The following is a 57,549-nucleotide window of genomic DNA, read 5'->3' as shown; positions in this document are numbered from 1 at the left end:
AACGATGACAATGTCCATTTCCATGACATCGCGCTCTGCGTTTTCCACCTGGTCTCTCCTTATTCTCATAAGGCCCGTATCTTATGAAAACACGGCCTTGATTCTAAACGGTCATTTGCTTCTGGTTATACTCAATGATAGGCATAATACCCGTGTCAGGTCACCTCTACGATGGTCCGCCCCGTATTTATCGGTGTTGTGGGCGCTTTAGGCGCAAAGCCTGGCGCCTTGCTGAATAGAAGACGACAGCCCGTTTTTATTCAAAAATGCTGATCGACGGGTATTGTGACGCGTTGACTGGCTGTGGCACATTGATCTGAAGCCGATCTATCAAACGCTTGAATGAATTTCGCCGAACGCCCGCATCATGGCGCCTCGGCGCTGCTGTTAGCCTACGCGTGCCGATAGCGCGCAATGCCAACGCCGGGCCACGCTTGTCCAGGTCGAGGCTTTTACCCCAAGCCAAGCGAGGAAACTATGAAAGTATTGGTCGCGGTGAAACGCGTCATCGATTACAACGTGAAAATCCGCGTGAAGGCGGACCATTCTGACGTGGATCTCACTAACGTCAAAATGGCCATGAATCCCTTTTGCGAAATCGCCGTGGAAGAAGCGGTGCGCTTGAAAGAGAAAGGCGTGGCCACCGAAGTCGTGGCCGTTACTATCGGCCCCAAGGCCGCTCAGGAGCAGCTGCGCACGGCGCTGGCGCTGGGCGCTGATCGCGCGATCCAGATCGAAACCGACGAGCGCGCCGAGTCGCTGGCCGTCGCCAAACTGCTGGCCAAAGTGGTCGAGGAAGAACAGCCCGGTCTTGTGATTCTTGGCAAGCAGGCAATCGACACCGATAACAACCAGACTGGCCAGATGTTGGCCGCGCTCACCAACATGGCCCAGGGCACCTTCGCCTCCGAGGTGGTCGTGGATGGTGACAAGGTCAACGTGACCCGCGAAATCGACGGCGGCCTGCAGGTCGTTGCGCTCAAGCTTCCGGCAATCGTGACCACGGACCTGCGGCTGAACGAGCCGCGCTACGCCAAGCTCCCCGACATCATGAAAGCCAAGAAGAAGCCGCTGGATGTAAAAACGCCGGCGGACTACGGCGTCGAGATGGCATCGAAAGTGAGCCTCGTCAAGGTCGAAACACCGGCAGAGCGCAAGGGCGGGGTGAAAGTGGCCTCGGTGGACGAGCTGATCGATAAGCTCAAAAACGAAGCCAAGGTTCTTTAACCGCCGCGTTCACCCGTTTTTAAGGAGTCATCCATGAGTATTCTGGTACTTGCCGAGCTGCACGAAGGCCAGCTCGCCAGCGCAACTGCCCACGTCGTGGCCGCTGCCCGCGAGATCGGCGGTGATATCGACGTACTGGTCGCTGGTGAAAACGTACAGGCCGCAGCCGACGCCGCGGCCAAGCTCGACGGCGTCAGCCGCGTGCGCCTGGCCGACCACAGCGTTTATGCCCACCAGCTCGCCGAGCCGCTGGGCGCGCTTTTAGTCGCCCTCGCCGACGACTATACCCACATTCTAGCCAGCGCCTCGACCACGGGTAAAAACGTGCTGCCGCGCGTCGCCGCGCTCAAGGACGTCAGCCAGCTCTCCGAGATACTGGCGGTCGACAGCGCCGATACGTTCAAACGTCCGATCTACGCCGGCAACGCCATCGCCACGGTAAAAAGCGACGACGCGCTGAAAGTCATGACCGTGCGCACCACCGCGTTCGACGCGGTGAGCGAGGGCGGCAACGCCGCGATCGAGGCAGTGGAGACTGTCGTCGAGAATACCCAGTCGCAGTTCGTCAGCGAAGAACTGGCCCAGTCCGATCGCCCCGAGCTTGGTGGCGCCAAGGTGGTAATCTCCGGCGGGCGCGGTATGGGTAACGGCGAGAACTTCAAACTGCTCGACGGCATCGCCGACAAACTGGGTGCTGCGGTCGGTGCGTCCCGCGCCGCGGTGGATGCAGGTTATGTACCCAACGACATGCAGGTGGGCCAGACCGGCAAAATCGTCGCCCCCGATCTGTACATCGCGGTGGGTATCTCCGGGGCGATTCAGCACTTGGCCGGTATGAAAGATTCAAAAGTGATCGTTGCGATCAACAAGGACGAAGAAGCGCCGATCTTTCAGGTCGCCGATTACGGCCTGGTAGGCGATCTATTCGAACTCTTGCCGGCGCTCGAAAGCAAGCTTTAGGCCTGCCATCTTGCCGCCCATTTTAGCCGGCTGCTTTGCAGCCGGCTTTTTATTGCGTCACTATTAGATAAAGCCCTGTTTGTTAGCTAAAGTGCTAGGGGCACGCACCAGCGGACGGCGTTTGCATTTTGAGTAAAGAATCCGCTTGAATGGTTGAAAAGAGTAGGGCGTGACCGCACCTACTGATGTGAAGATCGAAAGTCACTCAAGGAGATGATGACATGGCACATACACTACCTGAACTACCGTATGCCTACGACGCGCTCGAGCCGCACATCGATGCGATGACAATGGAAATTCACCATTCGCGTCACCACAACACCTACGTGACCAATCTAAATAGCGCACTTGAAGGCACTGGCCTTGAAGACATCGCGATCGAAGAGCTGGTTGCCAACCTGGACCGTGTTCCGGAAGCCAAGCGCCAGGCCGTGATCAACAACGGTGGCGGTCACGTCAACCACTCCATGTTTTGGCAAATGATGTCGCCCAATGGCGGCGGTCAGCCCCAGGGCAGCGTTGCCCAGGCGATCGAAAGCGAGCTGGGTGGTTTCGACACCTTTAAAGAAGAGTTCAAGAAAGCCGCCGTTGGCCGTTTCGGTAGCGGCTGGGCATGGCTCAGTGTGACGCCGCAGAAAAAGCTGGTAGTCGAGAACACCCTCAACCAGAACAGCCCGCTGATGGACGGTAACACGCCGCTGCTGGGTATCGATGTTTGGGAGCACGCTTACTACCTGAAGTATCAGAACAAGCGCCCTGACTACATCGCTGCCTTCTTCGACGTCGTCAATTGGGAAGAAGTCGAGCGCCGCTACCAGGCCGCTATTGCCTAAAAAGCGTTCGTCTTAGTGCACGCATAACGCGTCACGTAAAAAAGCCCGGCTTATAGCCGGGCTTTTTTTGCTGTGGACAAGACATTTTTTGGTCGAACGGCCAGCGCTCGATCAGTCGGACCGCGTTTCGAGGCAAAGCGCGAAAGGGGGCATTTTTTAGCCGATAAAACGTATTTTATTCGGCCGATCCGGCGCTAACAATTCGCTTTTTTAACGCCACCCCGCGCGGGGGCCGCATCGCTATGCTGGGCATAGTTTGTCAATAACCTGTGGATTAAAAAATACTAGATATGCTTGAATTGATTTTGCTGTGATCTATATATAGTATTCGTAGTGTCTTTCGAAAGGGGCGGGTACTACATGTGCCTACCCCAAAAATGCCGCTATGAAAAGGGAAAATAGCCATGGCGATCCAGATTTATAGCAAGCCTGCCTGCGTTCAGTGCACCGCCACCTACCGCGCGATGGACAAGCAGGGAATCGAGTACACCGTGATCGATATCACCGCTGAAGACGGCGCGCAAAAAGAAGTCGAAGCGCTGGGCTATCGTCAGTTGCCCGTCGTTGTAGCGGGCGACGATCACTGGTCGGGTTTCCGCCCGGACCGTATTCAGGCACTCGCTTAATCTGCGGCCGTGTCAACAAAGCCTCACACCCCGTTGCCTGGTACGCTGGTGTACTTTTCCACCAAATCAGGCAACACCCATCGTTTCATTGAAAAGCTGGGGCTTTCGGCGCACCGGCTGCCGATCAACCGCAACGACCCGGCGCTACATATCGAAACCCCCTATGTGCTCATCACGCCCACCTATGGCGGTGGCGAGAGCGAAGGGGCGGTACCGGGGCCGGTGATCCGCTTTTTGAACGATGAGCATAACCGGCGCCTCATACGAGGCGTCATTGCTGCTGGCAATACCAATTTTGGCGAGGCGTACGGGCTGGCGGGGCGCATCATCGCGCACAAGTGCCAGGTGCCGCTGCTTTATCGATTTGAGCTTTTTGGCACTGACGATGACGTCGCCAGGGTTCGCAAAGGAGTAGAAGAGTTTTGGAAACGACAAACGTAGCCACTACCAACGTGTCTGAAACGAAGAAACCTGCCGCAGAGACGGCGCAGGCGCGCACGCTGGATTATCATGCGTTGAACGCCATGCTGAACCTTTACGGGGCCAACGGCGAGCTTCAGCTCGACAAGGACCGCGAAGCGGCGCGCCAGTACTTTCTGCAGCACGTCAACCAGAACACGGTGTTCTTCCATTCGTTGGAAGAGAAGCTCGACTATCTGGTCGAAGAACAGTACTACGAAGCCAGCGTACTCGATCAGTACGCGCCCGCTTTCGTCAAGGCGCTTTTCGAGCAGGCCTACGCTTACAAGTTTCGTTTTCCGAGCTTTTTGGGCGCATTCAAGTACTACACCAGCTACACGCTGAAAACCTTCGATGGCAAGCGCTACCTGGAACGCTACGAAGACCGCGTATGCATGGTGGCGCTCACGCTTGCGCGCGGCGAAGAGGCGCTTGCCAAGTCGCTGGTGGACGAGATCATCAGCGGCCGTTTTCAGCCGGCCACGCCGACCTTTTTGAACTGCGGTAAGCAGCAGCGCGGTGAGCTGGTGTCGTGCTTTTTGCTGCGTATCGAAGACAACATGGAGTCGATCGGCCGCTCGATCAACTCGGCGCTGCAGCTCTCCAAGCGCGGCGGCGGCGTAGCGTTTTTGCTGAGCAACATTCGCGAAGCCGGCGCGCCGATCAAGCGCATCGAGAACCAGTCTTCGGGCATCATCCCGATCATGAAGCTTTTGGAAGACGCTTTCTCCTACGCCAACCAGCTAGGGGCGCGCCAGGGGGCCGGTGCGGTGTATCTCAACGCCCACCACCCGGATATCCTGCGTTTTCTGGATACCAAGCGCGAAAACGCGGATGAAAAAATCCGCATCAAAACGCTCTCCCTTGGCGTGACGATCCCGGATATTACGTTCGAGCTCGCCAAGCGCAACGACGACATGTATCTGTTCTCGCCCTACGACGTGGAGCGGGTCTACGGTAAGCCGTTTGGCGATGTCAGCGTGACCGAGAACTACCATGACATGGTCGCCGACGTGCGTATTCGCAAGCAAAAGATCAACGCCCGGGCGTTTTTCCAGGTGCTGGCCGAGTTGCAGTTCGAGTCCGGCTACCCCTACATCATGTTCGAAGATACGGTGAATCGCGCCAACCCGATCGCCGGGCGTATCAACATGAGTAACCTCTGCTCGGAGATTCTTCAGGTCAACACACCGACCGAGTACGACGAGGATCTGAACTACAGCAAAATCGGCCAGGATATCTCCTGCAACCTGGGCTCGATGAACATCGCCAAGGTGATGGATTCCGGCGATATCGGTACCAGCGTGGATATCGCGATTCGCGGTTTGACCGCGGTTTCCGAGATGAGCAACCTCAAAAGCGTTCCTTCGATCGCCGAAGGCAACGCCCAGTCTCGCGCCATCGGCCTCGGTCAGATGAACCTGCACGGCTTTTTGGCCCGCGAGCACATCTACTACGGCTCTGAAGAGGGGTTGGACTTTACCAACCTGTACTTCTACTGCGTCGCGTTTTACGCCATTCGCGCCTCGAACCAGTTGGCGATCGAGCACGGCGATACCTTTGCCGGTTTCAAGGACTCGACCTACGCCTCGGGCACGTTCTTCGACAAGTACGTCGATGAAGCGTGGCTGCCGAAAACCGAGAAAGTGCGTGGACTTTTCGAGCGCAGCGGCATCGCGCTGCCCACCCAGAGCGACTGGGAGGAGCTCAAGGCCTCGGTCATGGCACACGGGCTTTATAACCGTAACCTGCAGGCCGTACCGCCTACCGGCTCGATCTCCTATATCAATCACTCCACCTCCAGTATTCATCCGGTGGCAGCGAAGATCGAGATCCGTAAAGAGGGCAAGCTTGGCCGCGTGTACTACCCGGCGCCGTTTTTGAACGAAGCGAATTTCGACTACTTCCAGGACGCCTACGAAATCGGCCCCGAGAAGATCATCGATACCTACGCCGAGGCGTCCAAGCACGTGGATCAGGGGCTTTCGCTGACGCTCTTCTTCCCGGATACCGCAACGACCCGGGATATCAATAAGGCGCAGATTCACGCCTGGCGTAAAGGCATCAAGACGCTTTACTACATCCGCCTGCGCCAAAGTGCGCTGGAAGGTACCGAAGTCGAAGGCTGCGTTTCCTGCACGCTGTAACCACGTAACGAAAGAGATCATTTGATGACCACCATGCAACGCTTATCACGGGTCGATGCCGTTAACTGGAACCGCCTGCAAGACGACAAGGACCTGGAGGTCTGGAACCGCCTAACCAGCAACTTCTGGCTGCCGGAGAAGGTGCCGCTGTCCAATGACATTCAGTCCTGGAATACGCTGACCCAGCAGGAAAAACAGCTGACCATCCGCGTATTCACCGGCCTTACGCTACTGGATACCATTCAGAGCAGTATCGGCGCGCCGGTATTGATGGAAGATGCGCGCACGCCCCACGAAGAGGCGGTCTATACCAATATCGCCTTCATGGAGTCGGTACACGCGCGCTCCTACAGCTCGATCTTCTCGACGCTTTGTACGACGCGTGATGTCGACGACGCCTTTCGTTGGAGTGAAGAGAACGCGACGCTGCAGGCAAAATCCGAGCTGATTCTCGAGCGCTACCGCTCGGACGACCCTTTGATGCGCAAGGTGGCCAGCGTCTTCCTCGAGTCGTTTTTGTTCTACTCGGGCTTTTATCTGCCCATGTACTGGTCCAGCCACGCCAAACTGACCAACACTGCGGATCTGATCCGTCTGATCATCCGTGACGAAGCGGTGCACGGCTACTACATCGGCTACAAGTTCCAGCAGGCGCTCGCCGAGGCGAGCCCGGAGCGCCAGCAGGCGGTGAAAGACTACGCCTATGAGCTTCTTTTGGAGCTTTACGATAATGAAGTGCGCTATACCGAATCGCTTTACGACGCGGTCGGTCTCTCGGAAGACGTGAAGAAATTCCTTCACTACAACGCCAACAAGGCGCTGATGAACCTGGGCTACGAGCCGCTCTTCCCGAGCAGCGTGACCGACGTCGACCCGACCATCATGGCGGCACTTTCGCCCAACGCCGATGAGAACCACGACTTCTTCTCCGGGTCGGGTTCTTCGTATGTGATCGGCAAGGCCGTTGCCACCGAAGACGACGACTGGGCGTTTTAAGGACCGTCATGAGGGAGTCGGCCGTTGAGGGCGAAGCAGAGCCGGTGGGCGAGGCGTGCCAGGTGCTGCGCATCGCCGCCGCCATGATGATCGATGAAGCGGGCAGGCTGTTGTTGGTGCGTAAGCAGGGCAGCCGCTATTTCATGCAGCCCGGTGGCAAGGTCGAGCCGAACGAGGCGTGCGATGTGGCGCTTTGCCGCGAGCTCCAGGAAGAGCTTGGGCTCTGCGTCGAGCCGTCACGGCTTACGCATTTCAAGCGCGTTCGGGCGGTCGCGGCCAATGAGGCACAGACGTTGATCGACGCCGAGCTTTACAGCCTGGCCGTCGAGGGCCACGTCGAGGCGGCGGCGGAAATCGCCGAAGCGCGCTGGGTAAGCCCCGCGCAGGCGAAAACACTTTTGCTGGCGCCGCTCACCCGCGACTGCGTCGTTCCGTGGGCGGACGCGCGTTTGAGTGGATGAAGGTGCCCGGCAGGGTGGCTTTCGACGTCGAAGTGCTTAATTCGGTATACAAAACGGGAGCCTGGCTCCCGTTTTGTATTGCGCTATCGAAAAATCTGCTAGGCTACGCGACTGCTCGGCCAGACGGCCGGGGCCTTGCCTGCGCGCAGGATTTCACCCCCAAAGCCATTGATAGCGAAACGTGATCCCTGGTATGGATCACCACTGCGCTCAAGGAACACTTGAATGCCCATTGTGACACTGCCTGACGGCAGCCAACGACCCTTTGATGAACCGCTTTCCATTATGCAGCTCGCCGCGTCGATAGGCCCTGGTTTGGCCAAGGCGTGCGTCGCGGGAAAGATCGACGGTGTACTGGTCGACGCGGCCGATATGATCGAACGCGATGCCGAGGTGGCGATCATCACCGCCAAGGATCAGGAGGGGCTCGAAATCATTCGCCACTCCGCCGCGCATTTGATTGGGCATGCGGTCAAGCAGCTCTACCCCGAGGCCAAGATGGCGATTGGCCCGGTAATCGAAAACGGCTTCTATTACGATATCGATTTTGGCCACTCCGTCTCCTCGGAAGATCTCGAAACGATCGAAAAGCGTATGCAGACGCTGATCGAGCAGGAGTACGACGTGGTGCGCGAGTACGTGGACCGCGACAAGGCGATGCTCACCTTCCTGCACCGCGATGAGCCCTACAAGCAGGAGATCATTCGCGATATTCCCGAAGGCGCCGAGATCAGGCTCTACCATCACGAAGAGTACACGGACATGTGCCGTGGGCCCCACGTGCCCAATACGCGCCATCTAAAGGCCTTCAAGCTGACCAAGCTGGCCGGCGCCTACTGGCGCGCGGACGCCTCCAACGCCATGCTGACGCGTATCTACGGCACGGCCTGGGGTGACAAGAAGCAGCTCAAGGCGTATCTCAAGCGGCTCGAAGAAGCGGAAAAGCGCGACCACCGTAAGCTGGCGCGCCGCCTCGACCTTTTCCATATGCAGGAAGAGGCGCCGGGCATGGTGTTCTGGCACCCCAACGGCTGGGCGCTTTGGCAGCAGGTCGAGCAGTACATGCGTCGGGTTTATCAAGAAGGCGGCTACCAGGAAATTCGCTGCCCCCAGATCATGGACGTCTCGCTCTGGAAAAAATCCGGGCATTGGGACAACTATGCCGACGGCATGTTCTTCACCGAGTCCGAGAAGCGCGAATACGCCTTGAAGCCGATGAACTGCCCGGGCCACGTGCAGGTATTCAACTCCGGGCTTAGAAGCTATCGCGAGCTTCCGGTACGCTTTGGTGAGTTCGGCGGCTGTCACCGGAACGAGCCCTCCGGTGCGCTGCATGGCATCATGCGTGTACGCGCCTTTACCCAGGACGACGGCCACGTCTTTTGTACCGAAGCCCAGGTCGAGCCCGAGGTGACCAGCTTCCACCGCCAGGCGCTGAAGGTGTACCAGGACTTCGGTTTCGAGGATATCGCGATCAAGATCGCGCTGCGCCCGGAAAAGCGCATCGGTAGCGACGAGGTCTGGGATCGCGCGGAAGACGCGCTGCGTGGCGCCTTGAAGGCCTGCGACGTCGAGTGGCAGGAGCTCCCCGGCGAAGGCGCCTTCTACGGCCCCAAGATCGAATACCACATGAAGGATTGCCTGGGCCGCGAGTGGCAGGTTGGTACCATGCAGGTCGACTTCATGATGCCCGAGCGCTTGGGCGCGCAGTACGTGACCGAAGAGGGCGAGCGCAAGCCGCCGGTCATGTTGCACCGGGCCATCGTGGGCTCCATGGAGCGCTTCATCGGCATCCTGATTGAACATTATGCCGGGGCTATGCCATTATGGCTGGCACCCGAGCAGGTAGTCGTGATGAATATCACCGATTCACAGCGTGATTATTCGCTCGAATTGGAAAAACGCCTGCAAAAAATCGGTCTTCGCGTCAAGGCGGACTTGAGGAACGAGAAGATCGGCTTTAAAATCCGTGAACACACGTTACAGAAAATTCCCTATCTTCTAGTGGTTGGAGATAAGGAAGTCGAAGCTGACTCAGTGGCCGTGCGTACTCGCAGCGGCGAAAACCTCGGAACGATGACGGTCGATGAGTTCATCGAGCGTGTGACAACCGAGCGAGCAGCCCTGGCGACATCGTCAATTGCCTAAGGAGACAGAGCAATCAAGCGAAGCAACCAGCGCGGGCGTCCAGCAGACAAACGCCCCCCAATGAACGAGCGAATTACCGAAGAAGAAGTCCGTTTGATCGATGCCGAAGGTGAGCAGTTGGGCGTTGTGCCCACCACCGAAGCATTGGAGCGGGCGGAATCTGCCGGTTTGGATCTCGTGCAAATTTCGAATGCCGACCCCATCGTCTGTAAGATTATGGATTACGGCAAATTTGTTTTCGAGACGAAAAAGCAAAAAGCTGTTCAGAAGAAAAAGCAAAAGCAAATCCAGGTCAAGGAAGTTAAATTCCGGCCCGGCACCGACGAAGGCGATTATCAGGTCAAGCTTAAAAACCTGACGCGCTTTCTGGAAAGTGGTGACAAAGGCAAGGTCACTTTGCGTTTTCGGGGTCGCGAAATGGCGCACCAGGACATCGGTCGCAAGCTGATGGAGCGGGTCGCAGCTGACCTCGAAGAGATCGGAACGGTGGAGTCTTTCCCGAAAATGGAAGGCCGCCAGATGATCATGATTCTTGCCCCCAAGAAGAAGTGATCCATAGGCGTTGTTAACGGGTCGGCGCCTGGCGCCGACCGGCCTTGGGTTTTCTAAAAAACATCGAGCGGAGTTTTTCTCATGCCGAAAATCAAAAGCAACAGCGGCGCTGCCAAGCGCTTTAAAAAGACCGCTAACGGCTTCAAGCACAAGCAGTCTTTTCGTAGCCACATTCTGACCAAAAAATCGACCAAGCGTAAGCGTCAGCTGCGCGGCATGAAGCAGATTCACTCTGCTGACAAGCCGTTGATCCAGCGTATGCTGCCGAATCTGTAAGTCGTTTTTTAGAATTTTTTAAAGTCAGGAGTGTGTTATGACCCGAGTTAAGCGTGGCGTAGTGGCCCGTCGTCGCCATAAGAAAGTACTGAAGCAAGCGAAAGGTTATTACGGAGCGCGTTCGCGTGTTTTCCGTGTTGCCAAGCAGGCCGTTATCAAGGCCGGTCAGTACGCGTACCGCGACCGCCGTAACCGTAAGCGTCAGTTCCGTGCCCTGTGGATCCAGCGTATCAACGCCGGTGCCCGCATCAACGGTATGTCTTACAGCCGCTTCGTAGGTGGCCTCAAGAAAGCCGGTATCGAAATCGACCGTAAAGTATTGGCCGATCTGGCGGTTCACGAAAAAGCGGCATTTGCTGCCATCGTGGAAAAAGCCAAGGCTGCCCAATAAGGTTTTAAGCCAGTATATGGTTTGAAATCACGAGGTCACAGCGTGACCCATACAGGGGAAGAGCAGCCGCTCTTCCCCTGTTTTTTTGCCATCGACATTTTGTCATCGACAATGTATGGCTTGTAAGGCCCCGTTCTGGCGACGCCTTATTGGATGAAAACCGCTTAATTCGGAGTACAACGGATGGATCACCTGCCTACGCTGGTATCAGAGGCTCGCGACGCCATTCAGGCCGCGCAGAGCGTGTCTGAGCTGGATGAGCTACGAGTTCGCTATCTGGGCAAGAAGGGCGAGGTCACCGCTCTGCTGAAAGGGCTGGGTAAGCTCGCCGCCGAAGAGCGTCCGGCCGCGGGCGAGCGTATCAACCAGGCCAAACAAACCCTGGCCGGTGAGATCGACACCCGCCGCGAGGCGCTCGAAAGCGAAGCGCTGAACGCGCGCCTGGCCGCGGAAAAAATCGACGTGACGCTGCCCGGGCGTGGTCAACAGAGCGGCGGTTTGCATCCGGTCACGCGCACGCTCGAGCGTATCGAGGCGCTGTTTACCCGCATTGGCTATGACGTTGCCGTGGGCCCGGAAATCGAAGACGACTACCACAACTTCGAGGCGCTCAATATTCCGGCGCACCACCCAGCGCGCGGCATGGCGGATACCTTTTACTTCGACGCCACAAGGCTTTTACGTACCCATACCTCGCCGGTACAGGTACGCACCATGAAAGAGAGTGCGCCGCCCATTCGTATCGTCTGCCCGGGGCGGGTGTATCGCAGCGACTCGGATTTGACCCACACGCCGATGTTTCATCAGGTCGAAGGCCTGCTGGTCGACGAAGGCGTAAGCTTTGCCGACTTGAAGGGCACCATCGAGGATTTTCTGCAGGCGTTTTTCGAGCGCGATGATCTCTCCGTGCGCTTTCGTCCCTCCTACTTCCCGTTCACCGAGCCCTCCGCCGAGGTCGACATCCAGTGCGTGATGTGCAGCGGAAACGGCTGTAGGGTGTGCTCGCAAAGCGGCTGGCTCGAGGTGATGGGCTGCGGCATGGTGCACCCGGAAGTGTTTCGCCATTCGGGTATCGACACCGAGCGCTATACCGGATTTGCCTTCGGCATGGGCGCCGAGCGCCTGGCGATGCTGCGCTATGGCGTCAACGACCTGCGGCTGTTCTTCGAAAACGATCTGCGCTTTTTGCGCCAGTTTGCCTAACCACGCCGCCAGACTACAGGAACGAGCATGAAATTTTCAGAACAGTGGCTGCGTGAGTGGGTATCACCGCAGCTTGCGACCCAGGCGCTTGCCGACCAGATCACCATGGCAGGGCTCGAAGTCGATGCCGTCGAACCCGTCGCGCCCGCTTTCGAAGGCGTGGTGGTGGCCGAGGTGACGGCCAAGGCGCCCCATCCGGACGCTGATAAGCTCAACGTTTGCCAGGTCATTGATGGCACCGGCGCGCCGGTGCAAGTAGTCTGTGGTGCGCGCAATGTCGACGTGGGTCAGCGGGTGCCGTTTGCCCAAGTCGGCGGGCTGTTACCCGGTGACTTCAAAATCAAAAAGGCCAAGCTGCGCGGCGTCGAATCCTTCGGCATGATCTGCTCCGCCTCGGAACTTGGCCTGGAGGAAGAGACCTCCGATGGTATCTTCGTGCTACCGGCCAGCGCCCCGGTGGGGGTTAGTATTCGTGAGTACCTGGGTCTGGACGACGCCACCATCGAAGTAGACTTGACGCCGAATCGCGGCGACTGCCTGAGCGTTAAAGGGCTTGCTCGGGAGGTCGGGGTGCTCAACCGGCTACCGGTTCAGGCGCCGGAGATCTCCCCGGTCGCGCCAAGCATCGAGACCCGTTTCCCGGTGCGCGTAGAGGCTGGCGAGCAGTGCCCGCGCTACGTGTCTCGGGTTATCGAAGGCGTCGACCTGTCCGTCGAGACGCCGCTTTGGATGGTCGAGCGGCTGCGCCGCAGCGGCGTGCGCTCTATCGACGCCGCTGTCGACGTGACCAACTACGTGATGCTCGAACTCGGTCAGCCGCTTCACGCCTTCGACCAGACGAATCTGAAAGAGGGGATCGAAGTGCGCCTGGCCGCCGAAGGCGAGCGCCTCACCTTGCTCGATGGGCAGGATATCGCGCTGCGTCCGGACACGCTGGTGATCGCCGACGCCTCCGGGCCGCTGGCCATGGCCGGCGTCATGGGCGGCGAGTCCTCCGGCGTGAGCGCCAACACGCGCACCATTTTTCTGGAAGGCGCCTACTTCACCCAGTTGGCGGTGGCCGGTCAAGCGCGCTCCTACGGGCTTCATACCGATGCCTCTCACCGTTTCGAGCGCGGTGTCGACCCGCAGCTCACCATCGAAGCGGTCGAGCGCGCCACCAAACTGTTGATCGACATCTGCGGCGGCCAGGCCGGGCCCGTGTGCGAAGAGAAAAGCGAAGCGCATCTGCCTGCCCCCCGCACCATTGAGCTTCGCCGCGCGCGCTTGGCTCAGGCGCTCTCCAAGGAACTGCCCGACGATGACGTCACCGACATCCTCGACCGGTTGGGACTCGCGGCGACGCGGTCGAGCAGCGGCTGGCAGGTAGCGGTGCCTGGCTGGCGCTTCGATGTCGCCATCGAAGAGGATCTGATCGAGGAGATCGCAAGGATCCACGGCTATAACAACCTGCCGGTGCGCCGCCCGTCGGCGCGGTTAGCGCTGCGTCCGGCCAACGAGGCCAAAATCACTCAGGCGAGGCTTCGTAACCAGCTGGTGGCCCGGGGTTACCAGGAGGCGATTACTTACAGTTTTGTCGCGCCCGAGCTTCAGGCCGCTATCTTTCCCGAGGCGGTGTCGCCGGTGCTCGCCAACCCCATCTCAGCGGATCTTTCCGCCATGCGGGTCAGTCTCTTTCCTGGCTTGATTCGCGCGTTGGAGCACAACCTCAATCGTCAGCAAAGCCGGGTGAGGCTCTTCGAGACCGGGCTTGTGTTTAACGGCGAGCTGGACTCGTTGACCCAAACGCCGATGATTGGCGCGTTGGCCAGCGGCCCGCGCGAAGGGGAAGGGTGGAGCAGCGCCAGGACGCCGATCGACTTTTTCGACTTGAAAGGCGATCTGGAGAGTCTGCTGGCCATGGGCGGCAATGAAGGCGCCTGGCGCTTCGAGCCCGCCGAGCACCCGGCGCTACACCCGGGGCAGAGCGCACAGCTTTTCCATAACGATCAGCCCGCCGGCTGGATCGGTACGCTCCACCCCAAAGTGCGCGCCAATCTCGGGCTGAAAGCCGAGGCGGTGCTCTTTGAAGTGCGCCTGGACGCGCTGAGTGAAGGCGTGATCCCAGCGTTCGCGCCATTGTCACGTTTCCCTGAGGTGCGCCGCGACCTGGCCTTTAGCCTGGACGAGCAAACTCCGGTGCAGGCTCTGCTGGACTGTGTCAGCCGCGAGGCCGGTGATTACCTCGAAGACCTCAAGCTTTTCGACGTCTACACGGGTAAAGGCGTGGGGCCGGGGCAGAAGAGTATTGCCCTGGGCTTGACCTGGCAGCATCCATCGCGCACGCTGAATGATGATGAAATCAATCAGCGGGTGGATTCGATCGTGGCGCAGGCGAAGGCCATGCTGAATGCACAGCTTCGTGGCTAAGTAAAAACGGCCGCGACCGACATTGTTGGCAATGGGTTTGCGACAAGGAGAAGCGTTATGGGCGCGTTGACCAAAGCGGAGCTTGCGGAACATCTACATACCGAGCTTGCGCTGTCCAAGCGGGAAGCAAAAGCGATGGTAGAGACGTTTTTCGAAGAGATTCGAGCCTGCCTGCGTGAAAACGAGCAGGTAAAGCTCTCGGGCTTTGGCAATTTCGACCTGCGTGACAAGCGCGAGCGCCCGGGGCGAAATCCCAAGACCGGCGAGGAGATCCCGATATCCGCTCGCCGGGTGGTGACGTTCCGCCCGGGCCAGAAACTCAAGCAGCAGGTCGAGCACTTCACCAGCTCTTGAAGCGCCTAATACCCTAACGGGGTTAAAGCCGGTCAGGCGTATAAGCGCCCCTTCCCAGGGGCGCTTTTTTATGCGCGGTGCGCCGCTACGCCCTGGGCGTTCGAGGCGCGGGGTAGAGCGCATGCGCAAAGCGCGCAAGTCGTGTTAATATCTGAGCAAATTCATCAAGTATTGGTCGGGAGTTCGATGATGCCTCAGCTCAATATTTTAGTGGGCACCATGTACGGTGGCGCCCTCGACGTGGCCGAACAGGTCAAGCCGCTGTTCGAAGCAGCGGGCTACACGGTTGCCATCAAGGAAGAACCCTCGGTCGAGGATGTCGCCAATGGGGAGAGCTTGGCGCTTTTCTGTGTTTCAACGACCGGCAGCGGTGACTATCCGGGTAACTTCGTGCCTTTCGTGCGGGCGTTGAAAGATCAGTCGCCGGCGCTCACCTCGCTGCGCTATGGCCTCATCGCTTTGGGCGATAGCTCGTATGGCGACACCTTTTGCGGCGCCGGGCGCGCGCTCGACGCGACGCTCGAAGACCTGGGGGCCACGCGGTTGGGCGAGCGCCTCGAAGTGGACGCCATGGAAACCTTCATGGCCGACGACGCTGCGCTACCCTGGGTGGAAGAGTGGATCAACGACCAAGCGCTAAAGGTCGCCTAAATGGAGCGCGGATCTCCAGAGCGGGTGAGCGTGGCGGTCGGTCTGTGTATCGTCATGCTCTCGGTCATTCCGCGCTATATGGCCGGTGGTTTCGAGACGCGCCAGACCCTTTTACTTATCGCCCTGGCGCTGGTTGCCGGGGCGGCGGTGGTCAACTGGCGGTTGCTGAGTGCGAAGGCCCGGGCGCAGCTACCGGCACTGCTCAAACGCCTTGGCATCATGTTGGTGGCCGGCGCGGTCGTGATGGGTGTTTGGCACGCGCTGATGACCGACTGGCTCAGTTGGCAAGAGTTTATCTCCCACGCCGCGACCTGCGGGCTTTTGCTTTACGCGATAAGCCTTGGATGGCGGCGAACGACATACGAATGAGAAGGGCGCGGGTAATTTAACGGAAACTCCCTTGTAATTACGCAGCGCGCCCCCATCTTGCGAGCATGGTGCTTGCCACTATGCGCCGGGGTTTCTAGAATTGCCCCTTTGAACATGTATACGCACTCAACATAATGCCCAGCCGCTAGAGGACAATTCATGCAAGTTTCTGTCGAGACGACCTCCCCCATCGAACGCCGCATTACCATCCAGGTGCCGGCGGCCGACATCGACGAGGCTGTCAGCGCTCGCTTGAAAGACACCGCGAAAAACGTTCGCTTGAACGGTTTCCGCCAGGGCCGGGTTCCCATGGACGTCGTACGTCAGCGCTACGGCGACAGCGTGCGTAGCGAAATCGTTGGCGAAGTCATGCGCGAGCGTTATGTGCGCGCGATCACCGACGAAGGGCTGAACCCGGCGGGCTACCCGCAGATCGAGCCAAAGGTCAACGAAGCGGGCAAGGACTTCGAATTCGTCGCGGTCATGGAAGTTTACCCCCAGGTCGAGCTGAAATCGATCGAAGGCACCGCGGTTGAGCGTCCGGTCGTTGACGTCAGCGAAGCCGACGTCGATGAAATGATCGAAACCCTGCGCAAGCAAAACGCCGAATTTCAGGAAGCCGACAAGGCAGCCGAAGATGGCGACCAGGTCACCATCGACTTCCAAGGCTACCTGGGCGATGAGCCGTTCGAAGGCGGAAGCGCCGAAAACCACACGCTGGTAATTGGCTCCAACAGCTTCATCCCGGGTTTTGAAGAGCAGTTGATCGGCGCCAAGGCCGACGACGACAAGACGCTAACGGTCACCTTCCCGGAAGATTACCAGGCCGAACATCTGGCCGGTAAAGAAGCCACGTTCAAGGTCAAGGTTCACAAGGTCAGCACCCAGGAGCTGCCGCCGGTCGATTCGGCTTTCTTCGAGCGCTTCGGCGTCGAAGACGGCGACGAGAGCAAGTTCCGCGCCGAAATCAAAAAGAACATGACCCGTGAAGCCGCCCAGGCGGTCGATAACCGCGTCAAGCAGCAGGTGCTGGACGCGTTGAAAAACGCCAACGACATCTCCGTGCCGAGCGCGCTTGTTCAGCAGGAAACTGACGGCATGAAGCGCCAGGCCGCGCAGCAGTTCGGTCTTGGCGAAGATTTCGACGTCAGTCAGCTGCCCAATGAGCTCTTCGAAGAGCAGGCCAAGGGCCGTGTACAGGTGGGTCTGCTGTTGGCCGAAGTCATCAAGGCGCACGAGCTGGACGCCGACGATGCGGCCATCAAGGCTAAAGTGGAAGAGCTTGCCGAGCAGTACCAGGACCCGTCCGAAGTGGTCGAGTACTACATGGGTAACGAAGAGCTCAAGACCCAGGTCAAATCCGCTATCCTTGAAGAGAAAGCGGTCGATAAGCTTCTGGAGCAGGCCAACGTCACCGACGTTGAAATGACCTACCAGCAGGCGCTGGCCGCGGCACAGCAGCAGGGCGAGGGTGGCGAAGAAGAGGAAAACGCCAGCGCTTAAACCGTTTCGGGGCGCGCGTGTTGCGCGCGCCTTTCCCTTACCGGACGCAAGGAATCACCCAATGAGTGAGTTTGATATTCAAAACGCCGGTGGTCTCGTACCCATGGTGGTTGAGCAAAGCGCCAAAGGGGAAAGATCCTACGATATCTATTCGCGTCTTCTAAAAGAGCGCGTCATCTTTCTGGTCGGGCCCGTCGAAGATTACTCGGCCAACCTGATCGTGGCGCAAATGCTCTTTCTGGAGTCCGAAAACCCCGATAAAGATATCCATCTTTACATCAACTCACCCGGTGGGTCGGTAACCGCAGGCATGTCGATCTATGACACCATGCAGTTCATCAAGCCCGACGTTTCCACCGTGTGCGTGGGCCAAGCGGCCAGCATGGGTGCGCTGCTTCTAACGGCCGGTGCGCCGGAGAAGCGGTTTTGTCTGCCCAATTCGCGGGTCATGATTCACCAGCCGCTGGGTGGCTACCAGGGTCAGGCGTCGGATATCGAAATCCACACGCGTGAAATTCTGGGCATTCGCGAGAAACTCAATCAGATTCTGGCTCACCACACCGGGCAGGATTTAGAGAAAGTGGCGCGCGATACCGACCGCGACAACTTCATGAGCGCCGATCAGGCCAAAGAGTACGGGCTGATTGACGCAGTGCTGGATAAGCGGCCTACATCCTGATAGCGTAAACGGATACCCGCTTTTCCAACGAGCTTTTCCGGCGGCGAGAGCCGCCGCAGTGATAGAGGTACGCCAATGGCCGACGGCAAAGGCAAGGACGAAGGTGGCAAACTGCTTTATTGCTCGTTTTGTGGCAAAAATCAAAACGAAGTACGTAAGCTGATTGCCGGCCCGTCCGTATATATTTGCGATGAGTGTGTCGATCTGTGTAACGACATCATTCGCGAGGAAGTTCTCGAAGCCGATGCCGAGAGCGATGAGGAGCGTCTGCCTACGCCTCGCGAAATACGCTACACCCTCGATGACTACGTTATCGGGCAAGACCGCGCCAAGATGGTGCTATCTGTCGCGGTGTACAACCACTACAAGCGTCTCAAGACCGAAGTACGTGAAAGCGATGTGGAGCTGGGTAAATCCAATATCCTGCTGATTGGTCCGACTGGTAGCGGTAAGACGCTATTGGCCGAAACCATGGCACGGCTGTTGAACGTACCGTTCACTATCGCTGACGCCACCACGCTCACCGAAGCGGGCTACGTGGGTGAAGATGTCGAAAACATCATCCAGAAGCTGCTGCAAAAGTGTGATTACGACGTCGAGAAAGCCGAGCGCGGTATCGTCTACATCGACGAGATCGACAAGATCTCGCGTAAGTCGGACAACCCGTCGATCACTCGCGATGTTTCCGGCGAGGGTGTTCAGCAGGCGCTTTTGAAGTTGATCGAAGGCACCACGGCCTCAGTGCCGCCCCAGGGCGGGCGTAAGCATCCCCAGCAGGAGTTCGTGCAGGTCAACACGGCCAACATGCTCTTCATCGTGGGTGGTGCTTTCGCAGGGCTTGAAAAGGTCATTCGCGACCGTTCCGAGAAGGGCGGTATCGGCTTCAACGCCAGCGTGAAGACCAAGGAAAGCGCTAAAGGCGTGGGTGAACTTCTCTCCGAGGTCGAGCCGGAAGATCTGGTCAAATTTGGCCTAATCCCCGAGTTCGTAGGACGCCTGCCGGTAATCGCGACGCTGACTGAGCTTACCGAAGACGCGCTGATTCAGATTTTGACCGAGCCCAAGAACTCGCTGATCAAGCAGTACGCCAAACTCTTCGAAATGGAAGACGTGACGCTTGAATTCCGCGAGGAGGCACTACGCGCCGTTGCCGCCAAGGCGATGGAGCGTAAAACCGGTGCCCGTGGTCTTCGCTCGATTCTTGAATCGGTACTGCTGGACACCATGTATGAGATTCCCTCGCTCGAGGATGTCAGCAAGGTGGTGATCGATCAGTCGGTGATCGAAGGCGAAAGCCAGCCGCTATTGATCTACTCCAACCAGCAAGAGACGCGCGTTGACGGGACCGACGGCTAACAAGGCCGCGCTCGATCCAGGTACTGCTTGCGCCAATACAAGGGGTCGCCTAGGCGACCCCTTGTTGTTGTCCAGGCACTGCTGGCCCGCGCCGCGCCGTGGGCCGATGACCGGGTCCTTGCCATCCAGCGGCTGACGTTACCAGGCCGCGTCTTCCATCTTGTTAAGCGCTTATAAGTGGTAACGCTTTATCGAGCGCTTATCCGATTTTGAGGAACGTCTGCGATGCAGCAGAACGCCGATCAGACACAGTGTTTACCCATGTTGCCGCTGCGCGACGTGGTAGTTTACCCGCAAATGGTGATTCCGCTGTTTGTGGGCCGGGAAAAATCCATCCATGCCCTCGAAGCGGCCATGGAAGCCGATAAGCGCGTCCTGCTGGTGGCTCAGCGTGAAGCCTCTCAGGACGAGCCGGATAACGACGACCTTTACGCCATGGGTACTGTTGCCGACATCATGCAGCTTTTGAAGCTTCCCGATGGCACGGTCAAGGTATTGATCGAAGGTAACTTCCGTGCCGATGTCGTGAGCATCGAAGAGAACGAGGCCGGCTACACCCAGGCGCACCTGGTGGCGCGGGATAGCGAACCGCTGACCAGCCGTGAGCAGGAGGCGCTGGTTCGCGTGTTGCTGAATCAGTTCGAGCAGTACGTCAAGCTCTCCAAGAAGGTGCCCAACGAGGTCTTGAACTCGCTGTCCGGCATCGAGGACCCGAGCCGGCTTGTGGATACCATCTGCGCGCATTTGTCGCTCAAGATCGGCGATAAGCAGGAGCTTCTCGAGATGGATCGCGTGCGCGATCGTATCGAGCATCTGATGGCGCTGATCGAGTCCGAAATCGACCTGCTTCAGGTAGAAAAGCGTATCCGCTCGCGGGTCAAAGAGCAGATGGAGAAGACCCAGCGCGAGTACTACCTCAATGAGCAGATGAAAGCCATCCAGAAAGAGATGGGTGAGCTTGATGATGTGCCCAACGAGACCGAGAAGTACGAGCAGGCGATCAAGGACTCGGGCATGCCCAAAGAGGCCTTTGAGAAAGCCACTCAGGAGCTCAACAAGCTCAAGATGATGGCGGCCAACTCCGCCGAGGCCACCGTGGTGCGCTCCTACCTCGACTGGCTGATCGCCGTGCCCTGGAAAAAGCGCACCCGGGTCAAGCACGACCTGGTCAAGGCGCAAGAGGTGCTCGACGAGGACCATTACGGCCTGGAAGAAGTCAAGGCGCGTATTCTCGAGTACCTGGCGGTACAAAAGCGCGTCAAGAAGATGAAAGGACCGGTGCTTTGCCTGGTAGGCCCACCGGGGGTGGGTAAAACCTCGCTTGGCCAGTCCATCGCGCGGGCAACCAACCGTAAGTACGTGCGCCTGGCGCTTGGCGGCGTGCGCGACGAGTCCGAGATTCGTGGCCATCGGCGCACCTATATCGGCTCGCTACCGGGTAAGCTGATGCAGCGCATGACCCGCGCGGAAGTGAAAAACCCGCTGTTTTTGCTCGACGAAGTCGACAAACTCGGTATGGATCACCGGGGGGATCCCTCCTCGGCGCTTCTGGAAGTGCTCGACCCGGAGCAGAACAACAGCTTCAGCGACCACTACCTCGAGCTCGATTACGATCTCTCCGAGACGCTGTTCATTTGTACGGCGAACTCGATGAATATCCCCGGTCCGCTGCTGGATCGTATGGAGATCATTCGGCTACCCGGTTACACCGAAGACGAGAAGCTGGCGATTGCCAAGCGCTACTTGCTCCCCAAGCAGCTAAAAGCCAACGGCTTGAAGCCGGAGGAGCTAGCGCTGGAAGAGGAAGCGCTTCTGGAGCTTGTACGCTACTACACCCGCGAAGCGGGCGTGCGCGAGCTCGAGCGTCAGATCGCCAAGGTGTGCCGCAAGGTGCTGCGCGAGCGGGTCGAAGCCGAGGTGAGCAAGAAAAAAGACGCCAAGGAGCCGCCGCAAACGCTCAAGGCCGAACATATCGAAACCTACGCCGGTGTTCGCCGCTACAGCTACGGTTTGGCCGAAAAGGAAGACCAGGTAGGGCGCGTCACCGGACTTGCCTGGACCTCGGTCGGCGGTGAGATTCTCAACATCGAATCGGTGGTGACGCCGGGTAAAGGCCGTGTCAACAAGACGGGTTCGCTTGGCGATGTCATGAAAGAGTCGGTCAGCGCTGCCCATACCGTCGTCAAGGCGCGGGCGGCGTCGTTCGATATCGACCCGCAGCGGTTCGAGAACGAGGACCTGCATATTCACGTACCGGAAGGCGCGACCCCGAAGGACGGTCCGAGTGCCGGGGTGGCCATGGTGACGGCGATGATCTCTGCCTACACCAATCGCCCGGTGCGCTGCGATGTCGCCATGACCGGCGAGGTCAATCTGCGTGGGGAAGTCATGCCCATTGGTGGATTGAAGGAGAAATTGCTGGCGGCGCGCCGGGGTGGTATAAAGACCGTCCTGATTCCTGAGGAAAACCGCCGCGATCTCAAGGAAGTACCGGATAACATCAAGGGCGCACTTGATATTCGCCCGGTACAGTGGATAGATGATGTGCTGGCAGTGGCGCTAGCCGATGAGCCGGACAGCGGGGCGGCAACGCTCAAAAATGCCGACCCGTCGTTTAACGGCAGTACTGTCGCCAGCACACACTAAGCGTCAAAGCCCGAAGAGGCTTTTAGTGATAAGGGGTGTCCGGGCCCGTTGGCCCGGCGCTCAATAGTTGGTTGCTTGACAGGTATTTCAGGGCATTGCTATAAAACGCAGCTATGCTTTGAGCTTGTACCTGCCGGTGACCGCGCCGTTCAGAGCCATTTTTACGAAACATTTAAGGGGTGAAGTGTGAATAAGTCCGAGCTGATTGAAGCTATTGCCGCGTCTGCAGATATTCCGAAAGCAGCGGCAACCCGCGCATTGGATGCCATGGTCGAGTCCGTCACCGATAGCCTCAAAAAAGGCGATAGCGTTTCACTGGTAGGCTTTGGTACGTTTGCCATTAAAGAGCGCGCTGCGCGCACCGGCCGTAACCCGCAAACGGGCCAGCCGATTCAGATCAGCGCTGCCAAAGTACCCAATTTCAAAGCGGGTAAAGCGTTGAAAGACGCCGTCAACTAATTGGCTCGCGTTTGTTGTAACGTAATGGGCGCATCGCTACGGCGATGCGCCCATGTTATTTTAAGGCCCCTTTTTTGGGCGCGATCAATGGCCGTAACGATCTGAGGCAAGCATGCTGCAAAGTATTCGCAATGGCTCCCGTAGCTGGGGCGCTAAAATCATTATTGGGCTCATGGTGGCCGCCATGGCGCTTTTTGGCGTGGAGTCGCTATTCAGCGCCTTCGGCCGCGACCCAAACCAGGTGGCAAGCGTCAACGGCGAGCCCATCATGCGCCAGCAGGTAGAGCTTGAAGTGCAGCGTGCGCTACGCTCGGGTCAGGTACCGCCAGAGCAGGAGCGTGCCCTTAGAAACGACGTGATCGACCAGTTGATCACGCAAAAACTGCTGGGTCAGTATGCCGATGAGGGTGGCTTTTACCTCTCCGACGACCAGTTGGATCAGATCATTATCACCCTGCCGGAGTTTCAAGACGGGCAAGGCCGTTTCAATGCGGATATTTTCCGTAACCAGCTTGGCCGGGCCGGCTACACGCCGGTGGCGTTTCGCGAAGAGCTGAAGGGCGATCTCAAGCGCCGCTACCTCCAGCAGGGCCTCGCCCAGAGTGACTTCGTGCTGCCCAACGAGCGCGAACGCCTTTTGGCGCTGCAAAACCAGCAGCGTAGCTTTCGCTACGTGATGCTCGACCAAAGTGATATCGACTTTGCGCCCACCGTCACCGACGACGATGTCCAGGCGTACTACGACGCCAACCCGGAGCGTTTCGAGCGCCCGGAACAGGTGCAAGTCGAGTACGTACTCATCGACCGCCAGGAGATGGCCGACGATGTCGAGGTGGACGACGAAGCGCTGCGCGAAGCCTATCGCGCGCAGAGTCAGTCCAGCGACCGTCGCGTGTCGCATATCATGATTACCTACGGCGACGAGCGCAGCCGCGATGAAGCCCAAACGCGCGCCGAGCAGGCGCTGGCGGCGATCGAGGCGGGCGAATCCTTCGAGGACGTGGCGCTGGAATACTCCGATGACACCGCCAGCGCCGAACAGGGCGGCGACCTTGGCGTCATCGCCTCCGGTATCATGGGCGAAGCCTTCGACGACGCCGCGTTCAGCCTGGCCGAAGGCGAAACCTCCGAGCCGGTCGAAATGAGTGACGCCTTCCACGTTCTACAGGTGACCGAGATCGAGGGGCCCTCTTTCGAAGAGCAGCGCGAAACCCTCATGCATACTGCGGCGATCAACGAGGTCAGCGACGACTTCAACCGCCAGGTGCAGCGCCTGATCGACGAAAGCTTTGCGGCGGATGATTTGCAAAGCGTGGCAGAAGATCTGAGCCTTACGCTCTTTCAGACCGACTGGATTACCCGAGACGGCGGCACCGGCGTGCTCTCCGAGCCCGGCGTCATGAGCGAAGCGTTCACCGACGATGTGCTGCAAGACGGCTACAACAGCCAAGTCATTGAGCTTGACGACGACCGCCGCATGGTTCTGCGCGTGGCGGAGCACCGCGAGGCGACGCTGTTGCCGGTCGAAGAGGTGCGCGACGACATCGAAGGGTTCGTGGCCGCCTCTCAGCGCCAGCAGGCGCTTCAGGATGAGGCCGATCGGCTGATTGCTGCGCTCGAAGCCGGCGAAGAAGTCGATATTGACTGGCAGCAGGCAGAGGGTGTCTCCCGCCAGGGGCCCACGGCCTTACCGGCAACGCTGGTGGATGGCGTATTCCGCATGCCGCGCCCGGCAGAGGGCGAAAGCCGCTACGCTAGCGTTTCGATGCCCTCGAACGTCAGCGTCGTGGCGCTCGACGACGTCATCGCCGGTAGCGAAGAGCGGGATGAGGCCAGTGATTTCGTCGCGCGTATCTCCGAGCAGCTGCGCGCCCAGGCCGCCGTCGAAGGTCTGATCGCCTCGCTTAGAGACGACGCCGATATCGATCGCTAAGCGCCGATTAAAAGCGCGTTACGCAAAAGCCGACCCCTTGGGGTCGGCTTTTTTTATACCTTTTTTTATATCTTGATCACTCGCTAGGCGGGGGTGATGCGAGCGGAAACTGGCGAAGTTCGGGAACGGCGAGCGCGCCTTCGGTGGGTTCGATGACGATGTCCCAGCCGTACTCGGTGCTCCAGTCTCCCAGCACGAAGCGCTTGGCGGGTACCTCTTCCACGGTAAGCTCGTGAACCATCGGGCGGTGGGTGTGACCATGAATCATGGTGCATACTCCGTGACGGCTCATTAGTGCCGTCACCTCGGCCGGGGTGACATCCATGATGGCTTCATGCTTGCCGGCGTTGGCACTACCCGACTCGAGGCGCAGCTTTTTGGCAAGCGCCAGGCGCTCCTGCAGGGGCATGGCGAGAATTTGCGCCTGCCACTCCGGGTTTCGCGACTGGGCGCGAAACGCCATATAGCTCTCGTCCTGGGTGCAAAGGCTATCGCCATGCAGCAACACCAGCGGTAACCCCTGTAGCTCGGTCTCCAATACCTCGGGCAAGAGCGTGGCCCCGCAGGCGCTGACAAAACGTTCGCCAAGCAGAAAGTCGCGATTGCCGTGCTGAAAATAGATGTCGGTACCCGCATCGCTCAGCGCGCGCAGGCGCTTGATGACGTCAATAGCGACCTCAGCGGTTGGGTGGGGCGTATCCAGCACATCGTCGCCAATCCAGGCATCGAACAGATCGCCCAGTATATAGAGCGCCTGCGCGCCCCTGGCGGTGTGTTCTAGGTAGCGGTAAAACCCCTGATTGATTTCGGGGGTATCGCCGCTTAAGTGCGTGTCGGCTACCAGCAGAGTGCGCATAAGGCTCCCGGACTCAATCTTCTTTAACGTAGGCGCGCTCGATAATTACGTCTTCCGCGGGCACGTCGGCGTGCATGCCGCGGCGTGTGGTGCCGACGCTCTTGATGGTGTTGACCACGTCCATACCATCGGTCACTTCGCCAAATACTGCATAGCCCCAACCTTGCAGGTTTTTGCCGCTGTGGTTCAAGAAGCTATTGTTACCCACGTTGATGAAAAACTGCGCGGTGGCCGAGTGCGGATCCTGGGTGCGCGCCATGGCCAGCGTGCCGATTTTGTTTTCCAGACCGTTGTCGGCCTCGTTCTCGATCGTATCCCGGGTCGGTTTCTGTTCGAAATCCTGATCGAAGCCGCCGCCCTGGACCATGAAGCCATCGATCACGCGGTGAAACAGCGTGCCGTCGTAAAAGCCGTCGCGCACGTACTGCTCGAAGTTGGCGGCGGTTTTGGGCGCTTTCTCGAAATCGAGCGCGACGGTGATGTCACCGAAGTTCGTCTGTAATACGATCATGAATAAATTCCCATTGAATAAAAGCGTTCGCCTTGGCGCTGTGCATCGGCGTCGCGTTATAATAGCGGTTTTGCCCGGCGCCGCGAAGCGCTAAGGCTTTTAGCTTGGATTCTAGATGCTTAGGGTCTAGTCATCCGGGTTTTAGAAGCTTAGGCGTCAGCCGGCCGGCACGCCATCCACTGTGAGGTTATCAACACCGCCATGAGCAACGAGACCACCAAAGCGCCGAACTTCATTCGCAACCAGGTAAGCGACGAGATCGACAGCGGGCAGGTCAGCAAGATCGTGACCCGTTTCCCGCCGGAGCCCAACGGTTTCCTGCACATTGGCCATGCAAAATCGATTTGTCTGAACTTCGGGCTGGCCCAGGACCTGGGGGGCGACTGCCATTTACGTTTCGACGACACCAACCCGGCCAAGGAAGAGCAGGCCTATATCGACGCCATCAAGGAAGACGTCGAGTGGCTCGGGTTCGAGTGGGCCGGCGAGGTGCGCTATGCGTCCGACTATTTCGACCAGCTCTACGCCTGGGCGCAGCACCTGATTCGTGAAGGCAAGGCCTACGTGGATGACCTGAACCCGGATGAGATTCGCGAGTACCGCGGCACGTTGACCGAACCGGGAAGGCCGAGCCCTTACCGTGAACGCAGCGCCGAAGAGAATCTGGATCTTCTCGAGCGCATGCGCCTGGGCGAGTTCGGCGAAAGCGAGAAGGTGCTGCGCGCCAAAATCGATATGGCCTCGCCGAACATCAACCTGCGCGACCCGATTCTCTATCGCATTCGCCATGCAAGCCACCACCAAACCGGCGATGCCTGGAAGATCTACCCGTCCTATGATTTCACCCACGGTCAGTCGGATGCCCTGGAGGGCGTGACCCACTCGATCTGCACGCTGGAGTTCGAGGATCACCGCCCGCTTTACGAGTGGTTCTTGAACAACCTCCCGGTGCCCAACACGCCGCGCCAGATCGAGTTCGCCAGGCTCAATCTCAACTACACCTTGACCTCCAAGCGTAAGTTGAGGTTGCTGGTCGACGAACAAATCGTCGATGGCTGGGACGACCCGCGTATGCCGACCATTTCGGGTATGCGCCGTCGCGGCTATACGCCGGCATCGATCCGCAAGTTCTGCGAGATGATCGGCGTGACCCGCGCCGACGGTGGCCTGGTCGATATCGCCATGCTGACTCATGCGATCCGCTCGGATCTGGAAGACAACGCGCCGCGGGCCATGTGCGTATTGAAGCCGCTGAAGGTCGTGCTGACCAACGTCGACGAAGGCTTCGAAGAGACCTATGACGTGCCGGGCCACCCCGCCCGCGACGACATGGCCGTGCGTAAAGTGCCGCTGACCCGCGAGCTTTATATCGACCAGGACGACTTCATGGAGGATGCGCCCAAGAAGTTCTTCCGCCTGGCGCCGGGTAAAGAGGTTCGCCTGCGCAACAGCTACGTCATCCGCTGTGACGAGGTGATCAAGGACGACGCCGGTGAAGTGATCGAGCTGCGCTGCTCGGTGGATTTCGACACCCTGGGCAAGAACCCGGAAGATCGCAAGGTGAAGGGCGTGATCCACTGGGTCAGCGCTGTCCACGGCGTGAACATGGAGGTGCGTTTGTACGACAACCTCTTCATGGTCGAGCAGCCCGACCGAGACAAGGACGCCGATTTCCTCGATCACCTGAACCCGGCGTCGCTGATCGTTTGCCAGGCGATTGGTGAGCCGAGCCTGGCGGACGCCACCCCGGAGTCGCGCTTTCAGTTCGAGCGGGTAGGTTATTTCTGTGCCGACCGTCACCTCTCTACGCCGGACAAGCTCGTCTTCAATCGTACCGTGGGTCTGAAAGATACCTGGGCGAAAATTCAGAAGAAAGGCTAAGGGGCGTTTATGCATATCTATAATACGCTGACGCGCCAAAAAGAAGCGTTCACGCCCCTCGAGGCCGGGCGGGTCAGCATGTACGTCTGTGGTATGACGGTTTACGACTACTGCCACCTGGGCCACGCCCGGGTGATGGTGGCGTTCGATGTCATTAGCCGCTACCTGCGCGCGCGCGGGTATGACGTCAACTATGTACGCAACGTCACCGACATCGACGATAAGATTTTAAAGCGCGCCGATGAAAACGGCGAATCTATCAGCGCGCTCACCGAGCGCATGATCGACGCCATGCACGAAGACGAGGCGCGCCTGGGGGTACTCCCGCCGAGCCGCGAGCCGCGGGCTACCGGCCACATCGATGACATCATAGCGATGATCGAGACGCTGATCGACAAGGGCTTTGCCTACCGGGCTGATAACGGTGATGTCTACTACCGAGTACGCAAATTCGAAAGCTACGGCAAGCTCAATAACCGCCAGCTCGATGACATGCGCGCGGGCAGCCGGGTCGAGGTCGATACCCACAAGGAAGACCCGCTGGATTTCGTGCTCTGGAAAGCTGCCAAACCCAGCGAGGCCCATTGGGCGTCGCCCTGGGGTAACGGCCGCCCGGGCTGGCACATCGAGTGCTCGGCGATGTCCACGTGCTGTTTGGGCAATACCTTCGACATTCACGGCGGCGGGCCGGATTTGACCTTCCCCCATCACGAAAACGAGATCGCCCAAAGTGAGGCGGCCACCGGCCAGACCTACGTCAACACCTGGATGCACGCGGGAGCCGTCCGGGTCGACCAAGAGAAGATGTCCAAATCTTTGGGCAACTTCTTCACCATTCGTGATGTGCTGACCGAGCACGACCCGGAGGTGGTGCGCTATCTGCTGGTTGCCAGCCACTACCGCAGCGCAATCAACTACTCGGTGGGTTCACTGGTCGAGGCGCGTAAATCGCTGATCCGTTTTTATACCGCGCTCGACGGCGTCGAGCTCGAAAAGGGGGCAAGCGAAGAGGCGAAGGCAAGCGAGTTCGACGCCCGCTTCAAAAGCGTCATGGACGACGACTTCAATACGCCCGAGGCGCTGGCGGTGCTGTTCGATCTGGCCCGAGAGCTCAACCGCGCGAAAGCCGAAACGCCTGCGATGGCACCGCGCTTGGCCTCTGAGCTCGTACGTTTGGGCGGGGTGCTGGGGCTTTTGCAACAGCCGCCCCAGGCCTTTCTCAAGGGCACCGCTCAGGCCGCGATCAGCGAAGCCGAGATCGAAGAGAAGATCGCTGCGCGCCAGGCGGCCAAGGCCAACAAGGACTTCGCCCAGGCCGACGCTATTCGCGATGAGCTCGCCGCCAGCGGTATCGTGCTCAAGGACTCCCGTGAAGGCACCACCTGGATGGTCGAGGCACCTTGATCCGCAAGTGTTAGGGTGTGGCGCTTGACGGCACGCCACCTATACTTAACGCTTTGATGAGCCACTTGAATAAAGGATGATGACAATGCGCTCCATGGTAAAACCCGCACTGGCCGGCTTGGCCCTTATCTTCGCTGCAAGCCATAGCCACGCCGCCGACCCCGTTATCGTGTCGTCTAAAATCGATACCGAAGGCGCGGTGCTGGGCGAGCTGATCATCCAGACCCTGGAGCGCGAAGGCATCCCTACCGAGAGTCGTCTGCAACTGGGCGCTACCAGCGTGGTGCGCAACGCCATTCTCGCCGGCGAGATCGACCTCTACCCGGAATATACCGGTAACGGTGCGTTTTTTTTCGATATGACCGATAGCCCCGTTTGGAACGACGCCGACCAGGCCTATGAGGCCGTGCGTGAGCGCGACGCCGAGCAGGGGCTTGTCTGGCTACGTCCCGCCAGCGCCAACAATACCTGGGCGATCAGCGTGCGCGGCGATGTCGCCGAGACAAACGAGCTGGTCACCCTCGACGACCTGGCCGAGTATCTGGAGCAGGGCGGCGATTTCAAGTTTGCCGGAAGCGCCGAGTTCGTCGAGTCCGAGCAGGCGCTGCCCGCGTTCCAGCAGGCGTATGGTTTCGAGCTGGGAGCTGATCAACTGCTGGTGCTTTCCGGCGGTAACACCGCGGCGACCATGCGCGCCGCCGCCCAGCAAACCAGCGGCGTTAACGCGGCGATGACCTACGGCACCGACGGCGGTCTCAACGCCTTGGGTCTGGTCGTGCTCAAGGACACCAAGGGCGTGCAGCCGATCTATCAGCCCGCGCCGGTGGTGCGTGAAAGCGTGCTGGCAACGTACCCGGCCATGGAAGAGCATCTGGACGCGGTGTTCGAGACGCTGGATCTCGAGACGCTGCAGCGTCTCAACGCCGACGTAGCGGTCAACGGTTTGTCGCCGGACCAGGTCGCCAGTGACTACCTCGATAGCCTGGACGATTAATCGATGCCGAGTAGGATGGCGGCTTTTCTCGACATTCGTGGTAGCCAGTTTGCGCCCAACATCGTTCTGATGGCCCTGGTCGGTGCCATGCTCGCCGCGGTGTGGCTGCTGGGCGTGGTCAGCGTTGCCCCCAACCGTATCGTGCCCGGCACCGCGTTTGGGCTGATTGAAGCGATGGGCAAAACCGGGGCCGTACTCATTACCCTGCTGCTGGTAGCGCTGGGAGCTCTGGCGCTCAAGCCTAACCGCGTCAACTATCAGGCGATGCTGCTGCTGGTCATTTTGATGCTGTTGCTACTGCCCTTTGGGTTGATGGTCGCGGGCCATTTTCTGATCGACCCGGACCTCCCCCAGGCTCGCCTGGGGATCGGTGCGGCGTACTGGACGCTTCTGTTCGTCTTGTTGCTCTGCCTGGTGGAGCTTCGTCTGCGCCTGGGTATCAAGCGCCTTGCCACCACCGCGCTGCTGGTGGGCGTGGCGGTGGTCTGGTGGCTCTGCGCGCGGTATTGGCTTGGCGAGCTTGCCCTGGTGCAGGAGTTTCGCTCGCGCCAGGGGGCGTTTTTCAGTGCACTCACTCAGCATATCGTGCTGGTGGCAAGCGCGGTCGGCGTGAGTATCGTGCTGGGGTTGGCGCTTGCGCTATTGATGCGCCGCTTCGCCCGGGCGCAGAAAGTCGGCTTCGCGCTGCTCAATTTTTTTCAAACCGTACCGAGTCTGGCGCTTTTTGGTCTGCTGCTGGCCCCGCTTGCCTGGCTCGGTGCCAATGTGGCCTTTTTGGGCAATCTGGGGGTGAGCGGGATTGGCAATACGCCGGCGCTGATCGCGTTGATCGCCTATAGCCTGCTGCCGATCGTGCGCAACACCTACATCGCCCTGGGCGCGGTGCGCCCGGATACTCTTGAGGCCGCTACGGCCATGGGCATGCGCTCGAGCCAGCGGTTTTGGCAGGTGCGGTTTCCGCTGGCGCTGCCGGTGCTGCTGGAAGGTGTACGCATCACTACCGTGCAGGCGGTGGGGCTAACGGCGGTGGCCGCGCTGATCGGCGCCGGGGGGCTTGGTACGTTTATCTTTCAGGGCTTGGGGCAGGCGGCCATGGATATGGTCCTGCTTGGGGCGCTGCCGATCGTCGTCATGGCATTGATCGCCGACGCCGGGCTTGGCGCGCTCGCCGACATAACCCGTCACGGAGGACAGCCATGATCGAGCTTAAAAACGTCTCCAAGCGCTTTGGCGATACGACCGCGGTCGACGCTATCTCCTTGAGCATTCCCACGGGCAAATTGTGTGCGCTGGTGGGCACCTCCGGGTGCGGTAAATCGACCACCCTTCGTATGATCAACCGATTGATCCCCCACAGCCACGGCGAGATTCTGCTGGACGGCCAGGGCGTCGAAAGCTTCGATGCGGTCAAGCTGAGGCGGCGCATCGGCTATGTGATTCAAAGCACCGGGCTTTTTCCCCATTGGAGCGTGGCGCGCAATATCGGCCTGGTGCCGCGGCTGCTCAAGTGGCCGGCGGACCAGGTGAGCGCTCGGGTCGAGGAGTTGATGGGCACTTTTAGCCTGCCCATGGACGAGTTCGCGGACAAATACCCCCATCAGCTCTCCGGCGGGCAGGCACAGCGGGTGGGCGTTGCCCGGGCGCTTGCCGCCGACCCGGATATTTTGCTGATGGACGAGCCCTTCGGGGCGCTGGATCCACTCACTCGGGAAAAGCTCCAAGACGAGCTGGCAAGACTTCAAGCCAAACTGCACAAGACCGTCGTGTTCGTCACCCACGACATGGACGAAGCGCTCAAGCTCGCCGACCACCTGGTGGTCATGCGCGACGGCCATATCGTGCAGCAGGGGAGCCCGCTGGCGCTTTTACAACACCCCAATGACCCGTTCGTGGAGTCACTTTTAGGCGGCATCGAGCGAGGGCTCAAGCAGGCGGCTTTGAGTCGGGTACGGGATCACATGGCCTCGCTGGGCTCATCGATTCCTGCCCACTCGCGCATTCCGGCGGACTTTACTCTGCGCCAAGGCCTTTCGATGATGCTGCGCGATCACAGTGACCGGCTCACCGTGGTGGACGCAAATGACATGCCCATCGGCGAACTCTCGCTGCGCCGGTTGATCAAAGAGGCCCGCGCCGACGGGGGAGGCTACCGTGCAGGTCAATAGCGCCGCGTCTGCCGCTCATCGCTTGGCGTTGTCGAAACGCTGGCTTATCCCGCTAGGCTGGGCACTGCTGCTCGCGCTTGGCGTGTTTGGCATGGCCTATTTCGAGGCTCTTTTCCGTTGGGTCGAGCCCGGCGCCCGTCAGGTGATCTACTCGCGGGCGAGCTTCGTGGATCTGCTCGGTCGCCATCTGTTGGTGGTCGGCGTAGCGGGCGTGGTGACCGTGTGCATCGGTATTCTCGCCGGTATCGGCGTGACCCGTGCGCGCGGGCGCGATTTTCTTCCCCTGGCCGGGCAGCTGGCTTCCCTGGGCCAGACCTTTCCGCCGGTCGCTGTGCTCGCGCTTGCCGTACCGGTACTGGGCTTTGGCACACCGGCGATCATCGTCGCGCTGATGCTTTACGGGCTGCTGCCGATTGTGCGCAATACCCTGGCAGGACTCCAAAGTGTCGATGCCAACACCAAGGAGGCGGCGTACGCCATGGGCATGACGCCGCGCCAGATCCTTTGGCGCGTGGAGCTGCCGCTGGCCGCTCCGGTGATTTTGGCCGGCGTGCGCACCTCCATCACCATCAATATCGCCACGGCGGCGCTGGGCGCCACGGTGGGCGCGAGCAACCTGGGCGACCCGATCATCTCCGGTATCGTCAATAACAATATGGCCTACGTGCTGCAGGGCGCGCTTTTGATCGCGCTGCTGGCGCTGACCGTCGATAGCCTTTTCGATCTTTTCCAACAGGCGCTGAGCCGCCGCTTGCCACGCTAAGGCGTCTGCGTTTGACTCGGCGTCTGCCAGGGCGCCGGACCCCCGCCTTAAGTTGTATCCCTAAAGTCGCTTTGCTGAGTTACTGTCCTTGTGTTGCGTCGAGCGCTGCCAGATAAATCCACTGGCAGAAACGTCCGGTACCGACAACACTACCCTCAAAAGGGGTCAATAAGGACAATAATCATGACACGCTTTGATCATCAGCCGACCTTCATGACCGGCGACGAATTTTCCATCCCGACCTTTAGCCTGCTAAGCCCGGAAGGCGAGCTCTACCCGGGCGCGAGCGCCCCGGCGCTCGGCCGCGAGCACGCCAGGCGCTTATATAAAGCCATGCTGGGCACAAGGCTTCTGGACGAGCGAATGATGGCCGCCCAGCGTCAGGGGCGGCTAAGCTTTTACATGCAGAGTACCGGCGAGGAGGCCGCTATCGTCGGCGCCACCGCAGCGCTGGATGATACTGACATGATCATGGCGCAGTATCGCGAGCAGGGCGCGCTTTTGTATCGCGGCTTCACCATCGACGAGTTCATGAACCAGCTTTTTGGCAACGAGCTGGATTACGGCAAGGGCCGCCAGATGCCGGTGCACTACGGCTCGCGCAAGCTTCATTACATGACGATTTCCTCGCCGCTTGCGACCCAAATTCCCCAGGCCACGGGCTACGCCTACGGCCAAAAGCTCGCCGGTGAGGGCCTTTGTACGCTGACATTTTTCGGCGAAGGCGCGGCTTCGGAAGGGGACTTTCACGCCGCGCTCAACATGGCCTCGGTGCATCAGGTGCCGGTCATCTTTTTTTGTCGTAACAACGGCTACGCGATTTCTACCCCGGCAGTCGAGCAGTTCGCCGCCGACGGCATCGCGCCTCGGGCGATGGGCTATCGCATGCACGTCATTCGGGTCGATGGCAACGACGCGCTGGCCGTTTTCGAGGCCACCCGTCAGGCGCGCTGTATTGCGGTGGAGCAGAACAAGCCGGTACTGATCGAGGCCATGTCCTATCGCCTGGCGGCGCACTCCTCCTCGGACGACCCGTCGGGTTATCGCGGTAAAGACGAGGAGGAGACTTGGCGGCTCAAGGACCCGGTACTGCGGCTTAAAAAGTGGTTGATTCAAAACCAGTGGTGGAGCGACGAGGAGCAGTCCCGTGAAGAAGAGCGTCTGCGCCGCGAGGTTCTGGAGACCATGAAACGCGCTGAAAAGCGCGGCTCTCAGCCGCTCGATTCGCTGATTACCGATGTCTACGCCGATGTCACCCCAGAGCTTCAACGCCAGCTCGACGAGCTCAAGCGCCACATTCGCCGCTACCCCGAGGCCTACCCCAGGGGCGCCAAATCGCTGGATCTGGAAATCGAGCCCTCGGCGGATGCTCAAGAGCAGGAGCAATAACATGGCTAAAATGAACCTGCTACAGGCGATCAATAACGCCCTCGATACCGCCATGGCCGAGGATGACAAGGTTCTCTGCTTTGGCGAGGACGTCGGCGTGTTTGGTGGCGTATTCCGTGCCACCAGCCATCTTCAAGAGAAGTACGGCAAGGCGCGCTGCTTCAATACGCCGCTGGTCGAACAAGGCATCATCGGTTTCGCCAACGGTCTGGCCGCGCAGGGCTCGGTGCCGGTGGCCGAGATCCAATTCGCCGACTACATCTTTCCGGCGTTTGATCAAATCGTCAACGAAACCGCCAAGTTTCGCTACCGCTCTGGCGATCTTTTCAACGTGGGCGGGCTGACCATTCGCACCCCCTACGGCGGCGGCATCAACGGCGGGCTCTACCACTCGCAGTCGCCGGAAGCCTACTTCACCCACACGCCAGGCCTCAAGGTGGTGGTGCCGCGTAATCCCTACCAGGCCAAGGGGCTTTTGCTTGCCGCGATTCGCGACCCGGACCCGGTGCTGTTTTTGGAACCCAAGCGCCTTTACCGCGCCTCGACCGGCGAGGTGCCCGAGGAGGATTACCAGCTTCCCATTGGCGAGGCCGAGGTCATCCGCGAGGGCAACGATATCACCCTGGTGGGCTGGGGCGCGCAAATGGAAGTGATCAGCAAGGCCGCCGAGCTTGCCGAAGAACAAGGCATTGCTTGCGAAGTCATCGACCTGCGCACGCTCTCCCCCTGGGACATCGACACCGTGGTGGAGTCGGTGCTCAAGACCGGCCGGCTGGTGGTTAGCCACGAGGCGCCGCTGACCGGTGGCTTTGCCGGCGAGATTGCCGCCACCATCGCTGAGCGCTGCTTTTTGTACCTCGAATCGCCGATCCGTCGGGTGACCGGGCTTGATACACCGTTCCCCCTGGTGCTCGAAAAAGAGTACCTGCCGGATCATTTGAAAATTTTTGAAGCGATTCGCGAAAGCGTCAACTTCTAGCGCCGGGGGAATAACAATGAGCGATTTTGTATTGCCGGATATCGGCGAAGGTATCGTTGAGTGCGAAGTGGTCGAGTGGCGCGTCGAAGAGGGCGAGCGTATCGAGGAAGACCAACCGATCGTCGAGGTGATGACCGACAAGGCACTGGTCGAAATCACCGCGGCGGAAGCGGGGGTAGTCACTAGGCTTTATGTAAAAAAAGGCGAAATCGCCCGGGTTCACGCGCCGCTTTACGCCTACCAGGCCGACGACGAGACGGCTTACCAACCCGGCGAGGATGAGCCCGAAACGCCGGTGCGGGAAGACAAAGCGCCCGAGGGCGAAACCGATATTAAAGCCCGCACCGAGACGCCGCTTCCGCGCTCGGCCGCCCAGGCGGGCAACGCCTCGAGCGCTCAGGCAAAAACGCCGGCAAGCCCCGCGGTGCGCCGGCTGGTGCGCGAGCACGATCTGGAGCTTACGGCGATCACGGGTAGCGGCAAGGCGGGGCGGGTGTTGAAAGAGGACGTGCTGGCGCATCTTGAAGGGGGGAGCGCAGAGGCTCCGGCAAGCCCACCTGCTACGCCCGGCGCCAGCCGAACCGAACCGCTTCGCGGTATGCGCGCGGCGATGGCCAAACGCATGGTGCACGCGGCCAGCACGATTCCGCACTTTCACTACGGCGAGGAGATCGATGTCACCGCGCTGCTGGCGCTGCGCGAGCGTTTGAAGCCCGTGGTAGAAGCGAGCGGCGGGCGTCTGACGTTGATGCCGTTTTTCATGAAAGCGATGGCCCTGGCCCTGGCGCAGACGCCGATCGTCAACGCCCAGTTGAACGAGGCCGGCGACACGCTTCACTATTTCGATGCGTGCAACATCGGTATGGCGGTAGACGGCAAGGCGGGGCTGATGGTGCCCAACGTCAAGGGGGTCGAAGGCTTGACCCTCGTAGCGCTTGCCGAGGAAGTAGCTCGGTTGACCGAAGCGGCCCGGGAGGGGCGCGTCGACCAGGCCGATTTAAAGGGTGGCACCATCACGATCTCGAATATCGGCGCGCTGGGCGGCACCTACGCCGCGCCGATCATCAACGCCCCGGAAGCGGCGATCGTGGCCATCGGCAGGACCCAGTGGCTGCCGCGCTTCGACGCTCAGGGGGAGCTCGAGCGTCGGGCGCTCATGACGGTGACCTGGGCCGGCGATCATCGCTTTATCGACGGCGGCACCATCGCGCGGTTTTGCAACGCCTGGAAGGGCTTTCTCGAGGCGCCGGAGACGATGCTCTTGCACCTGCGCTAACCCTTGAACGTGTCGTTATACGGATAACGCGATGCCCCAGGCGCTACAGCAGTTCTATATTCCTGAGGAGCAGTCGGTTTATCTGCTCAACCATCAGGATGCGCGCAAGCTCAAGGATTGGGTAGCGCTATGCCAGGCGCAGCTAGGCCAACTGGGATTCGAGACCATCGAGCTGATCGGCAAGGGCGCCTACGGTTTCGTGTTCGCCGGGCGCACCGACACCCCTGATGGCCCGGCCCACTACGTATTCAAGTTCTCGCGTATTACGCTGCCCGCCCACCTGCAGGAGCGCCTTGAGGAGGAGGCGTTCATGCTCGACCAGATCACCCATCCGCGCATTCCTCGGCTGATCTCCTACCAGCGTATTCGCGGCCAGTCGATTCTGGTGATGGAGCGCGCGCCGGGGCTGAATCTCGAAGCGGTATCGCTTGGCCAGGGGCGTCTTTCGCCGCGGCTGATCGTACGACTTGCCGCGCAGCTTGCCGATATACTCCTTGCCCTGCGCAAGGAAACCGGCCCTCACGGCCGCCCGCTGGTGCACGGCGATATCAAGCCGTCGAATTTGGTGTTCGATCGCGACAGTGAAACCGTGGCGCTGATCGACTGGGGCTCGTCGGTGTTCGCCCAGCTCGGCGCCGACCTTCAGCCGGTAGGCAGCAACGTCATGGAGCTGATGTCCAATCACCTGCAGCATACCAACGCCAGACTGGGCGATGTCTACTTCATCGGCGAGGAGCAGCTAAATGGGGCGCTTTCGTCGCCGCGCTTCGACGAGCAGGGCGTCGCGGGCACGCTCTACGCGCTCGCCTCGGCGCAGTCGTGTCGCTTTGGTCACCGCGCCATTCCGGCAAGCTCGCTTGGCCTTCCCGTGGAATTCGCCCGCACCCTGGACGCCATGCTGGACCCGGACCCGGTAACAAGACGCCAGGCCGGGGATTACTTTCTCAAGGCGATGCCCACCATGGCCCGGGCGGTGATGGTCGATTTGCCCGAGGACGTCGCGGCGCCGCTGGTGCCGATTTGGGTGCGCCCGGCCAACGCCGATATCGATACCGTGGTGTACAGCTCGCGCAAGGCGTTTTTGCGCGAGGTGAACGCCGAAGAAACGCTCAATGATGTCAACGACGTGCAGCTCGACCGCTACTATAAGCAGTTCATGCAGGGGATGGGGGAAACGGAAAAGGCGTTTCTGGCCTCGGTCAGCCGGTTGGGCAAGTACCCGGTGGTCGGGGGCTTGGCAATTCGCTGGGAAGCCCAGGGCATCTACATCGACTCTTCGCTCAATTTACACGACCCGGCGCAAAAACCTGCCTTCACCCAGGCAGTCAACAACATGGTGCACCTGGCCCGCGCCATTCACCGCCAGGGGGTCTTCAAAAGCTGCCTGTTCAATGCTCGCCAAACGCTGCACCTGGAACGCGCCCGGGAAAACGATGCGTTCGTGCGCCAGCCGGATACCCGCATCCGGTTCGAGCTAAGTGCCATGCCGGAGGAGGCCCGCACCCGCCAGCACAGCTACTTCGAGGATGGCCCGGACCCGGAAGAGCTTTTGAACCTGCCCGCGACCATCATGGCGCTACTCAAAAGGCTCAACGAGATCCACCACACCGGAATGATCATCTTCGAAGCCCACCCGCACCATCTCAAGATTCACAGCTACTACCGGCTACTGGATCCGAGTCAGGAGCGCGCCTTTGGTGCGCTACTCGATCGGATTCTCGACGCGGTCGACCTGATCGAGGGGCTGGGGGTCTCGGGTTTCATGAAGATGCCCTACAAGGATACGCGGTTTTTCTCCCACCTCGAGCGCCAGCCCGAGCGCTTCTACCCCAAAAACCCCCGGGCGCTTTAGAGCCCGCCGAGCGCTTCGCCGCTTGTTATCAACTGCCCTCGTCAGCGTTCAGGGTGCGGGCGGAAAGCCCGCCCAGCCACTCGACGAGCTCGGCGGTGAGCGTATCGCTTGCCGACCCGAAGGCGTCCACGACGTCGGGAATGTCGACGCTTGCCGCCCGCGCCTGGGCGGTAAAACTTTGATTGGCGAGCGGGCGGCGCTGGCTATCGGCGAGCTGCACATCGAGCTGAATGCGCGCCGTCGGCGGGGTCTGATCGTATTCGCTTTGAAAGTGGCGAATCTCGCTTAGCAGCAGCAGATCAGAGGGCAGCCGGTCGACACCGACGCTTTCGAAGAGTGTGCTCTGCTGTAGCGCGCCGATCAGGCGGGTCTGAACGAGCTCCGGAGCGTTTTCGTGCCAGCGCGCGCCTTCGTAAACATTGACGATATTGTGGTCCGGATAAACCACGATGCGGTTGCTGCTAAACAGATGATTGGCTTCCGGCGAGGCGACGCCGAGGCGCAGGCTTGCAAGCGTCGGGTTGCTCGCCGGGGCCTGGCTTGCCGGGGTGGGCAGGCGGTAGAGCGTGGCCGGGTCGGCATCGGGCAACACTGAACAGCCGGTCAACAGGGCAAGCGTCAGCAAAGCGGTAATCGGGGCCTTCATGGTCGAAACTCCTCTACGCGGTCGCGGCCTAGAATGAAGTCGGTGGGGTTCTCTTCCAGGTCGCGGGTGATACGGTCGAGCGTGGTGAGCGTGGAGCGAAGCGCCGATAGCGCCGGGGCAACGTCCTGAGTGCTGCGCAGCGTACTTTCGAGTGCCGCGGCGTTATCGTCGACCAATTGTTCGATGCGCTGGGCGGCCCGGGCGACATCGTCGCTTGCGCTGGCTGCTCTGTCGAAGACGCGCTGGCCATCCTGGCGTACAAGCTGGGTGGTTTCCTGGCTGAGCACTTCGATGTTCTCGAGCGTGGCCGTTGCCTGGCGCGTCGCATCGCCGAACAGCGCCATATTCTCGTCCAGCGCCTCGCGTTGGGAGGCGATCATTTGAGTGATTTCGGCAATATCGGTCAAAATGTTGCCCGCCTGTTCGCGGTTATCGTCGTTGAACAACCGGTTCACGTTCTCGAGAATCGCGTTGACGTTGTCGATCATCTCTTCACCTTCTTCCATGAGCGTGGCGATGGGCGAAGGGTCGGCCTGGATGAACGGGGCGGCGTCGTCGGATTCGGCCTCGAGGCGCGGGCTATCGGGGCCGCCGCCGTGTAGCTGAACCGACATGCTGCCGGTAATGCTGGCAAAGGAAAGTTTGGCCCTGGTGTCGGTTTTTACCGGCGTATCTTCATACACGCGAATGTCGGCAATCACCTGGCGCGGGTCGGTCGGGTCAAGCGAGAGCTCCGTGACATCGCCCACTTCGATGCCGTTGTACTGCACGACACTGCCTACCGACAGGCCGCTGACGCTGCGCTCGAACAAAATGCGATAGGGGCGATAATCCTGCTCGCCGGCCACCTGGCTCATCCAAAGCGCGAAAATGAGCGCCCCGGCCCCGGTAAGCAGGGTAAAAAGACCGATTAGAACGTGATGCGCGCGGGTTTCCATGAGCGTTACTCTTGATCCAATGAAGCGGCGGCGGCACGGCCGCGAGGGCCGTTGAAGTACTCCTGCACCCAGTCGTCGTCGGTTTTGGCGACGTTTTCCAGGGTATCTGCCACCAGCACGCGTTTTTGCGACAGCACCGCGACCCGGTCGCAAGCGGCGTAGAGCGTGTCCAGGTCGTGGGTGACGAGAAAGACGCTAAAGCCGAGCGCGTCGCGAAGGGTCACGATCAACTGATCGAAGGCGGCGGCGCCGATAGGGTCCAGGCCGGCGGTGGGTTCGTCCAGAAACAGAATGTCCGGGTCCATCGCCAGCGCCCGGGCAAGGGCGGCGCGTTTGATCATGCCGCCGGAAAGCGATTCCGGCGACTGCAGCGCCGCCTCCGGCGAAAGGCCCACCAGCGAGAGCTTGATGCGCGCCAGGTACTCGGCGTCTTCCCGGGCAAGCCCGACGTGCTCGATCAGCGGTAGGGCGATATTCTCCTGCAGGTTGAGCGAGCTAAACAGCGCCCCTTGTTGAAACAGTACGCCGAAGCGGCGCTCGACCTGGCTGCGCTCGGCGCTGCTGAGCGTGTCCAGATCGGTACCCAGTACTTCGATGGTGCCTTCGTCCGGGCGCTTGAGACCCACGATGCTGCGTAGCAGCACCGATTTACCGGTGCCCGATCCGCCGACCACACCCAGAATTTCGCCTTTTTTCAAGGTCAGGTCGAGATCCTCATGGACGGCGTGCTCGCCAAAGCGGTTCACCAGCCCGCGTACATTGATGACGGGCTCGTCGGTGTTTTCGGCTCGATCGTACTGGCTCACCAGCCCATCTCCATGAAAAAGAGCGCCGCCAGGGCGTCGATCAGAATCACCATGAAGATCGACTGCACCACGCTCGAGGTCGTATGCGCGCCCACGGACTGCGCGCTACCGGCCACCTTGAAACCCTCCAGGCAGCCAATCACCGCAATCACGAAGGCGAACACCGGCGCCTTGGCAAGCCCCACCAGGAAGTGGTTGACCGAGACATCCTTTTGCAAGGCCGTCAGGAACTGCGAGAGCGGGATATCCAGCGACAGAGTGGCGACCATTGCCCCGCCCAGTAAACCGCTGAGCATGCCGATAAACGCCAGAATCGGCATGCTGACCAGCATCGCCATGACCCGTGGCAGCACCAAAAGCTCGATAGGATCGAGGCCCAGCGCCTTGAGCGCGTCGATCTCCTCGTTGGACTTCATCGCCCCCAGTTGGGCGGTAAAGGCGCTCGCGGTTCGTCCGGCCAGCAAAATGGCGGCCAGCAATACGCCAAACTCGCGTAAAAAGGAGAAGGCGACCAGGTCGATGGTATAAACGGTGGCCCCAAAATCCTGCAGCACCGTCGCCCCCAAAAAAGCCACCACCGCGCCGACCATGAAGGTCAGCAGCATCACGATGGGCACGGCGTTCAGGCCGCTTTGTTGAATATGGGCCACGGTGGCGGTCATCCGCCAGCGTTTGGGGTTGATGAGCACGGGAAGGAGTGTCGCCAGCACCAGACCGACAAACCCGAGCAGGGCGCGCTGCTGCTGCCAAAGGCCCTCGACCTGCTCGCCAATGCTTTCAAGCGCGCGAGTGAAGCGGTTGGGGGGATCGATATCCGGGTCGAGCGATACGTCCATCGCCTCGGCGATACGCTGGATGAGTGCCTGCTGCGAGGCGGGAAGCCCGCTTGCCCACTCATCTATGGATTGGGCGCGTTCGACCCCCACCAGGTTGATCAAAAGCGCCGCACCGGCGGTGTCCAGGCGCTCGAAACCACCAAGCGTCACCTCGGTCCCACTTTCGACCGAGTAAGAGGCAAGACGCGCTTTAAGCGCGCTATAGTGCTCGAGGGTCCATTCACCCTGCAGCGTCAGCGTCCCTCCCTCGCGGGTAATCCACTCCGTTGGCATTCCTGCTCCCGTACGCCTTCGATATCCAGCCGTTAATGATGCATTCAAACGGGCGTTAGTGAAAGGCTACCCGGCGTGTCTTTGTCTGTTTATTCAAAACGTTCAGGAAAATTCCCGCCACGCCGCATAGGTACTCAAAAACACGCGACCGGTGAGCGCCTCGAGAAAATCGCTCTGTTTGAGCCGGTCCATGACCGGGCCCTTGACCTCGGATAGATGAAGTTTGACGTTGGAATCTTTCAGGCGCGCGTTGATGGCGTCCAGACTCTCCAGCGCCGAGGCGTCGATCAGGTTGACCGCCGAGCAGATCAGCACCACGTGTTCGATCTCCGGACGGCTGGCGACTAAATTGTAGACGGTATCTTCGAGGTAGCGCGCGTTGGCGAAGTAGAGACTTTCATCGATCCGTAGCAGGGCGGCGTTCTGGGGGGCTTCGACATTGTGGCGCTCGATGTTACGAAAGTGCTCGGTGTCGGGCACTCGGCCCACCAGCGCACTATGCGGACGACTGGTGCGATAAAGAAACAGCGCAATGGAAAGCGTCACGCCGCCTATGATCCCGGCCTCGATACCTTCGGTCAGCGTTAGCACGATCGTGACCGCCATGGCCGCGAAATCGCTTCGCGAATAGCGCCAGGTCTGGCGTAGCATGGGCATGTCGACCAGGGTCAAAATCGACACCGTGATAGTGGCCGAAAGCGTCGCAATGGGCAGATAGAAAAGCCAGCCGGTAAACGCCAGGGTGACGATAGCGATACCCAGCGCGGTAAAGGCCCCGGCGGCCGGTGTTTGCGCGCCGGCATCGAAATTGATCACCGTACGCGAAAGCCCGCCGGTGACCGGCATGCCGCTGGTGACCCCCGCGGCTAGGTTGGCCGCGCCCAGCCCGATCAATTCCTGATTCGGCGAAATCCGCTGGCGCCGCTTGGCGGCAAGCATCTGGCCCATGGAGACCGATTCGACAAAGCCCACCAGGCTGATCAGCAGCGCCGGTACCAAAAGCGCTTTCCAGAGCGCGCCGTCGCCAAGCGGCAGGCTCAGCTCGGGTAGCCCGCCAGGAATGGCGCCGACCACGGCCACGCCTTTCGATGCCAGCTCCCAATGCCAGCACGCAAGAGTCGTGATAACGACGGCGAACACCGGCCCCGCCTTGGTCAGCAAATCCGCAAGCCCCAGCGGCAGGCCAAGCCGCGTGAAGCCACTTTTGCCGTAGCGGCGCATGGCCACCAAAAACACCAGCGTGCCCACGCCGATAGCCGCGGTATACGGGTTGATCGTTGGGAGATGGGGGAATAGCGTTCTCACGCGCTCGACCAGCGTGAACCCGCTGCTTTCGATTCCCAGAAGGCTGCCTAACTGGCTGGCGGCGATCAAAATGCCCGAGGCGGTCAAAAAGCCGGAGATGACCGGGTGGCTCAGGAAGTTGCTGAAAAATCCCATGCGCAGCGCGCCCATGGCCACCAGTATCAGCCCGGAGAGCAGCGAGAGCACCAGCGCCGCTTCCAGGTAGGCCTCTGACCCTGGCGCGGCGACGCTTGAGAGCGCCGCGCCGGTCATCAAGGCGATGATCGCCACCGGCCCGACTGCCAGGGTGCGGCTGGTGCCCATCAGGGCATAAAGAAGCTGAGGGAGGATGCTCGCATAAAGCCCCACGACGGCGGGGAGCCCGGCGAGCAGCGCGTAGGCGAGCGACTGCGGAATCACCATGATGGTGACGATCAACCCGGCCAGCAGGTCCGCACTGAAAAGCCGTCGATGATAATGGGGTAGCCACGTCAAAATAGGGAAATAGCGCTTGAACATAAGCTCCGTGCTGTCAAAGTATCTTTTAAACCGCTGAACGTTCAGGTCTATGGTTATATTAACGTGTTATAGCGATCATGGCGGCATGGCCTAAAAAAATAACCAATATGTTCCCCCAAAGTGTTACTCCTTTACTGCCAGCAAGGGGGTAAACTCATCGGCTTGGCGCTCATCAAGGTTAGCCTGCTTAAAAGAAACAAAAAAATAACATCCACTAAAAAAGAGTACCGCTTATGTGGCTATGCCGGCTTCTCGCGCCTTTGCTGCTACTGGGGCTATCCATTCCACTGGTGATTCGAGGTGAATCTTGGGCGTACCTGGCGCTGGTTTGCGCACTGCTTGGCGGAGCGGGGCTGGCCGCCGGGGCGCTTTACAACGTCTACCTGGCTGACCAGCAACGCCTTGCCCGTACCCGGGGAATCAAACCGCTCAGGGATTACGCCTCGCTCAAGGCGATGGCGCATCGGTTAATGGGCCGGGCGAGCAGCACGGCGATCGCCTCGGCGGAAGTCTCCCACTACGCCGACCTGATGGATCAACGCCTGGCCCAGCAAGAACGCATGGCCCGGGAGGCCTCCACCAGCACCAGCGCGATCAACGCTGCCATCGTTCAGGTCAGTACCAGCGCTGCTCAAGTCGCTTCACTGGCCGAAAGCGCACGGGATGCGGGGCACCAAAACCGGGATGAGCTGACCGAGATCGTCACCGACATGAGCGATGTGGCGGCGCGCTCGGACGAAGCGCTCGAGATGCTGGCAGCGCTCAACGCGAAGATAGAACGGGTGCGTAGCGTGACCTCAATGATCGAAGAGATCGCCGAGCAGACCCATTTGCTCTCCCTTAACGCCTCGATCGAGGCTGCTCGGGCCGGAGAGCACGGCCGCGGGTTTGCCGTCGTGGCCGGCGAAGTGCGCAGCCTGGCGCTCAAAACCTCTACGGCGACCCAAAGCGTCGAGACACTCGTCAAGGATATGCACCAAAGCGGCCAACAGGTGGTGAGCACGATGCAGCACCTGATGGCCCGGGTCCGCCACCGTTCTGAAGGGATGACCCGGCTTGGCGAGAGCATGGCGTTGATTACCCGGCAGTTCGATCAGGTGCAGCAGGAAATCACCGGTGTCGCCCAATCGATGGCGAGTACCAAAGGACATAGCCAGACGGTCGCGGAGAGTTTGCGCCAGTTGGAAGCGGATGCGGACGAGGGGAACCGCAATATGCACGATTTGGCGGGTCAGGCGCGCGCCTTGATGGCCGCGGCGGAGGAGGTGGACGGCGAGCTCGCTCAGCAGCGTTTGAAAGGGCGCCATCAGGACGTCTTCAAGCTGGCCCGCCACGCGGCGGATCAAATCGGCGCGCTCTTCGAAGGCGCTATCGCTCGAAATGAGCTCACCACCCAGGCGCTCTTTCAAACCCGATACGAGGAGGTGGCGGATACCCAACCAGCGCTTTACCGCACCGGGTTCGATACCTTTACCGACCAACACTTACCGGTGCTACAAGAGCCGCTACTGGCCTTGCACGGGATAAGCTACGCGATTGCCTGCGACCGCCAGGGCTATGTACCGACCCACAACGCGGCAGTGAGCCACGCGCCGACCGGCGACTACGCCTTCGATCTCAAGTACTGTCGCAGCAAACGCATCTTCGACGACCCGACCGGTAAGCGCTGCGGCGCGCATACTCAGGCGCTGCTGCTGCAAACCTACAAGCGCGACACGGGCGAAATCATGCACGACCTTTCGGTGCCTATTTTCATCAACGGCAAGCACTGGGGCGGCTTTCGAGTGGGCTACCCGCCACAGCGCCCGGGGGCCAGCGGCGAAAAGAGCGCTGCCAGCCTAAGTGGCGAAGGGCTAACTAGCTTGCCTCATAACGCGGGCGTGACTGCCACGAGGAGTATGAGTAGAGTGCCAGCCCCAGCCAAATGATGACGAAGGTAATGAGCTGAATCGTACCCAGCGGCTCGTCGAAGATGGTGAGCGCGATCAAAAACTGGATACTTGGGTTGATATACATCAAAAAGCCGAGCGTCGACAGGCGCAGCCGCCGAGCGGCGCCGGCAAAGGCGAGCAGGGGCAGGGTGGTGGCTATGCCGCAGGTCATGAGCAGTACGCTAAGCGGCGCATCGGTGAGAAAGTGCGATTCGCCCTGCAGGCTAAGCCAGGTCAGCGCCAACAGCGCGAGGGGCAAGAGCACCAGCGTTTCGACGAAAAGTCCGGATAGGCCATCGAGCGGCACCTGCTTGCGAAAAAGCCCGTAGCTACCAAAGCTCAGTGCCAGCATCAGGCTGATCCAGGGCAACTCGCCGAGCATAAAGAACTGAATCAGAATGGCGATGCTGGCAAGCCCGACCGCCACCACCTGAAGCCGTGCCATCACTTCACGCAGCACCAGTACGCCAAGCGCCACGTTGACCAGTGGCGTCAGAAAATAGCCAAGGCTTGCCTGGAGCACCTGGCGGCTTTCGACCGCGTAGATATAGAGCCCCCAGTTGATCCCGATCAGCACCGCACAGACCAATACCCGCCCCAGCCGTCGCGGCGCTTTCAGAGCACTCACCACCGGCGCCCAGCGCTTGAGCAGCGTAATCACCCCGACCAGAAAAATGCAGGACCAAAGAATGCGGTGAATCAATACTTCCGGGGCAGGCACGCCCTCGAACAGCGCAAAGTAGAGCGGAAAGCAGCCCCAAAGCACGTAGGCGGTGAGGCCGAAGGTAACGCCTTTGACAGCTTCAGGATCGCGAGCAGGCGGGGAAAGCATAGCAGCCTCATTATTGAAAAATGTTAATCTATCACACAATCTTCACACACACCGGACGATAAGGAGAAGCACCATGACCGAGCTAAGAACGAGCCTGGTGCAGTGCGATCTGCGCTGGGAGGACCCGGCGGCCAACCATGCCCATCTGGAAGAGCTGCTGGGGGAGCTTGATAGCCGCGACACCGACCTCATTGTCCTGCCGGAAATGTTCGCCACCGGCTTCACCATGAACTCCCGCGAAATGGCTCAGCCCATGGAGCAGAGCCAAAGTGTGGCCTGGCTAAAAGCACAGGCCAGCGCCCGGGGCTGTGTTTTGACGGGGAGCGTGGCGGTCGTCGATCAGGGGGAGTACTACAACCGCATGATTTGGGCGACCCCCGAGGGCGTGGTTCACCACTACGATAAGCGTCATCTTTTTCGCATGGCCGGTGAGCACGAGCGCTACGCCATGGGCCCGTCTCGTAAGATCGTCGAGCTCAAGGGTTTCAAAATCCTTTTGAGCGTTTGTTACGATTTGCGCTTTCCGGTGTGGTCGCGCCAGCAGCCCCGCGAGGGCGAGCACTTCGAGTACGATGCGCTTTTATGCGTGGCCAATTGGCCCGCCCCGCGTCGAAAGCCTTGGCGCACGCTGCTTCAGGCCCGCGCCGTTGAGAACCTGGCTTACGTGATGGGCGTGAACCGGGTGGGCGAAGACGCCAAGGGCATGGCCTACAGCGGCGACTCGATGCTGGTCGATTACAAGGGTGAGCCGCTCATCGACTGGCCCAAGGACGCGCCCTTCATCGAAACCGGAACCCTCGACAAAGCGGAGCTCGACGGGTTTCGTGAAAAATTTCCCGCTTGGCAGGACGCCGACCGTTTCGAACTTTTACCAGGAGTAGGCCAGTAATGCGCCTTGACCGTTTTCTCAGTGAAACCAGCTCGCTTACCCGCAGTCTGGCCAAACGCGCGCTTAAAAACGGCGAGGTCACCTTGAACGGCTCGCCGGTCAAGCAGGCATCGACCCAGCTCGACACCCACGAGGACGAGGTGCTGCTAAACGGCGAAAAGCTCGCTTTGGTGGGGCTTCGCTACGTAATGCTGCATAAGCCGACCGATGTCGAGTGTACGGCCCGGCGTGGGCTCTACCCCCGCGTGGTCGATCTGATCGAGCTGCCCAAGGCCGAGCGTCTTCAGCCGGTCGGGCGCCTGGACGTAGACACTACCGGGCTTTTGCTGCTGACCGATGACGGCCAGTGGTCGCACCGGGTAACCTCGCCCAAGCACCGCTGCGCGAAGGTGTACATCGCCGAACTGGCCGACCCGTTGGAGGGCGCCGCCGCCGAACGCGCCGTGGAGAAAATCGCCGAGGGCATTCTGCTGGACGACGACGAAACACCCACCGCGCCGGCCACGCTGGAGTTACTGAGCCCCACCCAGGCGAAGCTGACCATGACCGAAGGGCGTTATCATCAGGTAAAACGCATGTTCGGCGCGCTTGGCAACCGGGTGGTGTCGCTTCACCGTCACGCCATTGGCCCTATCGAGCTCCCCGAGGACCTGGGCCCTGGTGAGTGGCGCGAACTCACCGCCGAAGAAGCCGCCAGGTTCTAGGCCGTTACGATGCCCCAGCAAGCGCCCTTGAAGGGCGCTTTTTTTTATAGCCGGCTTTTATAAACGAGCGTACTCGCGCCTCAAACTGTTCCAGAGATAACTATTTTATACCGTTATCTTATTTTAAGGCTTAAATTTAGGGCTTGGTGCTATTCGTTAAGCAAACGACGAGAGGGTTATTCAGTAAAATGAGTGAGTTTGGCGGCCTCGATCAGCGCTTGGGTGTAGGGGTGGCGTGGCGCGGCGAGCACCTCGAGGCAGGGGCCTTGTTCGACTACCTCGCCCTCCTTGAGCACCATGACGCGGTGGGCCATGGCACGTACCACGGCCAGGTCGTGGCTGATGAACAGATAGCTTAGCTGGCGCCTGGCCTGTAGCTCGCGCAGAAGAGTGATCAACTGCTTTTGTACCGTACGGTCGAGCGCCGAGGTGGGCTCGTCGAGCACTAAAAGCTCGGGCTCGAGGATGATGGCTCGGGCCACCGCGATACGCTGGCGCTGGCCACCGGAGAACTCGTGGGGGTAGCGGGCCGCGCAGCTCTCGGGCAGGCCCACCTCCTCAAGGGTTTGGTGAACGCGAGCGGTGACCTCTGACTGGCTAAGCTCGGGGTGATGAAAGCGCAGCCCTTCGCTGACGATATCGAACACCGGCATGCGCGGTGACAGCGCCCCGTAAGGGTCCTGAAACACCATTTGCAGCCGGCGGCGCTGGCGCCGCAAGGCGTTGCCGCTCAGGGTGTCGAGCCGGGTATCGCCCAGTGCGATCTCGCCTTGGCTTGGCACCAGGCGCAGGATGGCCGAGGCGAGCGTTGTCTTGCCCGAGCCCGACTCGCCCACGATGCCCAGCGTCTCGCCGGGCGCGATGCTCAGATCTGTCGCCTTAACTGCTTCAAAAGCGGGCCGTTTGCGCTGGAAAAGCCCGGTGGCGGGGCGGGCGAAGCTTACCTTGAGCTGGCGCGCGCTTAAAAGCGGCGTCGTGTTGGCGATGGCCGCCGGCCGGCCAGCGGGTTCGGCGTCAATCAGCGCCCTTGTGTAATCGCTTTGCGGGCGCTCAAATACGTTGGCCACCGTGCCGGTCTCCTGGATGCGCCCATCCTTCATCACACAAACTCGGTCAGCGAAGCTGCGTACCAGGTTCAGGTCGTGGCTAATGAACAGCATCCCCATACCGTATTCGTCGCGCAGTGCCTTTAGTAGGGCGAGGATCTCCTGCTGTACGGTGACATCCAGCGCGGTGGTCGGCTCGTCGGCAATCAATAGCGCCGGGTTGTTGGCGATCGCCATGGCGATCATCACCCGCTGGCGCTGCCCGCCGGAGAGCTGATGCGGCCATACTTCCAAAAGCTCTTCGGCCCGGGGTAGCTTGACCTGTTCGAGAAGCGCCTTCGCGCGGCGCCGGGCAGCCTGGCCCCGAAGGCCTTGGTGCAGGCGCAGGGTTTCGCCAAGCTGTTTGCCGATGCGGTGCAGCGGGTTTAGTGAGGTCATGGGCTCCTGGAACACGAAGCCGATGCGATTGCCGCGGATGGCGTTCCACTGGCGCGGGCCTTGCTTTGCCAAATCCGTTGCTTCCAGCCAGCGCCCGCCGCTCACTCTGGCGTTTGCGGGCAGCAGGCCAAGCGCGCCCAGCGCCGACACCGACTTACCCGAGCCGGATTCACCCACGACCGCAAGCGTCTCACCCCGGTCGACGCTAAGCGAGAGGCCGTCCACCACCGGCTGACCATCGAAGGCCACGGTGAAGTTTTCGAGGCAAAAAAGCGGGTCAGGCATGTTGAGCTCCCGATGCGGGCGTGGCGCTATGGCTTACGTGGCGGGGGTCGAAGGCGTCGCGCAGCCCCTCGCCGATGAACACGAGCAGCGAGAGCATGACCGCCAGCGTCATGAACGCGGTGATGCCCAGCCAGGGAGCGTGCAGATTGTTCTTGCCCTGGGCGGCCAGTTCGCCAAGCGACGGCGCGCCCGGGGGCAGGCCAAAGCCGAGAAAATCGAGCGCGGTGAGCGTGCCGATGGCGCCGGTAAACAGAAACGGGATGAAGGTGAGGGTGGCGACCATGGCGTTGGGCAATACGTGGCGCCACATGATCAACCTGGAAGGCAGCCCCATGGCTTTCGCCGCGCGCACGTACTCCAGGTTACGCGCGCGCAGAAACTCGGCGCGCACGATATCGACCAGTCCCAACCAGGAGAAAAGCAGCATGATGCCCAACAGCCACCAAAAACCCGGCTGCACGAAACTGGCGAGAATGATCAGCAAGAACAGCACCGGAAGCCCGGACCATATCTCGGTGAGGCGCTGGCCAATCAAGTCGACCTTGCCGCCGAAATAGCCTTGTACGCCGCCGGCCAGCACCCCCATGACGATCGAGCCGGTGGTCAGCACCAGCGCAAAGGCGACAGAGAGGCGAAAGCCGTAGATGACCCGCGCCAGTACGTCGCGCCCCTGGTCGTCGGTGCCCAGCCAATGGCGGCTATCCGGCGGCGCTGGAGAGGGCCGGGTCATCTGCATATCCAGGGTTTGGTAAGAGAACGGGATCATGGGCCATAGCGCCCAGCCGTTTGCCTGGATTTGCCCTTGAATGAACGGGTCGAGGTAGTCGGTGCGCGTGGGCAGAAAGCCGCCGAATTCGGTTTCCGGGTAGTCCACCAAAAGCGGCGCATACCACTGGCCTTCATATTTCAGCATCAGCGGCTTGTCGTTGGCGACCAGCTCGGCGGCCAGGCTCAAAATGAACAGCACGCCGAACACCCAAAGCGACAGCCGGGCGCGGCGGTTGGCCTTGAACGCCGCGATGCGGCGCCGGGTAATGGGGGACAGCCGGGAAGAGCGCGGGGAGGAGGGCGTGGCCATCGTTACGCCTCCCTCGTGGCGAAGTCGATGCGGGGGTCGACCCACATGTAGGTTAAATCAGAGACCAGCTTGAGGATCAGCCCGATGACGGTGTACAGAAAAAGCGTGCCAAAAATCACCGGGTAGTCGCGCTGCATGACCGCTTCGAAACCCAAAAGACCCAGCCCATCGAGGGAGAAGATCACCTCGATCAGCAGCGCGCCGGTAAAGAAGATACCGATCACCGCTGATGGCAGCCCGGCAATGATGATCAGCATGGCGTTGCGAAACACGTGGCCATAGAGAATACGGCGCTCATCCGCGCCCTTGGCACGGGCGGTGAGCACGTACTGCTTGTGAATCTCGTCCAAAAAACTGTTTTTGGTCAGCATGGTGAGTGTGGCGAAGCTGCCGATGGCCGCGGCGGCGACGGGCAGGGTGATATGCCAGAAGTAATCTTTCACCTTGCCCCAGAGGGAGAGGTCATCGAAGTTGGGCGAGGTGAGACCCCTGAGCGGAAACCAGTCCAGGTAGCTGCCGCCGGCAAAGATCACGATCAGCACGATAGCGAACAGAAAGCCCGGGATCGCATAGCCTACGATCACCAGCCCCGAGCTCCATACATCGAAGCGGGAGCCGTGATGCAACGCCTTGCGAATGCCCAGCGGAATCGACACCAGATAAACCAGCAACGTCGCCCAAAGGCCTAGTGAAATCGAGACCGGCAGGCGCTCGACCATCAGGTCGATGACCGGGCGGTCGCGAAAGAAGCTGGTGCCGAAATCAAGACGAAGGTAGTCCGTCATCATGGTAAGAAAGCGCTCGTGAGCCGGCTTATCGAAGCCGAACTGCTGCTCGAGTTGCTCGATGAAGCGCGGATCGATACCCCGCGCCCCTCGCGAGTCGTCATTGACCTGGACGTCGGCGCCACCCATGTCCAGGCGCGTGCTGGCCATGGCGTCGGCGCCTTCGAAGCGCGCTAGCATCTGGTCGATGGGCCCGCCGGGGGCGGCCTGAACGATCATGAAGTTGAGTAGCATGATCCCCAGCAGGGTGGGAATCATCAAAAGTAGTCGGCGTAGAGTGTAGCGGGCCACGGTGCGCTCCTGGGATGATCGAAAAAGCCCTAACGGCGCCTTTCAAGGCTGGCTTCCCGGTCGGGGTCCACCCACCAGGCGTCGAGGTCCATGGCGTAAGCGGGGAACGGCTCCGGGTAGCCAAACTTGTCCCACACGGCGATGCGGGTTTCGCCAGAGTGGTAGTGGGGTATGGCGTAAAAGCCCCAGCGCAGCACACGGTCGAGCGCCCGGGTGGCCACATCGAGCTCTTCCCGGTCCTCGGCGCTAATGATGTGCTCGACCAGATCGTCGACTGCCGGGTGGGCAAGCCCCATACGGTTACGACTTTGAGGCGCCTCGGCGGCGGCGCTGGTGAAGAAGTCGCGCTGCTCGTTGCCGGGGTTGTTCGACTGGGGGTAGTGGGTGGTCACGATATCGTAATCGAAGTTGCGCACTCGGTTCAGGTACTGGTTGATATCGACGATGCGCATGGAAGTGTCGACGCCCAGGCGCGCCATGTTTCTAAGCATCGGCTGTACCACGCGTTCGAGCGCCGCGTCGTACATCAATACCTCGAGGCGAAGCGGCTGGCCGGTTTCGCCGTGAACCAGCTCGCCGTCTTCGATTTCGTAACCGGCCTCTTGCAAGAGCCCAAGGGCACGGCGCAGGCGCTCACGCAGCGCCGTGGGCTGCTCCATAGGGAGCGATTCGGTGAACAGACGCTCCGAGCGATGCGAGGAGAGCAACTCTTCACGGTGCGGTTCCAAAAGCGCAAGCTCGGCCTCGGAAGGCGGGCCTACGGCTTCCATTTCCGAGTTCTGGAAGTAGCTTTCGGTACGCTGGTAGTTATCGTAAAAAATGTTGGTGTTGAGCCAGGCAAAGTCGAAGGTGAGGCTTAGCGCCTCGCGCACCCGTGGGTCCTGAAACTTCTCTTTATTCAAGTTGAAGACGAACGCCTGCATGAGCGCCGGGTTGACGTCGGGTACGGTAATGCGCTCGATCAACCCTTCGCGGAAGGCGGGAAAGTCGTAGCCGATCGCCCAGGTAGCGGCGCGCGCGTCTTCGCGAAAATCGACGAGCCCCGCCTTGAATGCCTCCCAGGCGATATCCCGGTCGCGGTAGTAGTCGTAAACGATCCGCTCGATGTTGTAGCGCCCGATATTGACCGGCAGGTCCTTGCCCCAGTAGTTTTCGTCGCGCTCGAAGACGATCCGCCTACCCGGGTCCACCTCGCCGATGCGGTAGGGCCCGGAGCCCGGGTGAGCGGTCAGTGTCGGCGCAGTAAAATCCCGCGGCTCCCAGTAGTGGCGCGGTAGAATCGGCAGTTGCGCAACGATCAACGGCAGTTCTCGCGAGGTGGTGTCGCTGAACTCGAAACGCACCTGGTGCTCGCTTTGGGCGATGACCTGGGAGACACCGGCGTAGTAGCTGGCGAAAAACGGGTTACCCTCTTCGCGTAGTAAATCAAAGGAAAACACCACGTCGTAGGCGGTCACGGGTTCGCCGTCTTGAAAGCGTGCCTCCGGGCGAAGGTCGAACTCGATCCACTCCCGGTCCGGGTCCAGGCGTACGCCTTCGGCCAATAGCCCGTAGAGGCTGAACGGCTCATTGGGGTTGGTCACCATCAGCGTGTCGTAAATCTTCGTGCTCACCCCGGTGGCGGGGGTGCCGCGAATAATGAAGGGGTTGGTCGAATCGAAGCTCGAGCCGACGGCGGTATGAATGATGCTACCGCCCTTGGGCGCCTGAGGGTTCACATGGGGGAAGTAAGCGAAGCCTTCATCGAGCGCCGGGGTGTCGTAGAGCGACAGCGCGTGAACGGTTTCGACCGGCGCACTCGAGGGCGGCTCGGAAAGCGCCATCGCGGCGCTTTTATCATCGGCCAGCGCCGCCAAAGGCGCAGCGCTGGCCGCCATTAGCAGTAGGGCGCAAAGAGCTTTGACACATCGCACACCGCTTCGCATCGAGGACGTCCTGTTGTCGCGTTGAACCGTGACCGAAAAACGACGCCCTCTACCGCGCAGAGAGCGCCAGCAGCTGGCCGGTCTCCAGGGCATTCGGCCGCTCGAGGGAATTCCAGCGTATCAGGTCGCTTTGGTCGACATTATAGCGCGCGGCGATAGCGGATAGGCTATCACCACTTTCAACGCGATGAACCGCTGGGGTCTGGGTCGAGGCGAGCATGCTCGAACCATTTTGAGAAAGCTCGGCGATGAGCTCACTGTCCGCCGATTCCGGCACCAGCAGCGTTTGCGCACTTTGCGGCCCCGCCTGGGCGGCGAGTAGGCCGGGATTGAGCTCGGCCAGGCGCTGCTGACTGACATCCAGAAGTGTCGAAGCCTGGGCCAGGCTGAGCGGCTGTGCGAGCTGCACCTTGGCAAAAGCGGGTGAGGCATGAATCTTGGGCAGCTCGACGCCGTAAAATTCCGGGTCCTGAATGATAGCCGAAATGGCCTTGAGCTTGGGCACGTACTGCAGGGTTTCCGAGGGCAAGCTGAGATCCCAGTAGCTGCCTTCGAGCCCCTGGCCCTGGGCCCGGCGCACCGCCTTGTTGACCGTACCGGCGCCGGCATTATAGGCGGCCAGCGAAAGCATCATGTCGCCTGCGTACCACTGCTCTGCCTGGGACTCCAGGTAGTCGAGGGCGGCCTGGGTCGAGGTCAGAACGTCGAGCCGGCCATCGTAGCGGTTGTTGCGCACAAGCCCCAGCGCGTCGCCGGTACGCGGCATGAATTGCCAAAGCCCCGCCGCGCCCATATGGCTTTTGGCGCTAGGGTCGAAGGAGCTCTCCACGAAAGGGATTAGCGCGATTTCGCCGGGTAGATCGCGCGCGCTGACCTGTTCGGTGATCCAGGCAAGCCAGGGAGTAGCGCGGCGCGTGATCTCGACGATGTTTTCCGGCCGGGCGCGGTAGTACTCGATCCACTGATCGACTCTAGCCTGGGCATCGGGGGCAAGCGCTTTATCCTGCCACTGAAACGCGTCGCGTAGTGTTTTCCATACGCTTTGGGGCTCAAGGGCCAGGGAATCCCAGAAGTGGGCGTGGTAGGCGTCGAGCTTTGACGCGGATGCTTGCTGGCCCCCGGACGCTGGCAGTGTGTTGGGCGCGGGTGCAGAGGTAAAGACACCAGAACGATTGGCGGAGGCTTCGGAGTTGGCCGCCGTGGCCATTAAAAGGCCCATAATAACGGTGCTGCCAGCGCTTAGTAAAAAGCGCTGGCGAATGGTGCGATAAGTCATAGAGCGTCTTTTCTGGGTAAAGGCTTTAGAAACGGTTTTTCCACTCGCGCAACGTCGTAAACGTTGCGAGGTCGTCACCATTTGGGCCTTGGGCCCCTGCGGCTTGGCGCACGCTGTCGGTGGCCACGCGTAAATAGGGATTGATGGTCAACTCGCGCCCGATGTTGCTGGGCAGGGTGGGGCGGTCCATCGCACGTGCTTTCTCGCACTCCTCCAGTACCTGGGGGATCGCGTCATTGTCCGGGTCGGCTTGCCGCGCAAATATCAGGTTGGCCTGGGTGTACTCATGACCGGCAAACACCAGCGTATCTTCGGGAAGCTTTGCCAGTGCGTCGAGTGAGGCCAACATCTGCTCCGGCTCGCCTTCGAAAAGTCGCCCGCAGCCGGCACAAAAGAGCGTATCACCGCAAAACAGCAGTGCCGGAATGCCCGCCGCGAAGTAGCTGATGTGGTCCAGGGTGTGACCGGGGGTCGCGATGACTTCGAAAAGCCGGCCCATCACGCGCAGCTCGTCGCCGTGGCCCACCGTCTCATCGAGGCTTTCGATGGACGAGCCTGAAGGGCCGATCACGTGGCAGGCGTAGCGCCTTTTGAGCTCTTTCACCCCGCCGGTGTGGTCGTGATGATGATGCGTAATCAAAATGGTGGCCAAGCTAAGGCCTTCGCGCTCCAAAAGCTCGATGACCGGGGCTGCTTCACCGGGGTCCACCACGCAAACGTTTTGGCTAGTATCCTGGCGCAGCAACCAAATATAGTTGTCGCTAAGGGCAGGAATCGGTGTCACGCTCATCATGGGCGAGATCCTTTAACGTTCAAATTACACGGCTGCGTGTGCAAGAATACACGCACCACCGTGAAAAAAGTCGCTACTGTGGAGGCAAGCGCATTTCATGTCAAATTCCTCGATGGCCCCCGAGCTTGCCAAACGGCTGACCCAAAGCCAAGTCTATTGGGAAACCCCGGCCGGGCGTTCGCTTTGGGATGTGCAGCGTGCTTGCCTCGGCCCTGTGGTAGAAAATCGCCATGGCCAGCACTGCCTGGAGATGAGCATGGGGCGCTCGCTGATGTCGCTATCCCGTATTCCCCATCGTATCCGCTGGGCGCCTACCCTGGCCCTTGCCGAATCCTCCGCGACCCTGGTCTGCCCGCCGGACAGCCTTTCGCTGCCCGACCGCTGCCTTGACACCGTGGTCATCCACCATTGGCTCGAGCAGTTGCCGGACCCCCACTTTACCCTTAAGGAGGCGGCCCGGGTCACTAACGACCATGGCGTGCTGGTGCTATTCGGTTTTAACCCGCTCAGCATGAGCGGGCTTTTAAAACGCCGCCACGGTGGGGATGCGGCGTTTCCCTTCAGTGGTGACTGGCATAGCGTCAACCGCCTGCGCGATTGGCTGGCGTTTGTCGACTTCGAGGTGAAGCGCGTAGACTACTGCTGTTTTCGTGGTCGTATCAACGCCCCTTGCGGCGAGCGCTGGGAAGCCTGGGGGCGGCGCCACAACCTGCCACTTGGGCAAAGCTACATGATCCAGGCGTGTCGGCGCGAGCGCGGCGCCCCCATCGAGCGGGTCAAGTTCAAGCTGCCTGCCAAGGCGTCATCTATGCCGTTGGGGGCCTCGCGCAACCGGGCGTATTTAGAAGAACCGGCCAAATCGTCATCCCGTATTGCAAAGGAAAATCAGCGTGAGTGAGCAAGACAGTCAGCCCCGGGTCGTGGTCTACACCGACGGCGCCTGCCGAGGAAATCCAGGCCCCGGGGGCTGGGGGGCAGTGCTCGCAAGCGGGCCACACGAGAAAACCCTCAAAGGGTTTGAAGCGCAAACCACCAACAACCGTATGGAGCTGATGGCCGCTATCATGGCGCTGCGCGCGCTGAATACCGCCTGTGCCGTCGAGCTTTGGACCGACTCCCAATACGTGCGCCAAGGCATTACCCAGTGGATCCATAACTGGGTCAAGCGGGGTTGGAAAACCGCAGCCAAACAGCCGGTCAAAAACGCCGAACTTTGGAAAACCCTGCACGAGGAAACCAGGCGCCACACGGTCGAGTGGCACTGGG

The 57,549-nt window shown here is 60.3% G+C and carries 53 protein-coding genes (2 of these 53 cut by a window edge); 38 read left to right on the top strand and 15 right to left on the bottom strand.

From position 1 onward, the window contains the following. On the bottom strand, window positions 1-48 hold the 5' portion of the coding sequence (locus ACWHRL_RS09805; RefSeq protein ID WP_447893506.1) for an electron transfer flavoprotein-ubiquinone oxidoreductase. Its footprint begins 1,617 nt before the window's first position; the window shows 48 of its 1,665 coding nt (coding positions 1-48); it begins with the start codon at window positions 46-48; the stop codon falls past the left edge of the window. 429 nt (window positions 49-477) lie between these two features. Between ACWHRL_RS09805 and ACWHRL_RS09800 the strand changes: the two genes are divergently transcribed. The 23 genes from ACWHRL_RS09800 (at window position 478) to ACWHRL_RS09690 (ending at window position 24,638) form a co-directional block, all read left to right on the top strand. Next, window positions 478-1,227: an electron transfer flavoprotein subunit beta/FixA family protein gene (locus ACWHRL_RS09800; RefSeq protein ID WP_447893505.1), complete on the top strand. Its 750-nt coding sequence runs from the start codon at window positions 478-480 to the stop codon at window positions 1,225-1,227. A 33-nt stretch (window positions 1,228-1,260) separates the two neighbouring features. Next, window positions 1,261-2,187 carry an electron transfer flavoprotein subunit alpha/FixB family protein gene (locus ACWHRL_RS09795; protein WP_447893504.1) on the top strand — a complete coding sequence of 309 codons (927 nt, stop codon included), beginning with the start codon at window positions 1,261-1,263 and terminating at the stop codon, window positions 2,185-2,187. Between the two features lie 221 nt (window positions 2,188-2,408). Next, entirely contained in the window at window positions 2,409-3,020 is a 612-nt protein-coding gene (locus tag ACWHRL_RS09790) for a superoxide dismutase (protein ID WP_447893503.1), read from the top strand. A 404-nt stretch (window positions 3,021-3,424) separates the two neighbouring features. Beyond that, window positions 3,425-3,646: a glutaredoxin-like protein NrdH gene (nrdH, locus tag ACWHRL_RS09785; RefSeq protein ID WP_447528968.1), complete on the top strand. Its 222-nt coding sequence runs from the start codon at window positions 3,425-3,427 to the stop codon at window positions 3,644-3,646. A 48-nt stretch (window positions 3,647-3,694) separates the two neighbouring features. Next, complete coding sequence (nrdI, locus tag ACWHRL_RS09780) at window positions 3,695-4,087, top strand: class Ib ribonucleoside-diphosphate reductase assembly flavoprotein NrdI (protein WP_447528967.1); 393 nt, start codon at window positions 3,695-3,697, stop codon at window positions 4,085-4,087. Continuing rightward, window positions 4,069-6,252 (top strand): class 1b ribonucleoside-diphosphate reductase subunit alpha, encoded by a 2,184-nt coding sequence (nrdE, locus tag ACWHRL_RS09775; protein WP_447893502.1) that lies wholly within the window; start codon window positions 4,069-4,071, stop codon window positions 6,250-6,252. Before nrdI ends, nrdE begins: the two co-directional genes overlap by 19 nt. 24 nt (window positions 6,253-6,276) lie before the next feature. Then, window positions 6,277-7,248 (top strand): class 1b ribonucleoside-diphosphate reductase subunit beta, encoded by a 972-nt coding sequence (gene nrdF / locus ACWHRL_RS09770; protein ID WP_447893501.1) that lies wholly within the window; start codon window positions 6,277-6,279, stop codon window positions 7,246-7,248. Window positions 7,249-7,256: 8 nt separating this feature from the next. Then, on the top strand, window positions 7,257-7,709 hold the full coding sequence (locus ACWHRL_RS09765) for an NUDIX hydrolase (RefSeq protein ID WP_447528964.1): 453 nt from the start codon (window positions 7,257-7,259) through the stop codon (window positions 7,707-7,709). Window positions 7,710-7,934: 225 nt separating this feature from the next. Further along, a complete protein-coding gene (gene thrS, locus ACWHRL_RS09760) occupies window positions 7,935-9,857 on the top strand; it encodes a threonine--tRNA ligase (RefSeq protein WP_447893500.1) in 1,923 nt (640 codons plus the stop codon). A gap of 60 nt (window positions 9,858-9,917) precedes the next feature. After that, on the top strand, window positions 9,918-10,409 hold the full coding sequence (infC, locus tag ACWHRL_RS09755; protein WP_447528962.1) for a translation initiation factor IF-3: 492 nt from the start codon (window positions 9,918-9,920) through the stop codon (window positions 10,407-10,409). A gap of 81 nt (window positions 10,410-10,490) precedes the next feature. After that, complete coding sequence (gene rpmI, locus ACWHRL_RS09750; protein WP_252109805.1) at window positions 10,491-10,685, top strand: 50S ribosomal protein L35; 195 nt, start codon at window positions 10,491-10,493, stop codon at window positions 10,683-10,685. 37 nt (window positions 10,686-10,722) lie between these two features. Further along, a complete protein-coding gene (gene rplT, locus ACWHRL_RS09745; RefSeq protein ID WP_009097607.1) occupies window positions 10,723-11,076 on the top strand; it encodes a 50S ribosomal protein L20 in 354 nt (117 codons plus the stop codon). Between the two features lie 183 nt (window positions 11,077-11,259). Further along, on the top strand, window positions 11,260-12,279 hold the full coding sequence (gene pheS / locus ACWHRL_RS09740) for a phenylalanine--tRNA ligase subunit alpha (RefSeq protein ID WP_447893499.1): 1,020 nt from the start codon (window positions 11,260-11,262) through the stop codon (window positions 12,277-12,279). Window positions 12,280-12,306: 27 nt separating this feature from the next. Then, window positions 12,307-14,688: a phenylalanine--tRNA ligase subunit beta gene (gene pheT, locus ACWHRL_RS09735; RefSeq protein WP_447893498.1), complete on the top strand. Its 2,382-nt coding sequence runs from the start codon at window positions 12,307-12,309 to the stop codon at window positions 14,686-14,688. Between the two features lie 57 nt (window positions 14,689-14,745). Next, complete coding sequence (gene ihfA / locus ACWHRL_RS09730; RefSeq protein WP_447528959.1) at window positions 14,746-15,042, top strand: integration host factor subunit alpha; 297 nt, start codon at window positions 14,746-14,748, stop codon at window positions 15,040-15,042. Window positions 15,043-15,231: 189 nt separating this feature from the next. After that, entirely contained in the window at window positions 15,232-15,693 is a 462-nt protein-coding gene (locus tag ACWHRL_RS09725; protein ID WP_447528958.1) for a flavodoxin domain-containing protein, read from the top strand. Beyond that, on the top strand, window positions 15,694-16,062 hold the full coding sequence (locus ACWHRL_RS09720; protein WP_447893497.1) for a hypothetical protein: 369 nt from the start codon (window positions 15,694-15,696) through the stop codon (window positions 16,060-16,062). A gap of 159 nt (window positions 16,063-16,221) precedes the next feature. Further along, complete coding sequence (tig, locus tag ACWHRL_RS09715; protein ID WP_447893496.1) at window positions 16,222-17,565, top strand: trigger factor; 1,344 nt, start codon at window positions 16,222-16,224, stop codon at window positions 17,563-17,565. A gap of 61 nt (window positions 17,566-17,626) precedes the next feature. Further along, a complete protein-coding gene (gene clpP / locus ACWHRL_RS09710; protein ID WP_447893495.1) occupies window positions 17,627-18,244 on the top strand; it encodes an ATP-dependent Clp endopeptidase proteolytic subunit ClpP in 618 nt (205 codons plus the stop codon). Between the two features lie 75 nt (window positions 18,245-18,319). After that, complete coding sequence (gene clpX / locus ACWHRL_RS09705) at window positions 18,320-19,600, top strand: ATP-dependent Clp protease ATP-binding subunit ClpX (protein WP_447528954.1); 1,281 nt, start codon at window positions 18,320-18,322, stop codon at window positions 19,598-19,600. A gap of 225 nt (window positions 19,601-19,825) precedes the next feature. Then, entirely contained in the window at window positions 19,826-22,246 is a 2,421-nt protein-coding gene (gene lon, locus ACWHRL_RS09700) for an endopeptidase La (RefSeq protein ID WP_447893494.1), read from the top strand. Between the two features lie 186 nt (window positions 22,247-22,432). Then, window positions 22,433-22,705, top strand: a complete 273-nt coding sequence (locus tag ACWHRL_RS09695; RefSeq protein ID WP_447528952.1) for an HU family DNA-binding protein — start codon at window positions 22,433-22,435, stop codon at window positions 22,703-22,705. A gap of 112 nt (window positions 22,706-22,817) precedes the next feature. Further along, window positions 22,818-24,638, top strand: a complete 1,821-nt coding sequence (locus ACWHRL_RS09690) for a SurA N-terminal domain-containing protein (RefSeq protein ID WP_447893493.1) — start codon at window positions 22,818-22,820, stop codon at window positions 24,636-24,638. Between the two features lie 76 nt (window positions 24,639-24,714). Here the strand turns inward: ACWHRL_RS09690 and ACWHRL_RS09685 are convergent, their stop codons facing one another. Together ACWHRL_RS09685 and ACWHRL_RS09680 are read right to left on the bottom strand one after the other, a co-directional pair. After that, the gene (locus ACWHRL_RS09685) at window positions 24,715-25,494 is read right to left on the bottom strand and encodes a UDP-2,3-diacylglucosamine diphosphatase (RefSeq protein ID WP_447893492.1); all 780 of its coding nucleotides are present in this window, start codon (window positions 25,492-25,494) and stop codon (window positions 24,715-24,717) included. 13 nt (window positions 25,495-25,507) lie between these two features. Beyond that, on the bottom strand, window positions 25,508-26,005 hold the full coding sequence (locus tag ACWHRL_RS09680) for a peptidylprolyl isomerase (protein WP_447893491.1): 498 nt from the start codon (window positions 26,003-26,005) through the stop codon (window positions 25,508-25,510). Between the two features lie 201 nt (window positions 26,006-26,206). On the opposite strand from ACWHRL_RS09680, the gene ACWHRL_RS09675 reads away from it, so the two are divergent. From ACWHRL_RS09675 to ACWHRL_RS09630, 10 genes are all read left to right on the top strand, one after another. Next, complete coding sequence (locus ACWHRL_RS09675; protein WP_447893490.1) at window positions 26,207-27,886, top strand: glutamine--tRNA ligase/YqeY domain fusion protein; 1,680 nt, start codon at window positions 26,207-26,209, stop codon at window positions 27,884-27,886. 9 nt (window positions 27,887-27,895) lie between these two features. Then, window positions 27,896-29,290 (top strand): cysteine--tRNA ligase, encoded by a 1,395-nt coding sequence (cysS, locus tag ACWHRL_RS09670; protein ID WP_447893489.1) that lies wholly within the window; start codon window positions 27,896-27,898, stop codon window positions 29,288-29,290. Window positions 29,291-29,384: 94 nt separating this feature from the next. After that, window positions 29,385-30,284 carry a glycine betaine ABC transporter substrate-binding protein OsmF gene (gene osmF, locus ACWHRL_RS09665; RefSeq protein WP_447896162.1) on the top strand — a complete coding sequence of 300 codons (900 nt, stop codon included), beginning with the start codon at window positions 29,385-29,387 and terminating at the stop codon, window positions 30,282-30,284. A 3-nt stretch (window positions 30,285-30,287) separates the two neighbouring features. Beyond that, on the top strand, window positions 30,288-31,484 hold the full coding sequence (locus tag ACWHRL_RS09660; protein ID WP_447893488.1) for an ABC transporter permease: 1,197 nt from the start codon (window positions 30,288-30,290) through the stop codon (window positions 31,482-31,484). Then, window positions 31,481-32,449: an ABC transporter ATP-binding protein gene (locus tag ACWHRL_RS09655; RefSeq protein ID WP_447893487.1), complete on the top strand. Its 969-nt coding sequence runs from the start codon at window positions 31,481-31,483 to the stop codon at window positions 32,447-32,449. Before ACWHRL_RS09660 ends, ACWHRL_RS09655 begins: the two co-directional genes overlap by 4 nt. Beyond that, window positions 32,436-33,212, top strand: coding sequence for an ABC transporter permease (locus ACWHRL_RS09650; RefSeq protein WP_447893486.1), 777 nt, complete (start codon window positions 32,436-32,438; stop codon window positions 33,210-33,212). Before ACWHRL_RS09655 ends, ACWHRL_RS09650 begins: the two co-directional genes overlap by 14 nt. A gap of 183 nt (window positions 33,213-33,395) precedes the next feature. Continuing rightward, the gene (locus ACWHRL_RS09645) at window positions 33,396-34,601 is read left to right on the top strand and encodes a thiamine pyrophosphate-dependent dehydrogenase E1 component subunit alpha (protein WP_447528942.1); all 1,206 of its coding nucleotides are present in this window, start codon (window positions 33,396-33,398) and stop codon (window positions 34,599-34,601) included. A 1-nt stretch (window position 34,602) separates the two neighbouring features. After that, complete coding sequence (locus ACWHRL_RS09640; RefSeq protein ID WP_447528941.1) at window positions 34,603-35,580, top strand: alpha-ketoacid dehydrogenase subunit beta; 978 nt, start codon at window positions 34,603-34,605, stop codon at window positions 35,578-35,580. A gap of 16 nt (window positions 35,581-35,596) precedes the next feature. Then, complete coding sequence (locus tag ACWHRL_RS09635) at window positions 35,597-36,856, top strand: 2-oxo acid dehydrogenase subunit E2 (RefSeq protein ID WP_447893485.1); 1,260 nt, start codon at window positions 35,597-35,599, stop codon at window positions 36,854-36,856. Between the two features lie 31 nt (window positions 36,857-36,887). Then, window positions 36,888-38,708 carry a protein kinase domain-containing protein gene (locus ACWHRL_RS09630; protein WP_447893484.1) on the top strand — a complete coding sequence of 607 codons (1,821 nt, stop codon included), beginning with the start codon at window positions 36,888-36,890 and terminating at the stop codon, window positions 38,706-38,708. A 28-nt stretch (window positions 38,709-38,736) separates the two neighbouring features. On the opposite strand, the gene ACWHRL_RS09625 is transcribed toward ACWHRL_RS09630, so the two are convergent. The 5 genes from ACWHRL_RS09625 to ACWHRL_RS09605 all read right to left on the bottom strand — a co-directional run bounded on the left by ACWHRL_RS09625 (window position 38,737) and on the right by ACWHRL_RS09605 (window position 44,010). Further along, window positions 38,737-39,354 (bottom strand): ABC-type transport auxiliary lipoprotein family protein, encoded by a 618-nt coding sequence (locus tag ACWHRL_RS09625; RefSeq protein WP_447893483.1) that lies wholly within the window; start codon window positions 39,352-39,354, stop codon window positions 38,737-38,739. Further along, a complete protein-coding gene (locus ACWHRL_RS09620; protein ID WP_447893482.1) occupies window positions 39,351-40,292 on the bottom strand; it encodes an MlaD family protein in 942 nt (313 codons plus the stop codon). The genes ACWHRL_RS09625 and ACWHRL_RS09620 overlap by 4 nt, the downstream gene beginning before the upstream one ends. 5 nt (window positions 40,293-40,297) lie before the next feature. Then, a complete protein-coding gene (locus tag ACWHRL_RS09615; RefSeq protein WP_447528936.1) occupies window positions 40,298-41,098 on the bottom strand; it encodes an ABC transporter ATP-binding protein in 801 nt (266 codons plus the stop codon). Continuing rightward, window positions 41,095-42,207, bottom strand: coding sequence for an MlaE family lipid ABC transporter permease subunit (locus tag ACWHRL_RS09610; RefSeq protein ID WP_447893481.1), 1,113 nt, complete (start codon window positions 42,205-42,207; stop codon window positions 41,095-41,097). The genes ACWHRL_RS09615 and ACWHRL_RS09610 overlap by 4 nt, the downstream gene beginning before the upstream one ends. 102 nt (window positions 42,208-42,309) lie before the next feature. Continuing rightward, the gene (locus ACWHRL_RS09605) at window positions 42,310-44,010 is read right to left on the bottom strand and encodes a SulP family inorganic anion transporter (protein ID WP_447893480.1); all 1,701 of its coding nucleotides are present in this window, start codon (window positions 44,008-44,010) and stop codon (window positions 42,310-42,312) included. 233 nt (window positions 44,011-44,243) lie between these two features. Between ACWHRL_RS09605 and ACWHRL_RS09600 the strand changes: the two genes are divergently transcribed. Next, window positions 44,244-45,938, top strand: coding sequence for a methyl-accepting chemotaxis protein (locus tag ACWHRL_RS09600; RefSeq protein WP_447893479.1), 1,695 nt, complete (start codon window positions 44,244-44,246; stop codon window positions 45,936-45,938). Here the strand turns inward: ACWHRL_RS09600 and rarD are convergent. Next, window positions 45,868-46,773, bottom strand: a complete 906-nt coding sequence (rarD, locus tag ACWHRL_RS09595) for an EamA family transporter RarD (protein ID WP_447893478.1) — start codon at window positions 46,771-46,773, stop codon at window positions 45,868-45,870. The two genes, ACWHRL_RS09600 and rarD, sit on opposite strands and share 71 nt — an antisense overlap. A 73-nt stretch (window positions 46,774-46,846) precedes the next feature. Here rarD and ACWHRL_RS09590 point away from each other — a divergent pair, with 73 nt between their 5' ends. Together ACWHRL_RS09590 and ACWHRL_RS09585 are read left to right on the top strand one after the other, a co-directional pair. Further along, complete coding sequence (locus ACWHRL_RS09590) at window positions 46,847-47,662, top strand: amidohydrolase (RefSeq protein WP_447893477.1); 816 nt, start codon at window positions 46,847-46,849, stop codon at window positions 47,660-47,662. Beyond that, window positions 47,662-48,366 (top strand): pseudouridine synthase, encoded by a 705-nt coding sequence (locus ACWHRL_RS09585; protein ID WP_447528915.1) that lies wholly within the window; start codon window positions 47,662-47,664, stop codon window positions 48,364-48,366. Before ACWHRL_RS09590 ends, ACWHRL_RS09585 begins: the two co-directional genes overlap by 1 nt. 176 nt (window positions 48,367-48,542) lie before the next feature. Here ACWHRL_RS09585 and ACWHRL_RS09580 read toward each other — a convergent pair whose 3' ends face one another. From ACWHRL_RS09580 to gloB, 6 genes are read right to left on the bottom strand one after another with little or no spacing between them, the layout of a single operon-like run. Next, a complete protein-coding gene (locus ACWHRL_RS09580) occupies window positions 48,543-50,135 on the bottom strand; it encodes an ABC transporter ATP-binding protein (protein WP_447893476.1) in 1,593 nt (530 codons plus the stop codon). Further along, complete coding sequence (locus ACWHRL_RS09575) at window positions 50,128-51,213, bottom strand: ABC transporter permease (protein WP_447893475.1); 1,086 nt, start codon at window positions 51,211-51,213, stop codon at window positions 50,128-50,130. Before ACWHRL_RS09575 ends, ACWHRL_RS09580 begins: the two co-directional genes overlap by 8 nt. Window positions 51,214-51,215: 2 nt before the next feature. After that, window positions 51,216-52,289 (bottom strand): microcin C ABC transporter permease YejB, encoded by a 1,074-nt coding sequence (locus ACWHRL_RS09570; protein WP_447893474.1) that lies wholly within the window; start codon window positions 52,287-52,289, stop codon window positions 51,216-51,218. A gap of 29 nt (window positions 52,290-52,318) precedes the next feature. Beyond that, window positions 52,319-54,214: an extracellular solute-binding protein gene (locus ACWHRL_RS09565; RefSeq protein WP_447893473.1), complete on the bottom strand. Its 1,896-nt coding sequence runs from the start codon at window positions 54,212-54,214 to the stop codon at window positions 52,319-52,321. A 49-nt stretch (window positions 54,215-54,263) separates the two neighbouring features. Beyond that, the gene (locus ACWHRL_RS09560; RefSeq protein WP_447893472.1) at window positions 54,264-55,490 is read right to left on the bottom strand and encodes a transglycosylase SLT domain-containing protein; all 1,227 of its coding nucleotides are present in this window, start codon (window positions 55,488-55,490) and stop codon (window positions 54,264-54,266) included. Window positions 55,491-55,515: 25 nt separating this feature from the next. Then, a complete protein-coding gene (gene gloB / locus ACWHRL_RS09555) occupies window positions 55,516-56,283 on the bottom strand; it encodes a hydroxyacylglutathione hydrolase (protein ID WP_447893471.1) in 768 nt (255 codons plus the stop codon). Window positions 56,284-56,380: 97 nt separating this feature from the next. On the opposite strand from gloB, the gene ACWHRL_RS09550 reads away from it, so the two are divergent. Further along, window positions 56,381-57,181, top strand: a complete 801-nt coding sequence (locus ACWHRL_RS09550) for a class I SAM-dependent methyltransferase (RefSeq protein ID WP_447893470.1) — start codon at window positions 56,381-56,383, stop codon at window positions 57,179-57,181. After that, a protein-coding gene (gene rnhA / locus ACWHRL_RS09545) for a ribonuclease HI (RefSeq protein WP_447896161.1) crosses the window boundary here: on the top strand, window positions 57,168-57,549 show its 5' portion. The gene runs 98 nt beyond the window's last position; 382 of the gene's 480 nt are visible here — the first part of the coding sequence; the start codon lies at window positions 57,168-57,170; the stop codon falls past the right edge of the window. The genes ACWHRL_RS09550 and rnhA overlap by 14 nt, the downstream gene beginning before the upstream one ends.

This window comes from Vreelandella sp. GE22 (assembly GCF_968212445.1).
Note: the sequence above shows the minus strand (reverse complement) of the source record. Positions and strands in the feature narration are given on the sequence as shown.

Coding starts and splice junctions, on each gene's coding strand:
- ACWHRL_RS09800 (WP_447893505.1), top strand. CDS start 478: ATGAAAGTATTGGTCGCGGTGAAACGCGTCATCGATTACAACGTGAAA.
- ACWHRL_RS09795 (WP_447893504.1), top strand. CDS start 1,261: ATGAGTATTCTGGTACTTGCCGAGCTGCACGAAGGCCAGCTCGCCAGC.
- ACWHRL_RS09790 (WP_447893503.1), top strand. CDS start 2,409: ATGGCACATACACTACCTGAACTACCGTATGCCTACGACGCGCTCGAG.
- nrdH (WP_447528968.1), top strand. CDS start 3,425: ATGGCGATCCAGATTTATAGCAAGCCTGCCTGCGTTCAGTGCACCGCC.
- nrdF (WP_447893501.1), top strand. CDS start 6,277: ATGACCACCATGCAACGCTTATCACGGGTCGATGCCGTTAACTGGAAC.
- ACWHRL_RS09765 (WP_447528964.1), top strand. CDS start 7,257: ATGAGGGAGTCGGCCGTTGAGGGCGAAGCAGAGCCGGTGGGCGAGGCG.
- thrS (WP_447893500.1), top strand. CDS start 7,935: ATGCCCATTGTGACACTGCCTGACGGCAGCCAACGACCCTTTGATGAA.
- infC (WP_447528962.1), top strand. CDS start 9,918: ATGAACGAGCGAATTACCGAAGAAGAAGTCCGTTTGATCGATGCCGAA.
- rpmI (WP_252109805.1), top strand. CDS start 10,491: ATGCCGAAAATCAAAAGCAACAGCGGCGCTGCCAAGCGCTTTAAAAAG.
- rplT (WP_009097607.1), top strand. CDS start 10,723: ATGACCCGAGTTAAGCGTGGCGTAGTGGCCCGTCGTCGCCATAAGAAA.
- pheS (WP_447893499.1), top strand. CDS start 11,260: ATGGATCACCTGCCTACGCTGGTATCAGAGGCTCGCGACGCCATTCAG.
- pheT (WP_447893498.1), top strand. CDS start 12,307: ATGAAATTTTCAGAACAGTGGCTGCGTGAGTGGGTATCACCGCAGCTT.
- ihfA (WP_447528959.1), top strand. CDS start 14,746: ATGGGCGCGTTGACCAAAGCGGAGCTTGCGGAACATCTACATACCGAG.
- ACWHRL_RS09725 (WP_447528958.1), top strand. CDS start 15,232: ATGCCTCAGCTCAATATTTTAGTGGGCACCATGTACGGTGGCGCCCTC.
- ACWHRL_RS09720 (WP_447893497.1), top strand. CDS start 15,694: ATGGAGCGCGGATCTCCAGAGCGGGTGAGCGTGGCGGTCGGTCTGTGT.
- tig (WP_447893496.1), top strand. CDS start 16,222: ATGCAAGTTTCTGTCGAGACGACCTCCCCCATCGAACGCCGCATTACC.
- clpP (WP_447893495.1), top strand. CDS start 17,627: ATGAGTGAGTTTGATATTCAAAACGCCGGTGGTCTCGTACCCATGGTG.
- clpX (WP_447528954.1), top strand. CDS start 18,320: ATGGCCGACGGCAAAGGCAAGGACGAAGGTGGCAAACTGCTTTATTGC.
- lon (WP_447893494.1), top strand. CDS start 19,826: ATGCAGCAGAACGCCGATCAGACACAGTGTTTACCCATGTTGCCGCTG.
- ACWHRL_RS09690 (WP_447893493.1), top strand. CDS start 22,818: ATGCTGCAAAGTATTCGCAATGGCTCCCGTAGCTGGGGCGCTAAAATC.
- ACWHRL_RS09685 (WP_447893492.1), bottom strand. CDS start 25,494: ATGCGCACTCTGCTGGTAGCCGACACGCACTTAAGCGGCGATACCCCC.
- ACWHRL_RS09680 (WP_447893491.1), bottom strand. CDS start 26,005: ATGATCGTATTACAGACGAACTTCGGTGACATCACCGTCGCGCTCGAT.
- ACWHRL_RS09675 (WP_447893490.1), top strand. CDS start 26,207: ATGAGCAACGAGACCACCAAAGCGCCGAACTTCATTCGCAACCAGGTA.
- cysS (WP_447893489.1), top strand. CDS start 27,896: ATGCATATCTATAATACGCTGACGCGCCAAAAAGAAGCGTTCACGCCC.
- osmF (WP_447896162.1), top strand. CDS start 29,385: ATGGTAAAACCCGCACTGGCCGGCTTGGCCCTTATCTTCGCTGCAAGC.
- ACWHRL_RS09660 (WP_447893488.1), top strand. CDS start 30,288: ATGCCGAGTAGGATGGCGGCTTTTCTCGACATTCGTGGTAGCCAGTTT.
- ACWHRL_RS09655 (WP_447893487.1), top strand. CDS start 31,481: ATGATCGAGCTTAAAAACGTCTCCAAGCGCTTTGGCGATACGACCGCG.
- ACWHRL_RS09645 (WP_447528942.1), top strand. CDS start 33,396: ATGACACGCTTTGATCATCAGCCGACCTTCATGACCGGCGACGAATTT.
- ACWHRL_RS09640 (WP_447528941.1), top strand. CDS start 34,603: ATGGCTAAAATGAACCTGCTACAGGCGATCAATAACGCCCTCGATACC.
- ACWHRL_RS09635 (WP_447893485.1), top strand. CDS start 35,597: ATGAGCGATTTTGTATTGCCGGATATCGGCGAAGGTATCGTTGAGTGC.
- ACWHRL_RS09630 (WP_447893484.1), top strand. CDS start 36,888: ATGCCCCAGGCGCTACAGCAGTTCTATATTCCTGAGGAGCAGTCGGTT.
- ACWHRL_RS09625 (WP_447893483.1), bottom strand. CDS start 39,354: ATGAAGGCCCCGATTACCGCTTTGCTGACGCTTGCCCTGTTGACCGGC.
- ACWHRL_RS09620 (WP_447893482.1), bottom strand. CDS start 40,292: ATGGAAACCCGCGCGCATCACGTTCTAATCGGTCTTTTTACCCTGCTT.
- ACWHRL_RS09610 (WP_447893481.1), bottom strand. CDS start 42,207: ATGCCAACGGAGTGGATTACCCGCGAGGGAGGGACGCTGACGCTGCAG.
- ACWHRL_RS09605 (WP_447893480.1), bottom strand. CDS start 44,010: ATGTTCAAGCGCTATTTCCCTATTTTGACGTGGCTACCCCATTATCAT.
- ACWHRL_RS09600 (WP_447893479.1), top strand. CDS start 44,244: ATGTGGCTATGCCGGCTTCTCGCGCCTTTGCTGCTACTGGGGCTATCC.
- rarD (WP_447893478.1), bottom strand. CDS start 46,773: ATGCTTTCCCCGCCTGCTCGCGATCCTGAAGCTGTCAAAGGCGTTACC.
- ACWHRL_RS09590 (WP_447893477.1), top strand. CDS start 46,847: ATGACCGAGCTAAGAACGAGCCTGGTGCAGTGCGATCTGCGCTGGGAG.
- ACWHRL_RS09585 (WP_447528915.1), top strand. CDS start 47,662: ATGCGCCTTGACCGTTTTCTCAGTGAAACCAGCTCGCTTACCCGCAGT.
- ACWHRL_RS09580 (WP_447893476.1), bottom strand. CDS start 50,135: ATGCCTGACCCGCTTTTTTGCCTCGAAAACTTCACCGTGGCCTTCGAT.
- ACWHRL_RS09575 (WP_447893475.1), bottom strand. CDS start 51,213: ATGGCCACGCCCTCCTCCCCGCGCTCTTCCCGGCTGTCCCCCATTACC.
- ACWHRL_RS09565 (WP_447893473.1), bottom strand. CDS start 54,214: ATGCGAAGCGGTGTGCGATGTGTCAAAGCTCTTTGCGCCCTACTGCTA.
- ACWHRL_RS09560 (WP_447893472.1), bottom strand. CDS start 55,490: ATGACTTATCGCACCATTCGCCAGCGCTTTTTACTAAGCGCTGGCAGC.
- gloB (WP_447893471.1), bottom strand. CDS start 56,283: ATGATGAGCGTGACACCGATTCCTGCCCTTAGCGACAACTATATTTGG.
- ACWHRL_RS09550 (WP_447893470.1), top strand. CDS start 56,381: ATGTCAAATTCCTCGATGGCCCCCGAGCTTGCCAAACGGCTGACCCAA.